A 54,766-nucleotide genomic window follows, 5' to 3' on the forward strand; every position below is an offset into this window, starting at 1 on the left:
GCATCGTACTGAATGAACCTTCGGTGGTTGCCATTCGTCAGGATCGTGCCGGCTCCCCAAAGAGCGTTGCGGCCGTCGGTCATGACGCCAAACAGATGCTGGGCCGCACCCCCGGCAACATCGCGGCTATTCGCCCGATGAAAGACGGCGTGATCGCCGACTTCTTCGTGACCGAAAAAATGCTGCAGCACTTTATCAAACAGGTTCACAGCAACAGCTTCATGCGCCCAAGCCCGCGCGTGCTGGTCTGTGTGCCGGTCGGCGCGACCCAGGTTGAACGCCGCGCGATCCGCGAATCCGCCCAAGGGGCCGGCGCGCGCGAAGTGTTTCTGATTGAAGAGCCGATGGCGGCGGCGATCGGCGCAGGTCTGCCGGTCTCCGAAGCGACAGGCTCCATGGTGGTGGATATCGGTGGCGGTACCACTGAAGTGGCGGTGATCTCGCTGAACGGCGTGGTGTACTCCTCTTCCGTGCGCATCGGCGGCGACCGCTTCGATGAAGCCATCATCAATTATGTGCGCCGCAACTACGGCTCGCTGATCGGCGAAGCCACCGCCGAGCGCATCAAGCACGAAATCGGTTCTGCCTATCCAGGCGACGAAGTGCGCGAAATCGAAGTCCGCGGCCGTAACCTGGCCGAAGGCGTACCGCGCGGCTTTACCCTGAACTCCAATGAAATCCTCGAAGCCCTGCAAGAGCCGCTGACCGGCATCGTCAGCGCGGTGATGGTGGCGCTGGAGCAGTGCCCGCCAGAATTGGCCTCCGACATTTCCGAACGCGGCATGGTATTGACCGGCGGCGGCGCGCTGCTGCGCAACCTCGATCGCCTGCTGATGGAAGAAACCGGCATCCCGGTCGTAGTGGCGGAAGATCCGCTGACCTGCGTGGCGCGCGGCGGCGGCAAGGCGTTGGAAATGATCGACATGCACGGCGGCGATTTGTTCAGCGAAGAATAGTCAGCCCCTGGAAGGAGGAATCGTATCGGATGAATGCGCACAGCGAGAATCGGGTACGGTTCCTCTTTCTGTTGTCGAGGAACTCGCATAATTTATGAAGCCGATTTTTAGCAGGGGGCCTTCCCTGCAACTGCGACTTTTTTTGGCGGTGATTGCGGCCATTGGCCTGATCGTTGCCGACAGCCGGCTCGGCACGTTCGTGAAGATACGCAACTACATGGACACCGCAGTCAGCCCTTTCTATTTTCTGGCCAACGGGCCACGTAAAGTTTTGGACAGCGTGTCAGAGACGCTGGCCACCCGCCAACAGCTGGAGCTGGAAAACCGCGCTCTGCGGCAGGAACTGCTGCTGAAAAACAGCGATATTCTTCTTCTTGGCCAATTCAAGCAGGAAAACGCCCGCTTGCGCGAGCTGCTGGGTTCTCCGCTGCGTCAGGACGAACACAAGATGGTCACCCAGGTGATCTCCACCGGTTCCGATCCGTATAGCGATCAGGTGGTGATCGACAAAGGGTCGGACAACGGCGTCTATGAAGGCCAGCCGGTCATCAGCGACAAGGGCGTGGTCGGTCAGGTGGTGGCGGTGGCGAAAGTCACCAGCCGCGTGCTGCTGATCTGCGACGCCTCGCATGCGCTGCCGATCCAGGTGCTGCGCAACGATATTCGGGTGATCGCCGCAGGCAGCGGCTGCGCCGACGATCTGCAACTGGAGCATCTGCCGAACAACACCGATATCCGCGTTGGCGACGTGCTGGTCACCTCCGGTCTCGGCGGCCGCTTCCCGGAAGGCTATCCGGTGGCGGTGGTCTCCTCGGTCAAGGTCGACAACCAGCGCGCTTACACTGTGATTCAGGCGCGGCCGACCGCCGGTCTGCAGCGCTTGCGTTACCTGTTGCTGCTGTGGGGCGCCGATCGCAACGGCGACATGCCGCTGCCGCCGGACGAAGTGCACCGCGTGGCCAATGAACGCCTGATGCAGATGATGCCGCAGGTGCTGCCGCCTGCCGGTTCCGTCGGGCCGCAACTGCCGGCTCCGGCCACCGGGGTGGCGCCGCAAACCACGGCTCCGGCCTCTGCTCAGCCTCAGGTTCAGCCCGCGGCGGCGGGGGTGGTGCAATGAACAGCTACCGCAGCCACGGGCGCTGGATAATCTGGCTGTCGTTCCTGGTGGCGTTGGTGCTGCAAATCATGCCGTGGCCGGAACAGATCTACATGTTCCGGCCTTCCTGGCTGGTGTTGATCCTGATCTACTGGGTGATGGCCTTGCCGCACCGGGTCAACGTCGGCACCGGCTTCGTGCTGGGGCTGATCATGGATCTGATCCTCGGTTCCACGCTGGGCGTGCGCGCGCTGGCGCTGGGCATCATCGCCTATCTGGTGGCATTCAAATTCCAACTGTTCCGCAATATGGCGCTGTGGCAACAGGCGCTGATCGTCGTGCTGCTGTCGCTGTCGATGGATGTGGTGGTGTTCTGGGCTGAGTTTTTAGTGATCAACGTCTCTTTCCGCCCAGAGGTGTTCTGGAGTAGTGTGGTAAACGGCATTTTGTGGCCGTGGTTATTCCTGTTGATGCGCAAAATCCGCCGTCAGTTCGCCGTACAGTAAGGGTATATCAATGACTTCGCTTTATCTGGCCTCCGGCTCCCCACGTCGACGTGAACTGCTGACCCTGCTGGGCGTGTCGTTCGACATTCTGCTGACGCATACCGAAGAGCAGCGCCGGGAAGGCGAAGCCGCGGAGGCCTATGTGCGCCGCCTGGCGCAGGACAAGGCCAAAGCGGGCGTGGCGCTGGCGCAGGAAGATCGGCCGGTGCTGGGCGCCGACACCATCGTGGTGCTCAACGGCCGGGTGCTGGAGAAGCCGCGCGACGAAGCCCATGCGGCGGACATGCTGGCGGCCCTGTCCGGCAAGCAGCATCAGGTGATGACGGCAGTGGCGATCGCCGATCGCCACGACGTGCGTTGCCAACTGGTGGTGACCGACGTGACGTTCCGCAGCCTGTCACAACAGGATATCCGCGACTATATTGCTACGGGCGAACCGATGGATAAGGCGGGCGCCTATGGAATTCAAGGAAAGGGTGGTTGTTTCGTCAGAACGATAACCGGGAGTTATCACGCAGTGGTTGGTCTGCCGCTGGTCGAAACACATGAGCTGCTCAGTAATTTTGTCGCATTACGTGATGTAAGAACCGGTTGATGGGCGCTGCCATTATCGACCGGCTCTGAGGAGAAGGCATGACAGCTGAGCTACTGGTTAATATCACACCGTCTGAAACGCGGGTCGCCTATATCGATGGCGGCATTTTGCAAGAGATCCATATCGAACGCGAATCCAAACGCGGCATCGTCGGCAATATTTATAAAGGGCGCGTCAGCCGCGTCCTGCCGGGCATGCAGGCGGCGTTCGTCGACATCGGCCTGGACAAGGCCGCCTTCCTGCACGCCTCCGACATCATGCCGCATACCGAATGCGTCGCCGGCGACGAGCGGAAAAACTTCCACGTGCGCGACATCGCCGAGCTGGTGCGCCAGGGGCAAGACCTGATGGTGCAGGTGGTGAAAGATCCGCTTGGCACCAAGGGCGCGCGTCTGACCACCGATATCACGCTGCCTTCGCGTTATCTGGTCTTCATGCCGGGCGCGGCGCACGTCGGCGTGTCGCAGCGCATCGAAAGCGAAGCCGAGCGCGAGCGCCTGAAGGCGATCGTGGCGCCGCACTGCGACGAGCTGGGCGGTTTTATCATCCGCACTGCGGCGGAAGGCATCGGCGAGGAAGAGCTGGCGCAGGACGCCGCATTCCTCAAACGCCTGTGGACCAAGGTGATGGAGCGCAAGAAGCGCAACCAGACCAAATACAAGCTGTACGGCGAGCTGGCGTTGGCGCAGCGCATTTTGCGCGATTTCGCCGGCGCGGCGCTGGATCGCATTCGCGTCGATTCGCGGCTGACGCACGATCTGCTGGTGGAGTTCACCGGCGAGTACATTCCGGACATCACCAACAAGCTCGAGCTCTATACCGGCAGCCAGCCGATTTTCGATCTGTACGATGTGGAAAACGAGATCCAGCGCGCGCTGGAGCGCAAGGTGGAGCTGAAGTCCGGCGGCTATCTGATCATCGATCAGACCGAGGCGATGACCACGGTTGACATCAACACCGGCGCCTTCGTCGGCCACCGCAACCTCGACGAAACCATTTTCAATACCAACATCGAGGCGACGCAGGCCATCGCGCGCCAGCTGCGGCTGCGCAACCTGGGCGGCATCATCATCATCGACTTTATCGATATGAACAACGAAGAGCATCGCCGCCGGGTGCTGCACTCGCTGGAGCAGGCGTTGAGTAAAGATCGGGTAAAAACCACGATCAACGGCTTCTCTCAGCTAGGCTTAGTTGAAATGACGCGTAAACGCACGCGTGAAAGCATTGAACATGTGCTCTGTCACGATTGTCCTACTTGCAATGGGCGCGGCACCGTGAAAACGGTGGAAACCGTGTGCTACGAGATCCTGCGCGAGATTGTGCGCGTGCACCATGCTTACGATTCCGATCGCTTCCTGGTGTACGCCTCCGCGGCGGTCGGCGAAGCGCTGAAGAGCGAAGAGTCGCATGCGCTGGCCGAAGTGGAGATCTTCGTCGGCAAACAGGTGAAGGTGCAGATCGAACCGTTGTACAGCCAGGAGCAGTTCGACGTCGTCATGATGTAGCCCGCCCGACATCGGTAGGGGCCCGGCCGCCGGGCCCGTCAGTGCATAGATATTCCCGTTGCCAGGCAGCGGAGCAAGGAGAACTGCGTGAGGCGACTGCCTGGGATTCTGTTAGCAACAGGCGCCACCCTAATCGTGATTGTGGCGCTGCTGATCAGCGGGCTGCGCCTGATGCTGCCGAAGCTGAACGACTACCGTCCCCAACTGCTGGCGCAGGTGGAGAAGCTGTCCGGCGTGCCCGTGCAGATGGATTTCCTGCAGGGCAGTTGGGAAACCTTCGGCCCACAGCTTGAAGTGCGCAACCTGAGCGTTACGCTGCCCAAAAGCGATGTGCATATCGAACGCGTGACGCTGGCGCTGGACGTGTGGCAATCGCTGCTGCACTGGCGCTGGCAGTTCCGCGATCTGACCTTCTATCAATTCCGCCTCGATTTGAACGCCACGCTGGGCGCCGATCGGCAGGGCGACGGCCTTGAACCCGGTAAAATCAGCGATCTGATGCTGCGCCAGCTCGACCATTTCGATCTGCGCGACAGCCGTATCTCGTTCCTGACGCCCGCCGGCGCGCGCGCCGAATTCGACATTCCCCAGCTGACCTGGCTCAACGGCCGCGATCGCCACCGCGCCGAAGGGCAGATCAGCCTGTCGACGCTGAACGGCCAACACGGCGTGGTGCAGCTGCGCATGGACCTGCGCGATAATCAGGGCCTGCTGGACACCGGCACGGTCTATCTGCAGGCCGATAACATCGACATGAAACCCTGGTTTACCCGCTGGCTGCGCGCCAATACCGGGCTGGAAAGCGCCGACTTCAGTCTGGCGGCCTGGCTGCAGGTGCAGAACGGCGAAATCGCCGGCGGCCATGCGTTGCTCAAGCAGGGGGCGGCCAACTGGAATACCGGCGCCGCGCAGCACCGGCTGGATGTGGACAATCTGGCGCTGTCGTTGCGCCGCCAGGGCACCGGTTGGCAGCTCGACGTGCCGCAGCTGCGGTTGAGCACCGACGGCCAGGCCTGGCCGCAGGGCGCGCTTTCCGCGCTGTGGCTGCCGGAAAACACCGAATTCATGGGGCCGGCGCAGAATGAAGAGCTGCGGGTGCGCGCGACTCACCTTCAACTGGAGCGCCTGTCGGCACTGCTGCCGACCTTCTCGTTCCTCAGTCCGGACGCGCTCGAGCGCTGGAACGATCTGCAGCCGCAGGGGCAGGTGGCAGCGCTGGCGCTGGACATCCCGCTCAAGCAGCCGGAAAAGAGCCGTTTTCAGGCGCTGTGGCGCGATGTCAGCTGGCAGCGTTGGGAACTGCTGCCGGGCGTCAACCACTTCTCCGGCGCGTTGAGCGGCGGGGTGGAGAACGGCCGCCTGACGCTGGGGCTCACTGACAGCACCCTGCCTTACGGCGACATGTTCCGCGCTCCGCTTGAAATCAGCCGCGCGCGCGGCGCGCTGACCTGGCGTTACAACGACCAAGGTTGGGAGCTGGCGAGCCAGGGGCTGGACGTCAAGGCGAAGTCGCTGTGGGTCAACGGTGATTTCCGTTATCAGCAGCCGGCCAAGGGCGAGCCGTGGCTGAACATTCTGGCGGGCATCCGCCTGTATGACGGCGCCGACGCCTGGCGCTATTTCCCGGAGCCGTTGATGGGCAAGCATCTGGTGGACTACCTGAGCGGCGCCATTCAGGGCGGCCAGGTGGATAACGCCACGCTGATTTATTCCGGCGATCCGCAGCACTTCCCGTATCGTAAAAACGAAGGGCAGTTTGAAGTCTTCGTGCCGCTGCGTCACGCCACCTTCCAGTTTCAACCGGGCTGGCCGGCGCTGACCGATTTGGCTATCGATCTCGATTTCGCCAACGAGGGATTGTGGATGCATGCGCCGCAAACCCGATTGGGCAAGGTGGCGGGCAAAAATATCAGCGCGGTGATCCCGGATTACCTGAAAGAGCGGTTGCTGATCGACGCCGACGTCGCGGGTGCGGGCAGCGACGTACATGACTACTTCATGCAGACACCGTTGCACGATTCGCTGGGGGCGGCGCTGGAGCAGCTGCAGATTGGCGGTGATGTCAGTGGGCGCTTACATCTTGATATCCCCCTGGACGGCGAGCAGGTCAGAGCCACCGGCGAAGTGGCGCTGAACAACAATTCGTTGCTGATAAAGCCGCTGGACAGCGAACTGCAAAAGCTCAGCGGCAAGTTCCGCTTCGACAACGGCAACCTGCAGAGCGACCCCCTGTCGGCCAACTGGTTCGGGCAGCCGGTGGCGGTCAACTTTTCCACGCAGGAGGGCGAGCGTGACTACAAGGTCAACGTCGGCCTGAAAGGAGACTGGTTGCCGGGCAAGTTCCCCGGCCTGCCGAAAGAGGCCGCCGATGCGCTCAGCGGCAGCGCACCCTGGCAGAGCCAGGTGGCCATCACGCTGCCGCACCAAGGTTCGGCCAGCTACGATATCGGCCTTGACGCAGACCTGAAGAAAGTGAGCAGTCACTTACCTTCACCGCTGGACAAGGCGCCGGGCGAAGCGCTACCGGTGAACGTCAAGGTCAAAGGCGGTTTGAACGGCTTCATGTTGACCGGCAGCGCGGGCAAACAGAACCGCTTCAACAGTGAATGGAACTTCGACAAAAAACAGGTGAATCTGGCGCGCGCCGCGTGGCAAACCAACGGTGGCGGCACCCCGCCGCTGCCGGCCGGCAAATCGATGACGCTGAACCTGCCGGCGCTGGACGGCGAGCAATGGCTGGCGCTGCTGGCGCCGGCGCTGAAACAGGGCGGCGGCAGCGGTCAGGTGGGCGGTTTCAGCTTCCCCACCACCGTGGCGCTGACCACGCCGCAGCTGCTGTTGGGCGGCCAGGCCTGGCATAAGCTGACGCTGTCGGCCGAAAAACAGCTTGGCGCTACCCTGGTGAGCGCCAAGAGCGACGAAGTGGACGGCAGCCTGCGGGTGGCCGATCGCGGGCCGTGGCGCGCCGATATCAACTACCTGTATTACAACCCACAGTTCGCCGAGACGAAAAACGCGGCGGGCGCGGCGGCGCCGTCGCCCGAGAAACTTTCCTTCCGCGACTGGCCTTCGCTGATGTTGCGCTGCAAGTCGTGCTGGGTGCTGGGGCAGAACCTTGGCAAGGTCGAGGCGGATCTGACTAATCGGGGGGATACCCTGACGCTGGATCACGGCCTGGTCGATACCGGCAAAGGGCGCATGACCGCCACCGGCCTGTGGAAACAAAACGCGCAGGAAGAGCGCAGCTCGCTGAAAGGCAAACTGCTCGGCGGCAAGATCGATGAAACCGCCGCCTTCTTCGGCATCACTATCCCGCTGAAAGGGGCGCCTTACGACGTGGATTTCGATCTGTACTGGCACGGCGCGCCGTGGCAGCCGCAGGTGAATACGTTGAGCGGCGCGCTGCAGGTCAAGATGGGCAAGGGCGAGATCGACAGCATGGGCGGCGGCCGCGCCGGCCAGCTGCTGCGGCTGGTCAGCTTCGACGCCCTGCTGCGCAAGCTGCAGTTCGATTTCAGCGATACCTTCGGCAAAGGTTTCTACTTTGATTCCATCCGCAGCACCGCCTGGCTGAAAGATGGCATAATGCATACTGATAATCTATTGATCGACGGCCTGGCGGCGGACATCGCCATGAGCGGCCAGATCGATCTGGCGCGCCGCCGCATCGATATGGAGGCGGTGGTGGCGCCGGCGATTTCGGCGACCGTCGGCGTGGCCACGGCGTTTGTCGTCAACCCGATCGTCGGCGCGGCGGTATTTGCCGCCTCGCAGGTGCTGGGGCCGCTGTGGAGCAAGATTTCGCTGATTCGCTACCATATCGGCGGCGATCTCGACCAGCCGAAGATCAATGAGGTACTTCGTAAGGCAAAGGAGGATAAGGCGTCATGAGGAATGCTAACGTTGCGTTGTTGCAGTTGTGCAGTGGCGATCAGGTGCGCGATAACCTGGCCCAGATTGAACAGCAGATCAAGCAGCTCAATGCCGGGGTAAAACTGGTCATGACGCCGGAGAACGCGCTGCTGTTCGCCAACTCCGCGGCCTACCGCCAACAGGCGGAAAAACAGGGCGATGGCCCGCTGCAGAACGCGGTGCGCGAGCTGGCGCGCCGCTATGGCGTGTGGTTGCTGGTGGGCTCGATGCCCTTGATCAGCCGTGAAAACCCGGAACTTATCACCACCAGCAGCCTGTTGTTCGACGAGCAGGGCGAGATCCGCGCCCGCTACGACAAGCTGCACATGTTCGATGTGGACATCAACGATGCGCACGGCCGCTACCGCGAGTCGGATACCTACCAGCACGGGCAGCACCTGACGGTGGTGGATACGCCGGTCGGGCGTTTGGGCATGACCATATGCTACGATCTGCGCTTCCCCGCGCTGTTCCAGGCGTTGCGGGCGCAGGGCGCCGAATTGATTTCGGTGCCGGCGGCCTTTACCCGGGTCACCGGCGAGGCGCATTGGGAAATCCTGCTGCGCGCCCGGGCGATCGAGAACCAGTGCGTGATCCTGGCGCCGGCGCAGGTGGGGCGACACGGGCCGACTCGTCGCACCTGGGGCCACACGCTGGCGGTTGACGGCTGGGGCAAGGTGCTGGCCGAGAACGCGGACGCCGTGGCGGCGCTGAAAGTGCGCGTGGACGCCGCAAGCCTGAAAAATATTCGTGCGCAGATGCCGGTGCTGCAGCACAACCGATTCCAGACGTCGCTGACGGCGCCGTCTGACAAGCTATCCTCCAATCAAGAGTGAAACCATTATGAGCCTGACGTTTGTCAGTGAGCAGTTACTCGCTACCAACAAGCTGAGTCATCAAGACCTGTACAGGGTACTGGGTCAACTGGCAGAACGCCGTATCGACTACGCCGATCTCTATTTCCAGTCCAGCTATCACGAAGCCTGGGTGATCGAGGACGGCATCATCAAGGATGGCTCTTACAATATCGACCAGGGCGTCGGCGTGCGCGCCGTAAGCGGTGAGAAGACCGGCTTCGCCTATGCCGATCAGATCACCCTGAATGCGCTGCAGCAGAGCGCCCAGGCGGCGCGCAGCATCGTGCGTGAGCAGGGCGACGGGCGGGCGCATACCCTGGGTGAGATCGGTTACCGGGCGCTGTATCCGTTGCTCGATCCGCTGCAAAGTCTGCCGCGCGAAGAGAAAATCGCCCTGCTGCACCGCGTCGACAAGGTGGCGCGCGCCGCCGATGCGCGAGTGCAGGAAGTGAACGCCAGCATTACCGGCGTTTACGAGCAGGTGTTGGTGGCCGCCACCGACGGCACGCTGGCGGCGGATGTTCGCCCGCTGGTGCGCCTCTCCGTCAGCGTGCTGGTGGAGCAGGACGGCAAGCGTGAGCGCGGCTCCAGCGGCGGCGGCGGCCGTTTCGGTTACGACTATTTCCTGGAAACCGTCGACGGCGACGTGCGCGCCGATGCCTACGCCAAAGAAGCGGTGCGCATGGCGCTGGTTAATCTTGGCGCGGTGGCGGCGCCGGCCGGCAATATGCCGGTAGTGTTGGGCGCCGGCTGGCCGGGCGTGCTGCTGCATGAGGCGGTGGGCCACGGCCTGGAAGGCGACTTCAACCGACGCGGCACCTCGGTGTTCAGCGGCCATATGGGCGAGCTGGTGGCGTCCGAACTGTGCACCGTGGTGGATGACGGCACTCTGCAAGGGCGCCGCGGCTCGTTGGCGATCGACGACGAAGGCGTGCCGGGCCAGTACAATGTGCTGATTGAAAACGGCGTATTGAGAGGTTACATGCAGGACAAGCTCAACGCGCGGCTGATGGGCGTCGCCCCGACCGGCAACGGCCGCCGCGAGTCCTACGCGCATCTGCCGATGCCGCGCATGACCAACACCTACATGCTGGCGGGCCAATCGACGCCGGAAGAGATCATCGCCAGCGTCGAGTACGGTCTGTACGCGCCGAACTTTGGCGGCGGCCAGGTGGACATCACCTCCGGCAAGTTCGTGTTCTCCACCACCGAAGCCTACCTGATCGAAAAGGGCCGTATCACCAAGCCGGTGAAAGGGGCGACGCTGATCGGCTCCGGCATTGAGGCGATGCAGCAGATCTCGATGGTCGGCAACGATCTGGCGCTCGATAAAGGCGTGGGCGTGTGCGGCAAGGAAGGCCAGAGCGTGCCGGTAGGCGTCGGCCAACCGACGCTGAAACTGGATACGTTGACCGTCGGCGGCACGGCGTAATCTTTCCTCAAGGGGCCGCGCGTTGGCCCCTCAACCATTCTCCATTTTGCGGCCTTTCTCGCATTCGTAACGCTAAGCGCGGCAGGACGCCGTAGCCTGTACGACATAATGGAATAAAATTGACGTGGCGAAAAAACAGATCACTACGAGAATGACGCGCCTGGCTTTATCCGCCCGGCATTGGCTGCTGGTGCTGGGGGTTCTCTCTCTGACGGGGTGCGCCCGTTCCGATGCGCTGTGGGGCGTGGTCGATAAGCTCTGCATGGCCAACTATCAGCAAAAGCGCGATCCGGCCCCGTGTGAGCAGATTTATATGCCGCAGGGGAAAGCGCAGGGCTTCAGCGTGCTGCAAAACCCGCGTTATCCCTATCACTTCATCCTGGTGCCGACGGCGCCGCTCTCCGGCATCGAAAGCCCGCAGCTGCTGGCCGGGGAACGGACGGACTATTTTGGCTATGCATGGCTGATGCGTTACCGGCTGGCCGCTGAGTATGGCGGGCCGGTGCCGGATGATATGTTGGGCATGGCGATCAACTCCGCTTATGGCCGCAGCCAGAACCAATTGCATATTCACCTGACCTGTCTGCGCGAAGATGTGCGGCGCCAATTGCAGGCGGAACGCCCCTACGTACAGGAGCAATGGCGGCCTTTGCCGGATAAGTTGTTGCGCCACACCTATTATGCTCGCCGCGTGATGCAGCCAGCCGTGATGGGCATCTACCCGATTAAGGATTTGGCGGGTTATCTCCATCTGTCGCCGCCGCAGCTGGCGGAATATGGCGTGGCGTTAGTGCCCACCACGTTTGGCGGCCAACGGGGTTTTATCTTGCTGGCCTCGAAGCGCGGCTGGGACGTCGGCAATCGCGCGTCGGTAGAATCGCTGCTGGATAAAGAGTGCGCGATATTGCCGCGTTAATTTTGCTACATAAATGACGCAGGTGAGAGCGACGAGGCATCGCTCTCACCTTGTTGTCCCTACTTAAACCGCGCATCCCGCGTAAACAGGAAAGCGGCTTCCCGCAGGCGAGCGTCGGCTTCCGCCTGGGCCCCCTGATAGCGCAAGATCATGATCAGCGTGGCGTAGACGTTGGCGTCGATACGGCGCTGCAGATAGGCATTGGCCCACTGCCGATAGCCGGTCAACAGGGCATCGTCACGTGTCTGGTTATAGACCAGCAGCGCGTGAGATTGCTCGTCGAACGTTTTGCGCTCCCGGTAGATCCAGGCGGCTGGCGGCGGCATTTGCTCGATGCTGTCGATGTTGGCCAGCATCGTGCGTTCCGACTGAGTGAGCGCCATGCGCCCTTGCCAGGCGAAAACCGCCATCGCCAGCACGCCGACCGCCGCCATCGCCACCGGCAGGCTCAGGGCTTTGGCGAACGGCAGCGGGCGGGGCTCGCCGGTTTGGCCGTCCAGCAACGCCAGCAGCAACAGAAACGCCAGCCAGTGCGGCGCAGACAGATAGAAAGGGTATTCCAGCTGGGTATGCACCAGCATTGGCAGCAGCACCAGGAACAGCCCGACGCGCGCGCCGTCCCGCTGCGCGCGATCCCGTTGCCAGGCGCATTTCAGCAGCAGCGCGCCGGCGGCGAGGACGATCATGATACCCGCCAGCGCCGGCAGACCACCCTCAACCCACCACAGCAGGATTTCATTGTGCGGATGCCCGGCGACTTCCAGCACTTCTCGCCAGGGCATTTCCTGCAGGCGGAAGTGCGCGAAGCCGTATTCAAAACCGCCGTAACCCCAGCCCAGCAGCGGCTTGGCCAGGATCATGGCGCCGACGTCGTGCAGCATGGTCAGACGCGCGCTGTTGGATAGCCCCCGACCGATCAGGCCGGTGTGACCCTCCAGACCGAAACCGGTGAACAGCACCGTGAGGCCGATCGCCATACCCAACAGCAGCGCGCCGCCGGCCCAGCGGCTTGCGGCCGGGCGCTGGCGGGCAAAACGCCACAGCAGCAATGCCGCCGCCAAGGCGCCGCCGAGCCAGGCGGCGCGCGACTGGATCAGCACCAGCAGGGCGGAGAAAACGGCCAGCAGCGCGAGCAGCGGGATTTGCCGCCGCCGCATCGGCGCAGAGAGGGGAGCAAGCAGCAGCCAGAGCGCCAAAGCCAGCCCGGTGGCGATAAAGCTGCCCAGCACGTTCGGTTGCTGAAAGACGCCGTAGACCCGGCTTCCGTGAGGGGATACCCACGCCAGCGTGGGGGCGAACAGTTGCAGAGCCGCCAGCAGCGCCTGAACGCCAGCGGCGAACAGCAGACCGTACAGCAATAGGTTGCGCTGCCTGGGGGTTAGGCGCAGCTGCAGGCAGGCGACATAGAACAGCCAACCGCCTAGCAGGCCGGCGCAGCGCCACAGGGCGTCTTCGCGCCACTCGGGGCGGGTATACAGCAGCGGCAGCGCCAGCACGGCGATGCCGAGCAGCAATAGCCGGGCGGTGGGGGTAAGCGAAAGGCGGATGCGACCCAGGCAAACGGTAAACGTCACGATCAGCGTAGTGAGCGCCATGACGCCCCAGGCCTGAATGTTTTGCGGCAGCGCCAGACCGTCGCCGCCCATATTGGGATGATAGATCGGCAGGAGCGCCGCCATCCAGATCAGCAGCAGGGGCAGCACGGCGATGGTCGCTGCGTTAGCGGGAGATTTATCGGCCATGGTTAACCTGCCAAGGCCTGATAGCGTTTATTGAATGCATGTTTTGATTATTCCCTATCCTTTATCCTGATGTTGAAATGTGTGTAATGTTCAATTCGAAAATGTCTCACGGGAAATTTAAACCGTCTTCATGGTGAAGCGATAAATAATGTTTGCCCTGAGAATGCGTGAGGCTGTGCGCCTAAAGAAAGGTTAAGCCGTATTTTTCACCCGCAAAAGGCATTTTTGTTTTTTCAAAAACAGACGCGCTATTTTCTCAAATCTATTGCGATTCAGTCAATTTTTAATCTAATTATTATTTTTATTTATTAAAATCAGTTGGTTGGCCTTTGCGCTGGCGAGTGTGAATATCGTGAGGTATCCCGGCAATGGCCTATATCGGCAGGTAATGTGAAGAATAAAATAGGTATCTGCTTGTTTAATTTGTTTCGTCAGCGGCGGTGTGACGGAGGAGGTTTGTTTCATCGTTTCCCATTGTTGATTTTTAAATTAAAAGTGATTTTCATGGTTTTATTTTTATTAAGATTCTTCTTGTCTCTATCTGTTTATTTGTGTTTTTATAAAATGATTTATTGTTAGGATTGTTCTGCTGAATTGGAAATAAAAGACGTTATGTCTTGAGCCTCCCCGTTGCCGCGGCAGAATACAGACTAACGCGCTTGCCCAAGCGCGTTAGTCTTGTCTCCCGTCCGCTTACTCCACCTCACCGATCCGCTTTAGCGCATCCACCACCAGATCCCAGAATTTATCCTGATCCAGTTTGACCGCCACCTGGGTGTGGCAGTCCGGCGGCGGCGGCGCGCGGAAGTCCGTGACCGTCATGCCCAACGTCAGGGTGCCGGTCAGTTCGATATCCACCGGCGCTTTGCGCACCGTCATGACGCTCGGGTCGATCACGTAGGCCACCGCGCAAGGATCGTGTACCGGCGGGGCGCTGAAGCCTTGCGCCTGTTGGTACATACGGCCAAAGAATGCCAGCAGTTCGCCGACGAAGGCGGCCGGCCGGGTGCCGAGGGCGGCGATGCGTTCGCAGACTGCCGGCGTGGCCAGCGCCTGATGGGTGAGATCCAGCCCGACCATGGTGAGCGGCCATTTTTCGTTGAACACGATGTGCGCCGCCTCGGGATCGATTTTGATATTGAACTCCGCCACCGCGCTCCAGTTGCCCACATGATAGCCGCCGCCCATCAGCACCACTTCCTTGACCCGTTCGGCAATGCGCGGCTCTTTACGCACCGCCATGGCGATATTGGTCAGGCCGCCGGTCGGCACCAGCGTCACGCTGCCCGGCGGGTGGGCCATCACGGTCTCGATGATCAGGTCTACCGCATGGCGTGAGTCCAACTGCAGGTGGGGGGCCGGCAGCACCGGGCCATCGAGGCCTGAGTCGCCGTGAATGTCGGGCGCCACTTCGATATTGCGCACCAGCGGGCGCGGGCAGCCGGCGGCGAAGGGGACGCCGGTGATATTGGCGATGCGGGCCACCGCCAGGGCGTTACGCGTCACTTTGTCCAGCGTCTGGTTACCCACCACGGTGGTGACCGCCAGCAGGTCGATCTGCGGATTGCCCCAGGCCAGCAACAGAGCGATGGCGTCGTCATGCCCCGGGTCACAGTCCAGTATGATTTTTTTCATGGTTATTCCTGATGCAGGGAGAGGTTTCCGCAGCATAACGCAGCGCGGCGGCGTGGAATAATGCCGATGGTGCTTTTGTTAACGGCATCAAAGCCTTGTCACTTTTACGATGTAATGAAACGTAAATCCTGCTCGCCGGGCTTTACCCTGGAGTTTACTCCAGGGTTTACAGTGAGGTTCAGCGTCAATGCACAGAGGAGAGGCGGGATGAGCTTACTGAAACGGTTGTTGGGGCAAGGCGGTATTAACGGCGGTCATCAGCGCGCGGGCCACGGCGGCGGGCATCATGGCAACCGCTATAACCAGCATGGCGAGCCGGGGCCGCTGTGCCCGGAATGCCGGGCTGTGAATAAATCGGGCGCGCGTTATTGCCACCGCTGCGGTCAGCCGTTTGCCGCGGTGAGCGCCACCTGCGGCCAGTGCGCCGCGCCGTTGCCGTCGGGCAGCCGATTTTGTCCGCAGTGCGGCGGCGGTGTGCCGTGAACCGGGGCGGTTGGACACTCGCGCTGCTGCTGGGCGCCATGGCGCTATGGACGCTGCTGGCCTGGGGCGTAGCCGGGGTGCTGGCCTGGCTCCCGGCGTTGGCGGAGGCAGCCGGGAATGCATCGTTGCCGGTGAACGGTGTGCTGAGCCTGGTGCCGCAGGCGGTGCTGGACGCCTGGCTGCCGTGGCTGAAACAGCTGGGCAGCGGGCTGGCGAGCTATTTTCCTGCGCTGCTGACCTGGGCGGGCTACGCCATCTGGCTGCTGTGGGGCTTCGGCATGGTGGCGCTGACGCTGCTGGCCGCGCTGGCGCGACGCTATTTGAGCGCTGCTCAGCGATAGCCCTGATAGACCGCCGCTACGCGTTCGAAATAGTCGGTTAAATAATTGATGCACACCTGCACCTTCAGCGGCAGTTTGTCCTTCTCGGTATAGAGCGCGTAGATCGGCCGCGGATCCGAATGGTAGCTTTTGAACAGGATCTCGATCTCGCCGCGTTTGATCTCTTCGATCACCCACATCAGCGGGGCGTAGGCGATGCCGGCGCCGTTTTTCAGCCAACGGATCATGGTGGAGGAGTCGTTGGTGACGAAGCGCCCCTGCGGGGAAATGCGCGTGGTGATACCTTCCGGCGACATCAGTTCGAATTCGCTGTCGGGCCGCACGCTGTACTCCAGCCAGGAGAAGTTGACCATGTCGCTCGGCTTCTGCGGCGTGCCGTGCTGGCTCAGGTAGCTTTTGGCGGCGCACACCACCATCGGCATCTGCCCCAGGCGGCGAGAGAACAGGCTGGAGTCCTGCAGCGCCCCGGTGCGGATCACCAGATCCAGCCCGTCGGTGATCAGATCCGGCGCCGGAATGCCGGTTACCAGGTTGACCGTCAGGCCCGGGTACTCTTTCATCATCTCGGCGGTCATGTTCGCCAGCACGTTTTGCGCCATGGTGGATGAGCTGCCGATGCGCAGCGTGCCGGCGGGCGTGTTGTTAAACGCATACAGCTGTTCATGCACTTCGCTGACTTCCTGCAGCATGCGTCGGCAGCCCTGATAGTAGATTTTGCCGGCCTCAGTCAGGCCGATGCTGCGCGTGCTGCGGTTCAACAGCTTGACCTGCAGCTCATTTTCCAGTTTCGAGACGGTTTGGCTGATCGATGAAACGCTCATGCCGAGTTGGCGCGCGGCCGCGGTAAACGACCCGAACTCAACCACTTTGGCGAATACCGACATCCGTTTTAATCTTTCCATTATTCACTCTGGCTTAAAAGTGATTTAGATCACAGATTGTTGATGCCTTGATAGTAAGCAGGCTAATATAACGTGGTCGGGTGAATAGACCTTACCAACGTGCGAGAGCGATCGGCGATGTAATCCTGCCGCTCCTCCGGCACCCTCGCAATCCCTGTCGTGGACGTCTGCCCCAAAGTTTAACCTTTTTTCGGGTTCGTGACCTGGACAAGCTGTCTGGTCAAGATTTGTGGCGCGCGCACGCTAAAATGTAAAGAGAATGTGAATGGCGAGATGTGTCTTTCCCCGGCGCAGTGAACAATAAGGAAAAAGTGATGAGTTTGCTTCCGGTTATGGTCATCTTCGGACTGTCGTTTCCGCCGGTGTTTTTCGAGCTGCTGGTGTCGCTGGCGCTGTTTTTTCTCTTGCGCCGCCTGCTGCAGCCGACGGGGATTTACGATTTTGTCTGGCATCCGGCGCTGTTTAACACTGCGCTGTATTGCTGCTTGTTTTATCTGATTTCATGTCTTTTTGTTTGAGGTCGCTGTGAAAAATTTTTCGATAAAAATAACCCGAATCGCGATCACTTTGATTCTTGTGCTGTTGGGCATCGCCGCGATATTCAAGGCCTGGGTGTTCTACACCGAGTCGCCGTGGACGCGTGATGCCAAGTTTACCGCCGATGTGGTGGCGATCGCGCCGGACGTCAGCGGCCTGCTGACCGACGTGCCGGTGGTGGATAACCAACTGGTGAAGAAAGGCCAGGTGCTGTTCGTGGTCGATCGGCCGCGTTATGAGCAGGCGTTGGCGGAAGCCGGCGCCGACGTCGCCTACTATCAAGCGTTGGCGGCGGAAAAACGGCGCGAGGCCGGCCGCCGCGTGAAGCTGGGCGTGCAGGCGATGTCGCAGGAAGAGATTGACCAGTCGAACAACTCGCTGCAGACCGTGCAGCACCAGCTGGCGAAGGCCGTGGCGGCGCGCGAGCTGGCGCAGCTGGATCTGGAACGCACCACGGTGCGGGCTCCGGCCGATGGCTGGATCACCAACCTCAACGTCCATGCCGGCGAATACATCACCCGCGGCTCGGTGGCGGTGGCGCTGGTGAAGAAAGATTCCTTCTACATCCTGGCGTACCTGGAGGAAACCAAGCTGAATGGCCTGAATAAGGGCGACCGCGCGGAGATCACCCCGCTCGGCAGCAACCGCATCATGCACGGCACCGTCGACAGCGTGGCGGCGGCGGTGAACAACAGCAGCAGCACGGTGAACAACAAAGGGTTGGCCTCGATCGACAGCAACCTGGAGTGGGTGCGCCTGGCGCAGCGCGTGCCGGTGAAGATCCTGCTGGACGCCAAGGATCAACAGCATCCGTACCCGGCCGGCACCACCGCCACCGTGGTGATCGTCGGCAAGAACGATCGCAATGCCGACAGCGGCTCGCCTTTTGTGCGCCTGATGCACCGGCTGCGTGAGTTCGGCTAATGAGCAGCCCAACCTTTATCCGGCTGAGATTCGCCTTCAAACTCAGCTTCGCGATTGTGTTTGCGCTGTTCGTCGGCTTCCATCTCAATCTGGAAACCCCGCGCTGGTCGGCGATGACCGCCGCCATCGTCGCCGCCGGCCCGGCCTTTGCCGCCGGCGGCGAACCCTTCTCCGGCGCCATCCGCCACCGCGGCTGGCTGCGTATCATCGGCACCTTTATCGGCTGCTTCGTCGGCCTGATCATTATCATCACCACCGCCCGCGCGCCGGTGGTGATGCTGCTGCTGTGCTGCATCTGGGCCGGTTTCTGCACCTGGCTTTCTTCGCTCATCAAGGTGGAGAACTCCTATGCCTGGGGGCTGGCCGGGTATACCGCGCTGATCATCATCGTGACGGTCGCCACCAGCGAGTCTCATCTGCTGGAAGCGCCGCAGTTCGCCATCGAGCGTTGCAGCGAGATCGTGCTGGGGATCGTCAGCGCCGTGTTGGCGGATCTGCTGTTCTCGCCGCGTTCGATCAAACAGGACATCGATCGGGCGGTGGATCAGCTGCTGGTAGCTCAATACCGCCTGATGCAGATGTGCATCAGCAACGCCGACAAAGAGGATATCGACTGCGCCTGGAGCAATCTGGTGAAGAGCACCACGGCGCTGGACGGCATGCGCAACAATCTGATGATGGAGTCCTCGCGCTGGCAGAAGGTCAACCGCCGGGTAAAAGCGCTGCATACGCTGTCGCTGACGCTGATCACCCAGGCCTGCGAAACCTATCTGATCTTGGTGAATCACCCGGAGGCACTGAAAGACAGCCTGCGGGAGCAGCTGATGGTCCCGGCGGAAACCCCGCAGGAGATCCACAAGCGCATGAAGCTGTTGCGCCAGGTGCTGACCACGCATCGTTCCGAGGAAACGCTGCCGACCATCACCGGTTGGGTCGGCGCGGCGACGCGCTACCTGCTGCTGTCGAAAGGCGTGCACGCCAACTGCAGCATCAGCGCGGTGGAAGAAGGGGTGTTGAGCAACGAAACCGTGGTCAAGCCGACTTCGGCGGAAGGGCATCACGCGATGATCAACGGCCTGCGCACCTTTGTGGCGACGGCCTTCGGCAGCCTGCTGTGGCTGTGGACCGGCTGGACGTCCGGCAGCGGTTTTATGGTGATCATCGCGGTGATCACCTCGCTGGCGATGCGCACCCCGGCGCCGCGCATGGTGGCGATGGATTTCGTGCTGGGCATGCTGGCGGCGATCCCGGTCGGTTCCCTGTTCTTCATGGTGATCCTGCCGGCGACGCAGCAGAGCATTTTGCTGCTGTGTCTCAGCCTCGGTCTGCTGGCGTTTTTCATCGGCATCGAGGTGCAGAAGCGGCGGCTCGGTTCGCTGGGGCTGCTGGCAGGGACCATCAACATTCTGGTGCTGAGCAACCCGATGGAGTTCAACGTCACCCAGTTTCTCGACGGGGCGCTGGGCCAGTTCCTCGGCAGCTGCGTTGGGCTGATGGTGCTGCTGCTGATCCGCGACAATTCGCGTGAACGCACCGGGCGCACGTTGCTCAACCAGTTCGTCAGCAGCGCGGTGTCGGCGCTGACCACCAAGGCGGCGCGTCGTCGGCAAAACCATCTGCCTGCGCTGTATCAGCAGCTTAACCAGCTGCTGATGATGTTCCCGAACGACATCGCCAAGTATCGTCTGGCGTTGAACCTGATCATTGCCCACCAGCGCATGCAGCGGGCGGAGATTCCGGTCAGCGAAGAGCTGTCGGCCTTCCACCGCCAGATCCGCAGCACCGCCGATCGGGTGGTCTCCGCCAAGAACGACGTCAAGCGCGCCTATTACTACGATCGCTTGCTGGGTGAAATGAACGAGTACCAGCAGAAGCTGGTGGACAATCAGGCGCCGCTCAGCGTCACCGGGCCGGTGAAACGCCTGGCCGACATGCTGCATCGCTATCGTCACGCCTTGATCGATTGATGCGTTCCCTCCTGTTGCGCCGCGTTGTGCGGCGCCTTCCCTGACTATACTGAAAGCAGTGCCTGACATGGCGGGCCGTCTCATGTGAGGCGGCCTGTTTTCAGAGAGACTCCGAGTGCCAGAACGACTGGAAAGTGGCATCATTGTCATGAATGGATGAAACGCTCACCGCCGCGAAAACGTGACGTGCCGGTCATCTTAGTTTCATCCAGGTCGACTATATACCTAACTAGCCTAGGGGAGCTGCGGCGCCTTCGGCGGCATAATTTCAGGGAATGTCATGAACAAGCGGATTCTGTTGGCGATTGTCATCGCCGTGGTCATCGCCGTCTTCAGCGCGCTGCGCGGCAACGAGCACCGTGCGATCGGCGGCAATGCGACGGTGGTGCAAGCGCCGGCGGGGCAACAGCAGAGCATCGATCGGCTCACGCAGCAGCAAACGGTGGTGAGCTACCTGCAGCAGCATCAGCGGCTGCCGGGCTATTACGTCACCAAGAAGCAGGCGCGCGAGCAGGGCTGGGACCCGCGTTCAGGCAACCTCTGTACGGTATTGCCGGGCAAGGCGATTGGCGGCGATCGATTCTCTAACCGTGAAGGACAACTGCCGAGCGCCGGCGGCCGGGTCTGGCGCGAAGCGGACATCAATTACCAGTGTGGCCGGCGCGGCGCCGATCGCCTGCTGTATTCGAGCGACGGTCTGATCTTCGTCACGCGCGACCATTACAAAAACTTCATTCGTGTGGAGTGAGTTTGATGGCAAAAGTAGAGTTTGATTTTGAACAGATCCAGGATGTGCCGACCTTCTACCGCGATTTTGCGCACAAGTTTGCGCTGGAAGAGGGATTCGGCGCCAACCTCGACGCGCTGTGGGACGTAGTGACTGGCGATATCGGTCTGCCGGTGGAAATCGAGTTCACTCACCTGAATGCCCGCAGCAAGCGTCGTTTCGGCGCGATCATTCTGCTGTTTGAAGAGGCGGAAGAAGAGCTGGAAGGCAGCCTGCGCTTCAATATCCGCGAAAGCAGCGGCGAACCGGCGCATCACCGGGGATGAAACGGGTTCATCCCGGGATGGCGGCGCTTAGTCGGCCGCTTCGGCCAGCTCGCGCAGGTATTGGAAGATCTGGCGGTAAGCCTTAGGCGGCTTGTTGGCGGCCTTCTCTTTCTGCGCGTTGCGCACCAGTGAACGCAGCTGTTGGCGATCGGCGGCCGGATACAGATCCAGGATCGACGGAATGACGTCATCGCCTTCTTCCACCAGGCGGTCGCGCAGCGCTTCCAGTTTATGGAACAGGGAAACCTGCTGGTTGTGGCGGTTTTTCAGCTTGTCGAGCGCGGTCTGGATCGGCTCGATATCGCGGGCGCGCAGCATTTTGCCGATCAGCTGCAGCTGACGGCGACGGCCCTCTTTCTTGATCTTCTGCGCCAGCTCGATGGCGGCGCGCAAATCTTCGTCCAACGGAATGCGGTCCAGCGCGTTTTTGCCCAGATCGACCATTTCGGCCCCCAGGTCTTTCAGCGCTTCGGCATCACGTTTAATTTCACTTTTACTGACCCAGATAATCTCGTCATCGTCCTCGTTTTCATTCTCCGGGACATCGTCGAGCCAGTCTTCAGGCTGTTTGTTCATGGTAGGCTCCGTTAAAAAGAGGCTAATCCTAACAGGTTGCCGGCTTTATGCGAAATTCAACGCGGTTCCTGTTAGACTCAACGGCAGAGATCTCAGGATTTTTGCGCGCCGCCCCGCGTGCACAACTACGCCGCTCCGGCACTTTTCTCAACGATTTTCTGATTAATTATGGCAGATTGATGAAAGTAGTCACTCAAGTTGCAGAACAGCGCAAGGCGCTGGAACAGGCCGTTTCTCAGGCGCTGGAGCTGGCCCGCGCCGGTTCCGACGCGGCGGAAGTCGCGGTCACCAAATCGACCGGCATCAGCGTCAGCACCCGCTTCGGCGAAGTGGAAAACGTCGAGTTCAACAGCGATGGCGCGCTGGGCATCACCGTGTATCACCGCCAGCGTAAAGGCAGCGCCTCTTCCACCGATCTCAGCCCGGACGCCATCGCCCGCACCGTACAGGCGGCGCTGGACATCGCGCGCTACACCTCTGAGGATCCTTGCGCCGGCCCGGCGGAGAAAGATCTGCTGGCGTTCGAGGCGCCGGATCTCGATCTGTTCCACCCGACCGAGCTGGACGCCGAGCGCGGCATCGAGCTGGCGGCGCGCGCCGAGCAGGCTTCGCTGGCGGCGGACAAACGCATTACCAACACCGAAGGCGGCAGTTTCAACAGCCACTACGGCATCAAGGTGTTCGGCAACAGCCACGGCATGCTGCAAAGCTATTGTTCCAGCCGTCACTCGCTGTCCAGCTGCGTCATCGCAGAACAGGACGGCGACATGGAGCGGGATTACGCTTACACCATAGGTCGGGCGATGGGCGATCTGCACAGCCCGGAGTGGGTGGGGCAGGAGTGCGCCCGCCGCACGTTGGCGCGTCTCGCGCCGCGCAAATTGTCGACCATGAAGGCGCCGGTGCTGTTCGCCTCCGAGGTGGCCACCGGATTGTTCGGCCATCTGGTGGGCGCCATCAGCGGCAGCAGCGTTTATCGCAAATCTACCTTCCTGTTGGACTCGCTCGGCAAGCAGATTCTGCCGGAGTGGCTGACCGTCGAGGAGCATCCGCACCTGCTGAAAGGGCTGGCGTCGACGCCGTTCGACAGCGAGGGCGTGCGCACCCAGAGGCGCGATATCGTCAAGGACGGCGTGCTGCAAACCTGGCTGATGACCAGCTACTCGGCGCGCAAGCTGGGCCTGCACAGCACCGGCCATGCCGGCGGCATCCATAACTGGCGCATTGCCGGGCAGGGCGCGGACTTCGCCGGCATGCTGAAGCAGCTCGGCACCGGCCTGGTGGTCACCGAGTTGATGGGCCAGGGCGTCAGCGGCGTCACCGGCGATTACTCGCGCGGCGCCGCCGGTTTCTGGGTGGAAAACGGTGAGATCCAATATCCGGTCAGCGAGATCACCATCGCCGGCAACCTGAAAGACATGCTGCGCAACATCGTCAGTGTCGGCAGCGATATCGAAACCCGCAGCAATATCCAGTGCGGTTCGGTGCTGCTGCCGGAAATGAAGATCGCCGGCCAGTGATCCGCTGCGCGGCCGGCGCCCGCCGGCTGCGCGTTATCCCGTCTCAACCTTGCTTACAAATCTCCGGTTTCGATTTTTCCCGGCCTTGCCTATGGTAACGGTGGGTTAATTAAAACAATAACTGGAAGGTGAGCAAACATGCAGAATACCCTGAAAGCGCTGGCGGCGTTGACGCTGCTGGCAGCCAGTTCGCTGGCGGTCGCCGCCGATCTTGGCGACGATATGGACACCCTGGCGGAAAACTACAAAACGGTGCTGAATACCGACTCCGCCGCTACCCTCACACAGAGCCTGCAGAACATGCGCGCTGCCGCGCAGGATGCCAAACAGGGCACCCCGCCGAAGCTGGAAGACAAAGCCGCCGACAGCCCGGAGATGAAAGATTTCCGCAGCGGGTTGGATACCCTGATCGGCCAAATCGATCAGGCGCTGGCGCTGGCCAATCAGGGCAAAGTCGCCGAAGCGAAGCAGCTGGCGCAGGGCTTCAAGCAAACCCGCGACGCCAACCACAAGAAATTCCGCTAATCCGTCAACCGTCGCGCCCGTCTTCCGTCAGATAGGAGGAGGGCGCCTGCCCCAGCACGCGGCGGAACATGGTTGAGAACGCCGCGCTGCTGTCATACCCCATTTCCATCGCCACCTGCGTCACGCTGCGTCCTTCGGCCAGCAGCGCCAACGCCAGCACCACGCAGGCGCGCTGACGCCATTGTGAAAACGGCAGGCCGGTCTGCGCGCGAAAGAAGCGGCTGAAGGTGCGAATGCTCATGTACAGACGAGGCGCCCACCGCTGCGCGGAGTCGTGGGCGTCGGGGTACTGCAAAAAGGCGCGGCACAGCTCACCCAGCCGAGGATCGGCGGGCAGCGGGATGTGCAACGGCAAGGGCTGCAGCCTGGCCAGCTCGTGCAGCAGCAGCGCTGCCAGCGCTCCGTCGCGGCCCTGTTGTTCATACTCCAGCGGCATATCCACCGCCGCCATCAACAGCTGGCGCATCAGCGGAGTGACGCTGACCACCTGACATACCTGCGGCCGTTCGGCGGGCAACGCGCCGGGTTCAAGGTACAGGCTGCGGGTGGTGACGCCGACCATCCGCACCGCGTGCGGCATCTGCGGCGGCAGCCACACCGCGTGCTGCGGCGGAACGACCCAATTGCCTTGCTGCGTGAAAACGTGCATGACGCCGGTAGCGCCGTACAGCAACTGCGCGCGCCGGTGGCTGTGCATTGGCAGCAGATGCCCCGGCGGATAATCGGTGCCGATGGCGATCACCGCGCGGGTTACGTGGTCGATGTCATCAATGCGGACGTTGCGCATGTGTTCCCTTTGGCGGGCAGATTGGCCGAAACGCAATGATAGTTGGCCCTTCATATAAAGCAAGCCAGCGACGGTCGCCCTACTATCGGGGCAGAAAAATAACGCTTGTTCGGGGCGCCGTTATTTTATCGGCCATGAAGCCCGTGCAAGTCTTCACACCAGGGTGGGACGAAGATTCTCGTTCTCGCAATACAAGAAGTTAATAAGGAATAAAGCGTCATTTTATTCCAACACCTGAAGCAATAGTTCTTAGCGCAGTTCAATGACTATAAGGTGATATTTCATGTATAAGTTCGGTGTGATTGGCGGCGGGGCCGCCGGCATCTCTTTTGCGTATAACTTTATAAAAAATAAGTCGGTTAATCATTGCAAAAGGCCGCTTTCCCTGACGGTTTTCGACAAGCAGGGATTTAAAGGCGGCATGGCATACAGCAGCGATTTTGACAGCCATATATTAAATATGACGCCGGAAAATATGTCGGCGGATATTTTTGACGATGCGCACTTCGTTGATTGGATCGCCATGCATTTCCCGCAGTTTTGCCAGGATCGTTATCCGCCGCGCTGGCTGTATCGGGAATATCTCGATTTTATTCGCGACATGACAATATATATGGCGGCGGACAGTAACGTGGTGCTGAATTTCGTCACTGCCGAAGTGAATGCCATCGCGCCGCACGAAGCCGGCTATCGGCTGACCACCGCCTGCGGCGGCGCCGAGCAGATGAACGCGCTGGTGCTGTGTTCGGGGCACAACCCGCCGGAGTGCCTTTACCCGGTGGATGGGGTGATCGCTTATCAGGCCCATCAGGATTTGCCGCCGATCAACCCTTATTCGAGCATTGGCGTGATCGGCTGCAGCCTGACGGCGATTGACGCCATCGTTGAACTGATGGAGCGCCTGGGAGCGACCGACATCTGCGCACTGTCGCGCTCGGGCCTGTTCCCCAGCGTGCAGCCGGCGGTGATGCGTCCGCCGCCGGAGGCGTTTGTTGAGGCGCTGCGGCGCTTTGTCGCCGGCCGCGATTTTATTGACGCGCATCAGCTGGTGCATGCGATCAACGCCGCGCTGGCGCGCCACTATCCGGGGCCGGAGCGGCTGACGGTGCTCTCGGCGCTGGAGGAAAGGCGCGATTGCTACCGCGATCTGGCGGACAGCCTCGATCGCGCGCGTTTTGCCCGGGAGCATATCTGCAGCTATCTGGCGGCGATCCACCCGGTAGTGTGCGCCGCCTGGGTCAAGATGGATGCCAACAACCGGCAGGTCTTCATGCGCTTTTACAACTCCTCCTGGATGCGCAATCGGCACGCCATGCCGATCAAGAATGCCAACAAGATCGTGGCGGCGCTGGAGAGCCAACGCCTGCGCGCCTGCGGCGGCCTGGTGGATATCAGCAAGGCAACGGACGGGTTTATCCTTCGTTGCCATGAGACGCGGGTGCGCGCGCAGTATCTGTTCAACTGCACCACGCCTTCCTATCAACTGCCGCCCAACCGCCTGAGCCAGCAGCTGCTGCAAGACGGGCTGGTGCAAGAGAACCTGTTCGGCGGCGTGAAGTGCAACCCGCATACGCTGAAAATCGCCGACCGACGCGGCCGTGAGCAGCATCTTTACTCGCTCGGCGCGCCCGCCAAGGGCGATCTTTTTTACACCTCGGCGATGGAATCCATCACGCGGGATATCAGCAAAATCGTGTTCAACAACCCTATTTTCAACGCAAAGAAGGCTGAAGTATGAAGAACGTAGCGCTCTTTGTCGGCAACGACATTTTCTCCTGGCTGGTGTGTCAGGATCTGATCGCCGCCCTGAAAGGCGAGTGTGCTTTTACGGTGTATTTCCCCCTGGCGAAAAGCGGCGGCCGCACCCAGGAGCCGGCGGTTCGCCGCCTGGGGCTGTATGAGCGCGAGGTGCTGAACGATTTTGTGTTCCCGTTCGTTGGCCGCAACGCCGCCGCCTGTGAGGGGGCCTATCAACCGCCGGCCCTGTTCCTGGCCGCCGCCGGGGTCAAGGCGCATCGCGTTCTCGACATCAATGACGCCACGTTTATCAGCAGCCTGGAGCATATGGACGCGGTGATCTCCCTGCGCTGCTATCAGAAATTCTCCGCCGACTATGTGCGCGCCTTCAGCCGACGCGGCAAGCTGCTGTGGAACCTGCACCCCGGCGACTTGCCGCGTTATCGCGGGGTGATGACGCTATTCCGCGCGATGATGAACGGTGACAAGGGCTGTGCGGTGACGCTGCATGAAATGGATGAACACTGGGACGCCGGCCCGGTGCTCGCCCGTCTGCCCGCCGAGCTGCGTCACGATCTGTCGTTCCTGGAAAACATGATGTTGCTGGGCGTGCAAAGCGGCACCTTCCTGGCGCGCCAGCTCATGCGGGCGGAACGGAGCGAAGCGATAGCGGCGGAAAAGCAGGGTGATTCGCGCTATTGGGGCTTCCCGGACGCACAGACGCTGGCGCGGGCGGAACAGGCGGGCATTGAGCTGGTGGATCACGACGCCGTGCGCGAGCAGTATTTGGGGCTGTTCGTCGGCGAGCGCTTCCACCCGCTGGCGGGGCAGTTCTGCGCCGGGTTCGACGACTTCGTGCGGGCGCACGGCCATGATTGAAACGTTGATTGTACTGGGCGCCGGTTTTCTGACCGGCATCACCACCATTCTGTTCGGCTTCGGCGGCGGCTTTGTGGTGGTGCCTTTCGTCTATCACCTGATCTCCGCCTCGGGCGAGCAGCCCGGCCAGGCGATGCATATTGCTGTAGCGACCTCGACAGCGGTGATGATCCTCAACGCGAGTTACGCCACCCTGACCAACTGGCGCAGCGGCAACCTGCTGCGAGAAACCATCGTGCCGCTGATCTTTTTCATCGGCATCGGCGCGGCGCTGGGCGCGTTCGCTTCCTCGCTGCTGGCGGACGGCGTGATCCGCGGGCTGTTTGTGGTCTATATGGCGGTGACCATCGCCGACTGTCTGTTCCGCCGGGGCTTCCTGATCAAACCGGCGCGCGCCGAACTGTCTCCCGCCACGTTGTGGGGCGGCGGGCCGCTGATCGGCGGCATCGCCACCCTGCTGGGGGTGGGCGGCAGCGTGATGACCGTGCCGCTGCTGCGCCGCCATGGTTACGACATGAAATATTGCGTCAGCGCCGCCAACCCGCTGTCGATCCCGGTGGCGGTGATCGGAGCGCTGATGTATATCGTGTTGGGATGGCGCGAGATGAGCGGGCCGCAGTATCTGGGGTACGTCAATCTGAACATTCTGGGGCTGCTGGTGGTGGCGGGGATTGCGGGGATCGTGTTTGCCAGGCGCTGTTTGCCGAAGGTGAGCGATGCGCTGCATGCCAAAATCTACGTGCTGCTGCTGATCGCCGTGCTGATCGCTATCTGCATCTGAGACAGAAAGGGCGGCCGGATGCCGCCCTGAAAACCGCTTAACGGTGGTATTCGCCCGCCGCTTCCGGCTGGTACAGCAATTCCATCACTTCAATCCGCGCTTCTTCACCGTTCGGCAATTGCCAGGAGATCTGCTTGCCGACGTGCATGCCGAGCAGCGCTGCGCCCAGCGGCGCCATCACCGACAGCTGATCGTGGCTGTCTTTCAGCGAGGCTGGGTAGACCAGCGTGCGCACATGCTCTTCATCGGTGTGCAGATCGCGAAAACGCACGCGGCTGTTCATGGTCACCACGTTGGCCGGCATTTTCTCCGGCGGCAGGATTTCCGCGCGATCCAACTCGTCGTTCAGCGCGGCGGCGACGTCGGTGTTGGCAAAGGCCGGTTGTTCCAATAGCGCATCCAGGCGTTCCGCATCCAGCTCATTAATAGTAATGATGGGTTTGGTCATTCCACTCTCCAGTCAAATCAAAGGGCGCCAGTCTGTGCGCCCATAAATTCGGAAAAACAACACAAAGCAACACCCCCGCGCCAGAGGAGCGGGGGTGTGGGTAATGTCGATTTGTCCCATTGATAGTAGGCGGTTGGGGCGAGAAAAGAAAGAGATCCCGATCACGAAGGCTTTTATCGTCAATCGAGGCAAAAAAAACCGTTAGCCGGGTTATGTAATTGTTATCTCATTTACTTTTTCGCCATAACGCCATTTTGCGAAATGGATCCCCGCGCGTCATTCAATTTCCACTTCGAACTGGAAAAAAACGGTCTACACAGAAAATCTTGCCGGGGGTAGGGTAAAGACATCACAGAAAGCGGGTTATTCAGGTGATGCGCTTTACGGCTTACTGATTAATGTGGGATCTAGGGGTACTGAAAAGTGAATGATGGATCTGCTTCGATAAAAGAAATTGAACAATCCGATATCAGCGAAGCCGGTGAGATCACCGCTCGGGTGCTGGCGGATATTACCGCGATGCTGAATGCTGAGAATATTTATACCAATGCGGTGCAGCAACAGATGCTGGAATCGCATATTCGCGCCATGGTGCTGCGTTCAATAACCGGTGAGCCGTTGCCGGAGGTGGATAAATCGCTTTTCGACGAAATTTCCGCCGAGTCCATGCAAATGGCGGAACGCGTGGTGAATCAGTTTGGCACATTGCCTATCGAAGAAGCCTATTTGCTGTCCGTGCACTTCGAAGTGGCGAAAGATAATAACGCATAGCGGTTAACGCATCGATTTCAATCAGGAGAATATACCATGGGTCAAATTACCGTAGTGATCGGCGATCGTTTGGGCAAAGGGCAAAAAGTCGGCCAGGGCGTTGAAAACGCAGGCGGAAAAGCGGTGGTCATCCCCGGCGTGGCGGCGGATATGAAGCTGGGCGACGTCATGAAAGCGGAAAACGCGCAGCTGGGCATCTCTTTTTGCGGCAGCGGCGGCGCAGGCGCGATTACCGCGCAAACCAAATACGGCTACAAGGCCAAATACGGCATGCGTTCGGTGGAAGAGGGCGTGACGGCAATTAACGAAGGCTGCAACGTGCTGGGTTTCGGCTTTATGGATAAAGAAGAGCTGGGCCAGAAACTGGTGGAAGCCTACGTCAAAAAACATGGCAACCCATAATGAAAGAGCAATATACCACATCGGTAAAGGTGGAGGGTAAAGGCGACAGCAAAGCGAAAGCTTTTGCTTCCGCCTTGGCTAATGTGCAGGGCGCGGTATTAAAGTCCACCAACAATATTCTGCTGCGCATCGAGCCGCAGGACGTCAGCGTAGTGAAGGCGGAAGAGAAAATAACTAAAGAGAAATTTCTTTTCTTCTTTTTGCCGCGTGAAAGAAAGAGCTATGCCGTTTCTCTGGAAATAACCGTGAACGTAACCATTATCAATACCGAGAAGGTTGTCTTCGTCACGAAATAAAAACGTTAGCATAAATGAAAGGGTATACTGATGTTTTTAATCATCTTATTTAAATCGATTATTATCGGTGGGCTGGTGGGGGTCGGCGTAGGGGCCGGCGCCGCACGCATGTTCCACGCGCCGACAACACAGGGCATGGGAGCGTTTCGCACCCTGGGCGAGCTGAACTCCTGCGAGGGCGATCCGGCTTCCCACTTCTCATTCGGTCTGGGCTTCTTCTTCAACGCCTGGGCGTCTTCCGTGGCGGCGGGCTCCTTCACGCAGGACGTCGATCACCGCATCATCCCGCACTGGGGCGCGGCGGCCCTGATGGTCAAGAACCGCAATCTGGCGCAAACGCTGCACGATCCGAAAAAAATGGCCATCGCCTGCGGCATCATCGGCATGCTGGTGGTGGCCTTCCTCAATACCACCGCTTCCGCCGTGCCTGCCGCGCTGCAGGTTACCGCCATCAAGGTGCTGGTGCCGGCGGCCAACCTGCTGGTGAACACCGTGATGCCGGTGATCTTCTGGCTGGCGGCGATCGACGCCGGGCGCCGTTCCGGCTTCTGGGGCACCATTTTCGGCGGCCTGGCGCAGCTGATCATGGGCAACGCCGTACCGGGCCTGGTGCTGGGCATTCTGATCGGCAAAGGCGTGGAAGAGAGCGGCTGGAACAAAATCACCAAGATCATGATGGCGGTGATCGTGCTGCTGTTCGTGCTGAGCGGCTTCTTCCGCGGCTTCGACATGAAAGTTCTCGAGTCCTTCAGCCTCGGCGTGCCGGGCTGGCTGGACGCCATTCACAACACCCTGAGCGGTAAATAAGGAGCGGGATGATGGAAGAGCAAACCCAAAAAGGCTTCTGGTACGCCGACTGGTCATTCCCGATTTTTGTTGGCCTGCTGTCCTCCGGCGTGTTCGCCGGGACGCATATGTACTACCTGTACGGCATCGGCGCCTTTAACGAAGTGGCGTTCGTCTCCATGCTGCGGGCGGGGATGGATACCGGCGTATACGGCGCGGTGGCGGCGTTCGGCGCCAGCTTCCTGTTCGCGCGCATCATCGAAGGCTCGCTGGTGGGCATCCTCGACATCGGCGGCGCGATCCAGACCGGCGTCGGGCTGGGCGTGCCGGCGCTGCTTTTGGGGGCCGGCATCGTGTTCCCGGTCGCCAACTTCGCCGCTTCGCTGGCTACCGGTCTGATCATCGGCCTAGCGATCGGTTACGTGATCATTCTGGCGCGCAAATTCACCATCAATCAGGGCAACTCCACCTACGGGGCTGACGTGATGATGGGCGCGGGCAACTCCTCGGGCCGCTTCCTCGGGCCGTTGATCATCCTGTCGGCGATGACCGCCTCGATCCCGATCGGCATCGGTTCGCTGCTCGGCGCGCTGCTGTTCTATATCTGGGGTAAACCGATCACCGGCGGAGCGATCCTCGGCGCGATGATCCTGGGGGCGATCTTCCCGGTAGCCATTTCTTAAGAGGCCTGCGCCAGGCGCCGCCCGATACGGCGGCACCCGGGCTAACAGGAGCAATGCGGTATGTATGACTTAGTAATCAGAGGCGCCAGACTGGCGGACGACACGCTGATCGATCTGGCGGTGAAAGACGGCAAAATAGCCTCGGTGGGGCGGTTGGCGGCGGACGTCAGCGCCGTTCGCCAGCTGGATTTGGCGGGCAACTGCCGCCTGAGCGCCGGTTGGATCGACGCGCACGTGCATTGCTATCCCGAATCGCCGATTTACCATGACGAGCCGGATCGGGTCGGCGTCGCCAGCGGCGTCACCAGCGTGGTCGATGCCGGTAGCACCGGCGCCGACGATATCGACGCCTTTTATCAGCTGACGCGCAGCGCCAAAACCAACGTTTTCGCCTTCCTCAATATCTCGCGCATCGGCCTGCTGCGGCAGAACGAGCTGGCGGAGATGACGGACATCGACAAGCGCGAGGCCGGCCAGGCCATCGCCAACCACCCCGGCTTTGTCATCGGCATCAAGGCGCGCATGAGCAGCAGCGTGGTGGGCAAGAACGGCACTCGCCCGCTGGTGTTGGCCAAAGAGATCCAGCAGGAAAACCGCCAGCTGCCGTTGATGGTGCATATCGGCAATAACCCGCCGGATCTGGATGAGATCGCCGATCTGCTGACCCGCGGCGACATCATCACCCACTGCTACAACGGCAAACCGAACCGCATTCTGACGCCGGCGGGCACGCTGCGCGAGTCTATCCAGCGCGCGCTGCGGCGCGGCGTATTGCTCGACGTAGGGCACGGCACCGCCAGCTTCAGCTTCGAGGTGGCGCGCCAGGCGATCAAACTGGGTATTTTGCCGTACACCATCAGCTCCGATATTTACTGCCGCAACCGCATGAACGGACCGGTGCACAGCCTGGCGACGGTGATGTCCAAGTTCTTCAGCGTCGGCCTGACGCTGCCGCAGGTGATCGCCTGCGTGACGGAGAACGCCGCGTCGGCGCTGCAGCTGAGCGGCAAAGGGCGGCTGGAGCCGGGCTATGACGCCGATTTCACGCTGTTTGAGCTGCGCCGCGAACCGCAGGTGTTCGCCGACGCCGAAGGGCAAACCGCCGAGGGTGAACGGCTGCTGGTGCCGCTGGCCGCGGTGGTGGCCGGGGAAATCCTATTAACCGAACAAGGGGAGGCAAGCCATGTCTTCGATTTATGAAAAATACGGTTTGAAGCAGGTGATCAACACCTCCGGCCGCATGACCATTCTCGGCGTTTCCACGCCGCGCCAGGACGTGATCGACGCCGTTGATTACGGCCTGAACCACTATTTCGAAATCAAGGATCTGGTCAACAAGACCGGCGCCTACATTGCCGATCTGCTCAACGTGGAGGATGCGGTGATCGTCTCCTGCGCCTCGGCGGGCATCGCCCAGTCGGTGGCGGCGGTGATCGTTAAAGATAACGCCAATCTGCTGGTGAACCTGCATTCGGCGCCGGTGACCGTGCCGCGCGAGATCGTGCTGCCGCGCGGTCACAACGTCAACTTCGGCGCCCCGGTGGACACCATGGTGGCGCTGGGCGGCGGCAAGGTGGTGGAGGCGGGGTACGCCAACGAATGTTCGCCGGGGCAGATTGAAGCCTGCATCACGCCGCAGACCGCGGCGATCCTGTACGTCAAATCGCACCACTGCGTGCAGAAAAGCATCCTGTCCGTCGAACAGGCGGCGGTGGTGGCGCGCAAGCATAACCTACCGCTGATCGTCGACGCCGCGGCGGAAGAAGATCTGATGTGTTACTACCAGATGGGGGCCGATCTGGTGATTTACAGCGGCGCCAAAGCCATCGAGGGGCCGACCAGCGGTCTCGTGATCGGCAAGAAACAGTACGTCGAGTGGGTGAAGTTGCAATCCGGCGGCATCGGCCGGGCGATGAAGGTCGGCAAAGAGGGCATCCTCGGCCTGACGCAGGCGATTGAAAGCTATCTGACGCTTGAGAAAACCACCGGGCAACAGATGGTGGAACGGATGACGCCGTTCCTCGACAGCCTCAACACCCTGACCGGCGTCAGCGCCAGGACCGTCTGGGACAGCGCCGGCCGCGATATCGCTCGCGCCGAGATCACCTTTGATGAGGCGGTGCTGGGGCGGTCGACCTATGACATCGTCCAGGCGCTGAAAACCGGCGACATCGCCATCTACTTCCGCGGCTATAAAGCCAACGAGGGCAAGATTGAGGTCGACGTGCGCAGCGTCGACGAGCAACAGCTGATGACCGTCTTTAGCTGTATCAAAAACCTGTTTACGGAGAAACAAGCATGAAGCTGCAGCCTAACTACTATCGCGACCGCGTTTGCCTGAACGTGCTGGCCGGCTCCAAAGCCAACGCGCAAGACATCTACGCCGCGGCGGAAGGCCATGTGCTGGTGGGCGTGCTCTCCAAAAACTACCCAGACGTCGACAGCGCGGTGACCGACATGCTGCGCTATGCGCGCCTGATTGAAAACGCGCTCTCGGTCGGCCTGGGCGCCGGCGATCCGAAGCAGTCGGCGATGGTTAGCCTGATCGCTCAGCAGGTGCAGCCGCAGCACGTTAACCAGGTGTTTACCGGCGTCGGCGCCAGCCGCGCGCTGCTGGGTCAGAACGACAGCGTGGTCAACGGCCTGGTGTCGCCGACCGGCCGCGTCGGTTGGGTGAAGATCTCTACCGGCCCATTGAGCGCCGCGGCGCCGGACGGCATCGTGCCGGTGGAAACCGCCATCGCCCTGCTGAAAGACATGGGCGGCAGCTCCATCAAGTATTTCCCGATGGGAGGCCTGAAGTGCAAGGACGAATACCAGTACGTAGCCAAGGCCTGCGCCGAGCATGACTTCATGCTGGAGCCGACCGGCGGCATCGATCTGGAGAACTTTGAGCCGATCGTCGAGATCGCGCTGGCGGCCGGCGTGAAACGCGTGATCCCGCATATCTACAGTTCGATCATCGACGCCGCCAGCGGCGACACGCGCCCGCAGGACGTGAAAACCTTACTGGCGATGACCAAAACGCTGGTGGGCTGAACGCACAATGGGATGAGGTAAACGCTGGGAGGCGAAGGTTTTCCCGTGGCGCGGCATGCCGCGCCGTTACCTATACTGAGGATTACTATGCGAAACTGGCAGGTTCCAACCCGACGCACCGCGTTGTTCCTGGCGCTGCTGGCCGTGACCGGCCCGGCGCTGCATGCTGAGGATGCAATGAACTCCACGTCATCTCATTTTGCCTATATCGGCACCTACAATCCCAACGGCGAAGGCGTTTACCGGGTGCAGGTCGATCCGGCCAGCGGCGCGCTGAGCCACGCCACGCTGGTCAGCAATGTGCCGAATCCGGCGCAGCTGACGTTGAGCGCTGACGGCAAGACGCTGTATGTCGCCAGCGAAGTGGCCGATTTCAACGGCGGCAAGCACGGCGGCATCACCGCCTACCGGGTCAATCCGGCCGATGGCGCACTGACGCAGCTCAACCAGGTGGATTCGCAGGGGGCAGGGCCGGTGTATCTCTCCTCGACGCCGGACGGCCGCCATCTGCTGGTGGCGAACTACGTCAGCGGCAGCGTGGCGGCTTTCCCGATTGAAGCGGACGGCAGCCTGGGCGCCGCCAGCTCGGTGCAGCAACAGCAGGGGCCGGCGGGCGCGGCCAAACCGGCGGCGGCGGTGAACGGCAGCTTCGCCATCAGCGATCACAACGGCCCGCATGCCCATATGATCGCCAGCGATCCGAGCGGCAAGTTCGTGTTCTCCACGGATCTGGGGTTGGATCGCATCTACCAATGGCGCTTTGACGCCGCGAGCGGCCGCCTGACGCCGAACGATCCGCCGTGGATCGCCGCCTCTTCCGCCGGCGCCGGCCCGCGTCATTTTGTGTTCCACCCGGACGGCGACACCGTGCTGCTGGTGAACGAAGAGGCCTCGACGTTGACCAGCTACCGTTTTGATCGCCAAAAAGGTACTCTGAAACAACTGCATGCGGTTTCCGCGCTGCCCGCCGACTATCAGGGCACCAGCTTCGCCTCGGGGCTGGCGCTCAGCAAAAACGGCGGCACGCTGTACGTCGCCAACCGACTGCATAACAGCATTGCCCAGTTCAGCGTGGGCGCCGGCGGCGAGTTGAAACCGGTGGCGGAAACCTGGACCCGCGGCGATTATCCGCGTTCGCTGGCGCTGAGCCCGGATGGCCGCTATCTGTATGCGCTGAACCAGCGCAGCGATAACGTCACCCGCTTCAGCGTCAACCCGACGGACGGCAAACTCAGCTTTGTGGGTGGCTATCTGCCGATCGGCAGCCCCTCGCAAATGGCGTTTCTGCCGCCGGCGAAGTAACCCGTGGCCCGCCCGGTTCGCCGGGTGGGCCGCCTGATTGACGGACACAGAATGGTGCGATTTCCTTACCCGCGTTTGGCTTACTTGTTCGATGCTTTGCAAACCGAGACTTTGCCGCAGGATGAGCTGGCGAAGCGTTTCGCCGTGTCCACCCGTACGGTGCGAGCGGATATCACCGCGCTGAACGAGATCCTGGATAAATATGGCGCGCGTTTCGTGCATAACCGCGGAGCCGGCTATCGCCTGCAGGTCGATAACGCCGCGCTGTTCAGCGCCCTGCAGCATCAGGAACGCCGCAAACAGGCCACCCCGCGCAGCGCGCAGGAGCGGGTGCATTATCTGCTGGTGCGTTTTTTGACCTCAGCCTTCTCTCTCAAACTGGAAGATCTGGCCGACGAATGGTTCGTCAGCCGCGGCACGCTGCAAAACGACATGGCTGAGGTGAGAGAGCGTCTGGCGCATTATCAATTGACGATTGAAACCAAACCGCGTTACGGCATGAAGCTGTTCGGCGCGGAGATGGCGATCCGCGCCTGCCTGACCGATCTGCTGTTCCAGCTGCAGCTGGCCGACGCCGAGAACCCGTTGCTCAACAACGAGATCCTGTTGCAGCCGCAGGTGGCGGCGTTCGCCGGATTGCTGCACCCGCTGTTGTCGCAATACGCCATTCGCCTGACCGACGAGGGCGAGCAGTATCTGATCTTCTACTGCGCGGTGGCCCTGCGGCGCATCAACGACGGTTATCCGCTGCCGGACTTCGAGGTGGAGGACGGCGACGAGGCGGTGCGCCAGGTGTCGACCCGTCTGGCGGCGGAGCTGCGCGCGGCCTCCGGCAAAGAGATCTCGATGGCCGAAGAGGCCTATCTGCGGGTCAACATCGCCGCGCGCCGCGTGCAGGACGTGCAACCGACCGAGATCAACGCCGACGATGAAGAAGCGTTGGTGGACTACATCCTGTCCTACATCAACGCACACTATAACTACAATCTGCAGGGCGACGAGCAGCTGCGGGCCGATCTGCTCACCCATATCAAGACCATGATTACGCGGGTGAAATACCAGATCAACATCCCCAATCCGCTGCTGGCCAACATCAAGCAGCACTATCCGATGGCTTACGATGTGACGCTGGCGGCGGTCTCCAGCTGGGGCAAATACACCCCCTATACCCTGAGTGAAAACGAGATCGGCTATCTGGTGTTGCACATCGGCGTGGGGCTGGAGCGGCATTACAACATCGGTTATGAACGCCACCCGCAGGTGATGCTGGTGTGCGATACCGGCAACTCGACGGTGCGCATGATCCAGGCGCAGATTGCGCGCAAGTATCCGCAACTGGTGATGACGCGCATCGTCTCGCTGCGCGATTATGAGATGCTTGCGCACATCGACGAAGACTTCGTGATTTCCAACGCCCGCATCGGCGAAAAGAACAAGCCGGTGGTGGTGATGTCGCCGTTCCCGACCGATTATCAGCTGGAGCAACTGGGCAAATTGGTGCTGGTGGATCGCACCAAACCGTACATGCTGGAGAAGTTCTTCGACGCCGAGCATTTCATGGTGCTCGACGAGCCGCTGACGCAGGCGGAGCTGTTCAGCCGGGTATGCGGCCAGCTGGAGCGGGAAGGATACGTCGGCGCGGACTTCTATCCGTCGGTGGTCGAACGCGAGGCGATCGTCTCCACGCTGCTGGGCGAAGGCATCGCCTTGCCGCACTCGCTGGGGCTGCTGGCGAAAAAGACCGTGGTGGTGACGCTGCTGGCGCCGCAGGGCGTCGTCTGGGGGGAAGGTGAGATCGCGCACGTGATTTTCCTGCTGGCGATCAGCAAGAGCGACTATGAAGAGGCAATGGCGATCTACGAGCTGTTCGTCACCTTTGTGCGTGAACGCTCAATGAGCCGCCTGCTGGGCAGCGACAGCTTCGACAGCTTCAAAGCGGTGGCGCTGGACTGCCTGAGCCGGAGTTGAGGGCTAATCCGCTTCCGGCAGGAACAGGGCCGGGGGCAGATTGAAACGCTTGGCCAGCGCCATAATGTGCGGAATGGTCAGCGATCTTTTACCGTTCAGGATTTGGTTAACCAACGACTTTTTACCGATCTCATGTTCAAAATCACTTTGGCTGAGTTGGTGCTGTTCCATAAGGACGCGAAGCGCGGCTACCCCCTGTGGTAACTGGGCGATACGCTGGTTGAATGCGGTAAATTCGGCGCTGTTGTCTTCATATTCGGCGATCTTTTTTGCCAGCATGTCAATCAGCGGATGGTGTTCGTCGTTTTCCAGCAGGTATTCCACCAATTCAAGCGCTTCCCGGTAGTCTTGCTGAGCGCGGCTGCCCTGCAACAAGGGCACGGCGCGCAGTAGCGCATCGGCCGCCTTAATGGCATCTGTAATCATGATGAACTCCTTCGATAGTGCTGCATCAGCTTGTCGTATTCGGCGTGGCTAACGATATGCTTTATGAAGACTTTCTGTGTCTCGAAGCTGGCAAAGAACAAGATCCGCAGGTGGTTGCCGCCGACGTCAATGACCCACCATTTCTCTTTGTATTTCATACGATCGAGCGAAGGAAAAAGCGCTTTTAACTCGTCCGGCGTGCGGAACTCGCCCCGTCGCAATGCTTTATAAATGGCCTCGAGAGCAGTGGCTTCATTGGGATATTGCTTCGTTGCGTTATTGAACGGTTCCCTGGAAATGATATGCATCGTTCCTTCGATTCCTACCCGGTGAACATTATAGCGACTGCCGGTGAAGTTCACAAATTGTAAACTTTTCGTTGTCCCGTAAGCAAAGCGTGGGGAAACACCCGCCTGTTGTCTGTTTTTGCGTTACACACTATTGCGATTATCGTGGTGGGGGTAAATCCATGACGTGAATTTACAGGCGGTTACGGCTGATTCTGGAAGCGGATTCGCAAAGTGAGAAACGGGAGGGCTACGTTATGGGAGGGGCGGAGGCAACACATGCGCCGAGGCGACGAATGGGGAGAGTCTCAACGACTAATCTTCATCAAACCCGGAGTTGAACAGCTCGACCACCGCCGCCAGCGCGTTGACTTCGTCGGGGCCGGTCGCTTCGACTTCGATATGCCGGCCCTGGGCGGAGTCCAGCATCAGCAGCGCGATGACGCTGCTGGCTTCGGCCTCGGTGCCGCTTTCGTTGCGCAGCATCACTTCCGCATCGAAGCTTTGCACCAGTTCGAACAGCTTCATCGCCGGGCGCGCGTGCATGCCCAGTTTGTTTTTGATTTCAACCGTCTGTTTGACCGTCATTGTTTACGCTTTTCCAGCGTGCGGTGGCGCGACTGCACGTTCTTGCCGCGCGAGCGGAAGTAATCGGCCAGCTGTTCCGCCACGTACACCGAGCGGTGCTTGCCGCCGGTACAGCCGATGGCGACCGTCAGGTAGCTGCGGTTGTTGGTTTCCAGCATCGGCAGCCATTGCTCCAGGTAGCTGCGGGTCTGGTAGATGAAGTTGTGCACTTCGGTATGGCGATCGAGGAACGACGCTACCGGCTTGTCCAGACCGGTCATCGGCCGCAGCTTCGGATCCCAGTGCGGGTTCGGCAGGAAGCGCACGTCGAACACGTAGTCGGCGTCGATCGGGATGCCGTGTTTGAAACCGAAGGATTCGAACACCATGGTCAGTTCGCGCTCGCGCTTGCCCAGCAGGCGGGTGCGCAGCATTTCGGCCAGTTCGTGCACCGACATTTCCGAGGTGTCGATAATCAGGTCGGCCCGCGAGCGCAGCGGTTCGAGCAGATCGCTTTCTTCGTCGATCGCGCTTTCCAGCGACAGGTTTTTGCTGGAGAGCGGATGCAGGCGGCGGGTGTCGCTGTAACGGCGGATCAGCGTGTTGCGATCGGCGTCGAGGAACAGCAGCTGCGGTGAGAAGCTGTCCGGCAGCTGAGTCATCGCGTATTCGAACACTTCCGGCGATTCCGGCATGTTGCGCACGTCGATGCTGACCGCTGCGGAGATATTGCGTTCCGCCAGCGTATTGGCGAGCTGCGGCAGCAGGACCACCGGCAGGTTGTCAACGCAGTAAAAACCCATGTCTTCCAGCGCCCGCAAGGCGACGGATTTTCCGGAACCGGAACGGCCGCTGACAATCATCAGCACCATGTGGCAACTCCCCTGGCATCGCGGCGGCGTTCATCGCCACCGGTGGAAACTTTGTTATTCCGGCCGCAGCCGGATCCATCATCGTGAAACAGTAACGTTATCCGGGCTGGAAGTCACGCCGGCCGGGCATCACTCGGTGATGATTTGGTAAAGTTCTTCGTCGCTTTGCGCGGCGCGCAGGCGGCGACATACGGTTTTGTCGGCCAGGCGTTTGGCGACCAGCGACAGGGTATGCAAATGGGTTTTGCACTGATCGGCAGGCACCAATAGCGCGAACAGCAGGTCGACCGGCTGGTTATCGATAGCGTCGAAAGCGATGGGTTGGTCGAGACGGATAAACACGCCAACGGCCCGCAGTGTGTCCTCTTCCAGTTTGCCGTGGGGAATGGCGATACCGTTGCCGATACCGGTGCTGCCCATGCGTTCCCGGGTGAGAACCGCGTCAAACACCACCTGCGAAGGCAGATTGAGCTGTTTGGCGGCCAGTTCGCTGATAATTTCCAAAGCCCGCTTCTTGCTGGTGCAGTGTACCGAGCTTTTGGTGCACTCGATGTTTAACACCGAGCTTAATTGCATATATTCGTTGTTCATCTCATCTTCACTTAAAACCGCGCCGCCGGGCGCGCCCGGCAAGGCGGTTTTTCGTCGGTTTTAACCCTGATTACCGTTCGGCGCGTCACCCATGCGGGTCACGCGCCGAAGGGGGAGGCGGCGACGGATGCCGCCTCATGGAATGGGTTAGGGTGTCAGTGTTGCTTCAATTTGTCTTTATGTTTGTTCAATTGACGTGCCAATTTGTCGATCAGCGTATCAATTGCGGCATACATATTCTCGTCTTCCGAGGTGGCGTGCAACTCGCCTCCATTCACGTGCACCGTTGCTTCCGCAATTTGCTGCACTTTTTCCACACTTAATACAACATACACCTGATTGATGCGATCAAAATACTGTTCGAGTTTGGCGAACTTGTTGTTCACGAACTCGCGCAACGGATCGGTGATTTCGATGTGGTGTCCGGTAATGTTGAGCTGCATAGTGTCTTCCTTCTCAATAGAGGTCAAACCAACTGTTTACGCTGGTTCGACGGCGGGATGGACAAAGACTCTCGGTACTTGGCGACGGTGCGCCGCGCCACGATGATCCCCTGATCGGCGAGCAGGGTGGCCAGCTTGCTGTCGCTGAGTGGTTTGGCGGGGTTTTCCGCCGCAATCAATTTCTTCACCAATGCGCGGATCGCCGTCGAGGAGGCTTCGCCGCCGCTGTCGGTATTCACGTGGCTGGAGAAGAAATATTTCAATTCGAAAATGCCGCGCGGGCTGTGCAGAAACTTCTGCGTGGTGACGCGCGAGATCGTCGATTCATGCATTTCCACGGCCTGGGCGATATCCGCCAGCACCATGGGTTTCATAAACTCTTCGCCTTGCTCGAAGAACGCCTGCTGCTGATCGACGATGCAGCGGGTGACCTTCAGCAGCGTCTCGTTACGGCTCTCCAGGCTTTTAATCAGCCACTTGGCTTCCTGCAGGTTGCTGCGGATGAACTGGCCGTCGGCTTCGCTGCGGGCGCTGTTGCCCAGCGCTGCGTATTGCTGATTGATCTTCAAACGCGGAACGCTGTCGCCGTTGAGCTCGACCGTCCATTTGTTCTGCGTCTTGCGCACCAGCACGTCCGGGATCACGTATTCCGATTCGCCGGTATTGATCGACTGCCCCGGGCGCGGATCGAGCGACTGAATCAGCAGCATCGCTTCTTTCAGTGTATCTTCTTTTAGCCGGGTTGATCGCATCAGGCTGCGAAAGTCATGGTTGGCCAGCAGATCCAGATGGTCGCTGATGATCAGCCGCGCTTCGGCCAGGTAAGGGGTGTCTTTGGCGTATTGGGAGAGCTGCACCAGCAGGCAATCGCGCAGATCGCGCGCGGCGACGCCGATCGGATCGAAACGCTGCACGCGCTTCAACACCGCCTCGACTTCATCGAGGGTCACGTTTTCGTCGCCCAGGCTTTCCAGAATGTCTTCCAGCGGCACGGTGAGATAGCCGGTGTCGTCCACCGCGTCGACGATGGAGGTGGCGATGGCGGCGTCGGTATCGGAAAACGGCGTCAGATCCACCTGCCACATCAGGTAATCCTGCAGCGTTTGGGTGGTCTCGCCCTGATAGACCGGCAGCTCGTCGTCGCTGTAGTCGGTGCCGGTGCCGGACGGCGTGCCGGCGGTGTAGATCTCATCCCAGGTGGCGTCCAGCGGCAGCTCTTCCGGCATGTCTTTCTGTTCCAGCGCCTCGCGGGTATCGAGCCCCTCGGTCTCCTGGGTTTCTTTGGCGTCGATTTCGTCGTGCAGATCGGTCTGTTCAAGCAGCGGATTGCTCTCCAGCGCCAGCTGGATCTCTTGTTGAAGCTCAAGCGTGGACAACTGCAGCAGGCGGATCGCCTGCTGGAGCTGAGGAGTCATGGCCAGCTGTTGACTGAGCCTGAGTTGCAAACCTTGCTTCATAGTTTTCTGTCTACTTCCGTTAACGGTGTCGCCCCGCAGGGCGCGCCGGCGCTTAGAGGCGGAACTCTTCGCCCAGATAAACGCGTTTAACCTGCTCGTCGGCCAGAATAGCATCCGGCGTGCCGTGGGCAATCAGTTTGCCCTGGCTGACGATGTAGGCGCGTTCACACACGTCCAGCGTCTCGCGCACGTTGTGGTCGGTGATCAGCACGCCCAGGCCGCTGTCACGCAGGTGCTCGATGATTTTTTTGATGTCGATAACGGAAATCGGATCCACCCCGGCGAAGGGTTCGTCCAGCAGAATGAATTTCGGGTTGGCCGCCAGCGCGCGGGCGATTTCGACGCGGCGGCGTTCACCGCCGGACAGCGCCTGGCCGAGGCTGTCGCGCAGATGGGAGATATGGAACTCTTCCATCAGCTCTTTGGCGCGGTCTTCGCGCTGTTCGCTGGTGAGGTCGGGGCGAATCTCCAGCACCGCCATCAGGTTGTCGTACACGCTCAGGCGGCGGAAGATCGACGCTTCCTGCGGCAGGTAACCAATGCCGCGGCGCGCGCGGGCGTGCAGCGGCAGCAGGCTGATGTCTTCTTCGTCGATCACGATGCGCCCGGCGTCGCGCGGCACGATGCCGACCACCATGTAGAAGGTGGTGGTTTTACCGGCGCCGTTCGGGCCGAGCAGGCCGACGATCTCGCCGGATTTCACTTTCAGGCTGACGTCTTCGACAACTTTACGGCCCTTGTAGGCTTTCGCCAGGTTTTCTGCGATGAGTGTTGCCATAAGTGATTAGTTACTCTTTTTTTGCTCGTTTTTGTCTTGCAACTGCGACGGTACCAGAACCGTTGTCACGCGTTTGCCTTTATCGCTAAACGCCTGCATTTGCTGCTGTTGCACCAGATAGGTGATGCGATCGCCTTTCACGTTGCTGTCGAGCTGCTCCAGATAGGCGTTGCCCGTCAGGGTCACCAGCTGGGTCGCCACGTCGTAACGCACTTTCTGCGCGTGGCCTTTGACCGGCTTGCCGCTGTCCTGCATCTGGTAGAAGGTTACCGGGTTGCCGAACGCTTCAATATAGGTCTTATTCTGATCTCCGCCCGGGCGGGTGACGACCACCTTGTCGGCGCGAATATCGATGGTGCCCTGTTTGATCACCACGTTGTCGGTGAAGGTGCTGACGTTGCTTTGCATGTCCAACGACTGCTTGAGCGAGTCGATGCTGACCGGCTGGCTGGAGTCGGATTTCAGCGCCAGAGCGGGGGCGCTGGCGGCCAAAACTAAGCTGCCGAGCAACAGGTTACGGAGTTGTTTTTTGGTTCTGAATTTCATAGTTGGTCTTAACCTTATCAATCAGCTCAGCGGTTTTGGTCCGCAGGTTCCCACGCATTTTCATGCCGTTAGAGGTAAAATTGGTCCCGTAAAGCGTGACTTCGTCATCGGAGGTGACGTCTTGGGTGACCAGGTTTACCTGAGCGTTGTCCGTCTTAATTTTTTCCAGCTGCGAGGTGGTGGTCAGGCTGTTCACCTCGACGTGACCATACAGATACAGCATTCGGTCTTTAGTCAGTTTGGCGCGATCGGCGCGAACTGACCAGGTGGCCACCGCATTCTCATCGAACAGCGTCATCACCGGCTGGGTGAACCAGCTCAGCTCGCCGGCGGTGTAATACTTCGCGTCTTCCGCCACCAGTTTGTAATTCAGCTTGCCGGCCGGGTTGTACACCACGGTGACCGTGTGCTGGCTCTGGTAGGTCGGATCCTGATCGTTGACCGGGCCAGGGGCCGTGTCGTCGCTGAAGTCCGTCATGTTCCAGCCGATCAGCGCCAGAACGATCACCGTCAACAGGATGGTGATCCACAGTTTGGTTTTACTCATATCGACAGCCCTTTGGCGTCCTCCAGCTTATTTTGAGCCAAAAGAATGATGTCGCACAGTTCGCGCACCGCGCCGCGGCCGCCGGCAATGCGGGTGACGTAGTGGGCGCGCGGCGTCAGCAGCGGGTGGGCGTCCGCCACCGCGACCGCCAGGCCGACCTGCGCCATCACCGGCCAGTCGATCAGGTCATCGCCGATATAGGCGACCTGATCCGCCGTTAACGACAGTTTATCCAACAGTTCGCGGAAGGCCAAAAGCTTATCGGATTGCCCCTGATACAGATGGGTGATGCCGAGCGTCTGCGCGCGATCTTCCAGCAGCTTGGCGGAGCGACCGGTGATGATCGCCACCTCGATGTCCGAGGTTTTCAAGCAGCGGATGCCGTAACCGTCGCGCACGTTGAACGCCTTCAGTTCTTCACCGTTGTTGCCCATGAAGATCAGGCCGTCCGACAGCACGCCGTCAACGTCGCAAATCAACAGGCGGATGTTCCCGGCACGCGCCATAACCTCTTGTTCTACCGGCCCGTAGCAGGTTTCTACCATACCCATTCCGTTCTATTCCTTAATTAAACGACGCCGGCGCGCAGCATGTCATGCATATGTACCACACCCAGCAACTGGTCGCCATCGGCAACCAGCAGCGCGGTGATGTGGCGTTGTTGCATCAGGTTCAATGCATCGACCGCCAGGAGGTTGGGGCGCACCCGCACGCCGCCCGGCGTCATGACATCGGCGATCTTCGCCTCGTGCAGGTTGATGCCCATGTCGAACACCCGGCGCAGGTCGCCATCGGTAAAGATGCCGGCGATTTTCATCAAATCGTCGCAGATCACCGTCAGGCCCAGATTTTTGCGGGTAATTTCCAGCAACGCGTCGCGCAACGAGGCGTCGGCGCTGACGTGGGGTATTTCATCGCCGCTGTGCATGATATCGCTAACCCGCAGCAGCAGTTTGCGGCCGAGTGCGCCGCCCGGATGCGACAGCGCGAAATCTTCCGGCGTGAAACCGCGCGCTTTCAGCAGCGCAACGGCCAGCGCATCGCCCATCACCAGCGTGGCGGTGGTGCTGGTGGTCGGCGCCAGCCCCAGCGGGCACGCTTCCTGCGGCACCTTGATGCACAGGTGGATATCCGCCGCTTTACCCATCGCGCTTTCCGGATTGTTGGTCATACAGATGAGGGTGATCTGTTGGCGTTTCAACACCGGGATCAGCGCCAGGATCTCGCTGGACTCGCCGGAGTTGGAGATGGCGAGCACGATGTCCTGCGGGGTGACCATGCCCAAATCGCCATGGCTGGCCTCCGCCGGATGAACGAAGAATGAGGGCGTGCCGGTGCTGGCGAAGGTCGCGGCGATCTTGCAGCCGATATGGCCGGATTTGCCCATGCCCATCACCACCACTTTGCCGCCGCAGGCGGCGATCGTTTCGCAGGCGCGGGTGAAGTCTGCGTTGATGTAGCGATCGAGCTGGGCCAGCCCTTCACGCTCTATCTGAAGCACTTCTTTACCGGCCTGTTGAAAATCGAAGCCCGGTTGCAACTCAATGTTCGACATACTCATTCCCGTCGGTTTAGCCGAAAGTACTGAAAGGGTTAAAGAACAGCACCGCAAGATACGCAATAAAGCCGCATAATAACAGCGCGCCCGCCAGGTGGCCGATGCGATGTTTGCGGCCGATGCACAGCACGCTCAGCAGCACGCTGGCCGCCAGCATCACCCAGTAATCGCGCTGGAAGGCGGCGGTGTCTACGCTGCCCGGCGACAGCAGGGCGGGTACGCCCAGCACGATCACCGTGTTGAAAATATTGGAGCCGATGATATTGCCAATCGCCATATCATCCTCGCCCTTCAGCGCCCCGGCGATGGAGGTGGCCAGTTCGGGCAGGCTGGTGCCGATGGCGATAATGGTCAAACCGACCACCAGTTCGCTCAGGCCGAAATAGTGCGCGATCACCGTCGCGTTATCGACCACCATTCTGGAAGAGAGCGGCAGAATGATAAACGCCAGCACCAGCCACAGCACCGCCACGGTATTGCTGCTGTCCTGCGGCAGCTCGGCGATCTGCTCCATAGTCAGGCTGTCGCTGCCCTCGCGCTGCGCCAGCCGGGCGATTTTCAGCATCAGCAGGATGAAGCCGGCGGCGGCGGCCAGCAGCAGCACGCCGTCCAGCCTGCTCAGGGTGCCGTCCATCAACACGAAACCGCATAATACTGTGACCGCTAACATCAGCGGCAGTTCGCGCCGCAGTATCTCAGAGCGCGCGGCCAGCGGGTGAATCAACGCCGCCACGCCCAGGATCAATAAAATGTTGGTGATGTTGGAACCGACTACGTTGCCAACGGCCATATCTATCTGCCCGTTCAGCGCGGCGGTGGTGGACACGATCAGCTCCGGCAGCGAAGTGCCGATGCCGACGATGGTCATGCCGATGATCAACGGCGGTACGCCGAGCGAGCGGGAAATCACGGCAGCACCATAAACTAAGCGGTCTGCACCGTACACCAGTAGAAATAAACCAACGATTAATAATGCTATCGCGAGAAACATGCAGGGTCCTTTGTCGGGTATTATCCCGGTTCGTTGGTTAAAGCCGTCAATGCGGCGGTATTGCTTGCCCTCCGTTGCGCGCGTTTGAGCCGCAGCAACGGTTTTCCCCGGCTAATAGTTGAACAGTTTCGTTTTTTTTCGTTATGGCGCCAATTTTGACCGGGTGGCGCGGAAAAGTAAAACCAATGGCACCATTGGTTGCGAAATGGCAGTAAGTTTTTGTAAAGATGAGACGGATTGCGCCCATTGCTTTAACATCACGGGTAGATTCAGCAAAAGATGAGTCGTAAAGGGTCCATTAACATGCTCCAAAAGGCAGATAATTTGGTCGAAGTGCGCGACATGAGCTTCTCGCGCGGCGACCGACGGATATTTGAAGACATCAACCTGACGGTGCCTCGCGGTAAGGTCACGGCGATCATGGGGCCATCGGGCATCGGCAAAACCACGCTGCTGCGCCTGATAGGCGGCCAGCTGGCGCCGGACAGCGGGGAGATTTGGTTCGACGGCGACAACATTCCCGCGTTGTCCCGCCGTCAGTTATACGACGCGCGCAAAAAAATGAGCATGCTGTTCCAGTCTGGCGCGCTGTTTACCGATTTGACCGTATTCGAAAACGTGGCCTACCCGCTGCGCGAGCACAGCAACCTGCCGGAGCCTTTGTTGCGCAGCACGGTGCTGATGAAGCTGGAAGCGGTGGGGCTGCGCGGCGCGGCTCAGCTGATGCCCAACGAGCTTTCCGGCGGCATGGCGCGCCGGGCGGCGTTGGCGCGCGCGATCGCGCTGGACCCGGAAATGATCATGTTCGACGAACCTTTCGTTGGCCAGGATCCGATCACCATGGGAGTGCTGGTCAAGCTGATCGATGAGCTGAACCATGCGCTGGGCATTACCTGCATCGTGGTGTCGCACGACGTACCGGAGGTGCTGAGCATCGCCGACTACGCCTACATCGTGGCCGACCACCGGGTGATCGCCGAAGGCACCACGCAGCAATTGCAGAACAATCCTGATGCGCGCGTGCGCCAGTTCCTGGATGGTATAGCGGATGGGCCGGTGCCGTTCCGCTATCCGGCCGGGGATTATCAGACCGAACTGCTAGGCTTAGGGAGTAAATAAGCTCATGTTATTAAGAGCGTTAGCGTCGTTGGGGCGCAGTGGCATCAACACCAGCGCCAGCTTCGGCCGCGCGGGGTTGATGCTGTTCAACGCGTTGATTGGCCGGCCGGAACCCGGCAAGCAGTGGCCGCTGCTGTTGAAACAGCTCTACAGCGTCGGCGTGCAGTCGCTGCTGATCATCATGGTCTCCGGGCTGTTTATCGGCATGGTGCTGGGCCTGCAGGGCTATATCGTGCTCACCACCTACAGCGCCGAGGCCAGCCTCGGCATGATGGTGGCGCTGTCGCTGCTGCGCGAACTGGGGCCGGTGGTCACGGCGCTGCTGTTCGCCGGCCGCGCCGGTTCCGCGCTCACGGCGGAAATCGGCCTGATGAAGGCGACGGAGCAGATCTCCAGCCTGGAAATGATGGCGGTCGATCCGCTGCGGCGCATCGTGGCGCCGCGCTTCTGGGCCGGGCTGATCAGCATGCCGCTATTGACCATCATTTTCGTGGCGATCGGCATTTGGGGCGGCTCGGTGGTCGGCGTGGACTGGAAAGGCATCGACAGCGGCTTCTTCTGGTCGGCGATGCAGGGCGCCGTGGAGTGGAAAAAAGATCTGCTCAACTGCCTGATCAAAAGCGTGGTATTCGCCATTACCGTAACCTGGATTGCCATTTTCAATGGGTACGACGCCGTGCCTACCTCTGAAGGGATTAGCCGGGCGACGACGCGTACCGTGGTGCATTCGTCACTGGCGGTGTTGGGATTGGATTTCGTGCTGACCGCACTGATGTTTGGGAATTGATTCGATGCAAACGAAGAAGAGTGAAATCTGGGTTGGGGCATTTATGCTGATCGCGCTGTGCGCCATCGTGTTTATCTGCCTGCAGGTGGCGAACCTTAAATCGATCGGCAGCGAGCCGACCTACCGCATTTACGCGACGTTCGACAACATCGGCGGCCTGAAACCGCGTTCGCCGGTGAAGATTGGCGGCGTGGTGATCGGCCGCGTGGCGGACATCGAACTCGATTCGAAAACCTACACGCCGCGCGTGGCGCTGGATATCCAGAAAAAGTACGACCAAATCCCGGATACCAGCTCGCTGGCGATCCGCACCTCCGGCCTGCTGGGCGAGCAATATCTGGCGCTTAACGTGGGCTTCGAAGATCCTGATATGGGCACCACCATCCTGAAAGATGGCGGCACCATTCAGGACACCAAATCAGCCATGGTTCTGGAAGACCTGATCGGCCAGTTCCTGTATAAAAGCGGCGGTCAGGACAGCGCCAAATCGGGAGACGCGGCCGCTGAGCCGGCTGCCGGCGCCGCACCGCAACCCGCTGTTCCAAATCATTAAGAGAGGATACCTGCATGTTTAAACGTTTACTGATGGTGGCTCTGCTGGTGGTTGCACCGCTGGCGAGCGCAGCCGACCAAACCAATCCTTACAGCATGATGCAAGAAGCGGCGCAGAAGACTTTCAGCCGTTTGAAGAACGAACAGCCGAAGATCAAGCAGGACCCGAACTACCTGCGTGCCATCGTGCATCAGGAACTGATGCCGTTCGTGCAGGTGAAATACGCTGGCGCGCTGGTGCTGGGGCGTTACTACAAAGAGGCAACGCCTGCGCAGCGCGAAGCTTACTTCACCGCCTTCCAGGCTTACCTGGAGCAGGCTTACGGCCAGGCGCTGGCGATGTATCACGGCCAGACTTACCAGATCGCGCCTGAACAGCCGCTGGGCAATGCCGACATCGTGGCTATTCGCGTCACCATCATCGACAACGGTGGCCGTCCGCCGGTGCGTCTGGATTTCCAATGGCGCAAGAACAGCAAAACCGGCTACTGGCAGGCGTATGACATGATCGCCGAAGGCGTCAGCATGATCACCACCAAGCAAAATGAGTGGGCGTCTACGCTGCGTACTCAGGGCATCGACGGCCTGACCAAACAGCTGCAGGCCGCCGCCGCGCAGCCTATCACGCTGGACAAGAAAAACTGATGTCGGCAGCGCTCAGCTTCGAATCAGAGCAGCAGACGCTGATCCTGCGCGGTGAACTGGATCGGGAAACGCTGCAGCCGCTGTGGCGGCAGCGCGACGCGCTGATGGCGGATAAAACCGCGATCGACGTGGCGCAACTGCAGCGCGTGGACTCCGCCGGGCTGGCGCTGTTGCTGCATCTGCAGGAAGAGCAGCGCGAGCGCGGCGTAGCGCTGAAAATTTTCGGCGCCACCGAGCGCCTGAAAACGCTGATCGCGCTCTACAACCTGCAGGCGATAATGCCTGTCGATACCGCCGGTTAGCGGCGTTTTACGCCGCTCTTGCGTGGCAAAACGATACAAAGCCCCTGTTATGCAGGGGCTTTTTCTTTAGTTTAAGAAAACATCGTATTCCACTAAGATACTAGGCTGTTTATGATCCTTTAGCGGCAGAACTGGATACTATGGAAACCAACGAGATTAAAGACGTGCTGATGCAGGCATTGGCACTGGATGAAGTACATGTGACGGGCGACGGTAGCCATTTTCAGGCGATTGTGGTCGGTGAACTGTTCGCCGGCATGAGCCGCGTCAAAAAACAGCAGACGGTTTACGCACCGCTGATGGAATACATTGCGGACAACCGCATTCATGCCTTGTCTATTAAGGCGTACACCCCTGAAGAGTGGCAGCGAGACCGCAAACTCAACGGATTTTAAGGCTGTTTGCCCTGCCGGGCGGGCAGCTTCAGATTAGATAACAGAGAGTAGTCAGATGGATAAATTTCGTGTGCAGGGTCGGACCCGCCTGAGCGGTGAAGTGTCTATTTCCGGGGCCAAAAACGCCGCCCTGCCGATCCTGTTCGCCGCCCTGTTGGCGGAAGAGCCGGTCGAGCTGCAGAATGTCCCCAAGCTGAAGGACATCGACACCACCATTAAACTACTCAACCAGTTGGGTACCAAGATTGAGCGCAACGGTTCGGTCTTCGTGGACGCCAGCGGCGTGAACGAGTTTTGCGCCCCTTACGATCTGGTGAAAACCATGCGCGCTTCCATTTGGGCGCTGGGGCCGCTGGTGGCGCGTTTCGGCCGTGGCCAGGTTTCCCTGCCGGGCGGCTGCGCGATTGGCGCGCGTCCGGTCGATCTGCACATCACCGGCCTGGAGCAGTTGGGCGCCGAGATCAAGCTGGAAGAAGGCTACGTCAAGGCGTCCGTCGAGGGCCGTCTGAAGGGCGCGCACATCGTCATGGACAAGGTGAGCGTGGGCGCGACCGTCACCATCATGAGCGCCGCGACCCTGGCGACCGGCACCACCGTTATCGAAAACGCCGCGCGTGAGCCGGAAATTGTCGATACCGCCAACTTCCTCAACACGCTGGGCGCGAAGATCAGCGGCGCCGGCAGTGACAAGATCACCATCGAGGGCGTCGAGCGTCTGGGCGGCGGCGTGTACCGCGTGCTGCCTGACCGCATCGAGACCGGCACCTTCCTGATCGCCGCCGCGGTTTCCGGCGGCAAAGTGATGTGCCGCAACACCCGTCCGGACACGCTGGATGCGGTGCTGGCCAAGCTGCGCGAAGCCGGTGCCGATATCGAAGTGGGCGAAGACTGGATCAGCCTGGACATGCACGGCAAACGCCCGAAAGCGGTCACCGTGCGCACCGCGCCGCACCCGGGCTTCCCGACCGACATGCAGGCCCAGTTCAGCCTGCTGAACCTGGTGGCGGAAGGCACTGGCGTTATCACCGAAACCATCTTCGAAAATCGCTTCATGCACGTGCCGGAATTGATCCGCATGGGCGCGCACGCGGAGATCGAGAGCAACACCGTGATCTGCCATGGCGTTGAACAGCTGTCCGGTGCTCAAGTGATGGCGACCGATCTGCGCGCTTCCGCCAGCCTGGTGATCGCCGGCTGCATCGCCGACGGCGTGACCGTCGTCGATCGCATCTATCACATCGATCGCGGCTATGAGCGTATTGAAGACAAGCTGCGCGCGCTGGGTGCGAACATCGAACGCGTGAAAGGCGAGTAAGTCATTAGCGCCGGCGCGGCTGCGTCGGCAGGATGAATAGCAAAGGGCCGGCTATCAATGCCGGCCCTTTTTTAATTGCTGTCTTCCGGGAATTCACCCACCGTCATTTTCAACGTAATGCGTTTGCCGTCGCGCAGCACGATAACCGGTATCTCGGTGCCCGGTCTGATCTCCGCCACCTGATCCATGGTCTCCAGCACGGACACCGCCGGTTTGTTATCCACGTTGATGATGATGTCGTTGATCTGGAAGCCGGCGTTGTTCGCCGGGCCGTTCGGCGTAATCTCGGTCACGATGATGCCCTGCAGGCGATCGATGCCGGAATTGGACGAGCGCAGCGGAATGATCTCCTTGCCCTGAATACCGAAATAGCCGCGGATAACGCGGCCGTCGCGGATCAGCTTGTCCATGATCTTGGTGGCCAGTTCGATCGGGATCGCAAAGCCCAGCCCTTCCGGCGTTTCGCCGTCGGTGATTTTGTCATAGGTCAGGGTGTTGATACCGATCAGCTCACCCAGCGAGTTGACCAGCGCGCCGCCGGAGTTGCCGCGGTTGATTGAGGCGTCGGTCTGCAGGAACGTCTGCCGGCCGGTGGTGCTCATACTGATGCGCCCGGTGGCGCTGAGGATGCCCTGAGTGACGGTCTGCCCCAGGTTATACGGGTTGCCGATCGCCAGCACCACATCGCCGACGTGGGCAACGCGGTTTTTGTTGGTCGGGATCACCGGCAGGTTGCCGGGATCGATCTTCAGCACCGCCAAATCGGTCAGGCCGTCGGAGCCCACCAGCAGCGCTTCGTAACGGCGGCCATCCTGCAACACCACGGTGATCTGCTGTGCGTCTTTGATCACGTGGCGGTTGGTGATGATATAGCCGCGTTCGTTCATGATCACGCCGGAACCGAGCGACAGCACGTTGGCGGCGCCGTTCAGGTTGCGGTTGTAGATGTTCACCACGGCAGGGGCGGCGCGGCGCACCGCCTTGTTGTAGCTCACCGGCGTTTCGTCGCTGGTATTCTCGGTTTTCTCTGCAAACAGACCGTTGGAAGAACGCAGCATGGGCAGAGCGGCCAATAGCAGGCCGGCAACGATGAGACCGATAACGACAGAACGCAAGAGCTTAGCAAACATGGAGTTTTCGTGGTGTGGTGAACGATGTTCGGAGGATAGCATGAGTTAACCGGGCGCAGTATGTCACCGAGCCCGGTTTTTGCACAAATTAACGCAGCAGCAGATAAATGGTTTCGTTACCGCGCACGATATTGAGCGCCATCACCGGTGGTTTGGCTTCCAGCACCTTGCGCAGTGCGGTGATACTGTCTACGCGCTGGCGGTTGACGCCGATGATCACGTCGCCTTTTTGCAGGCCGATTTGCGCCGCCGTCGAGCCTTTATCCACGTTCTCCACCTTCACGCCCTTGTCGCCGCTCGGCAGCGCGCCGTTGCTGAGGGATACCCCCTGCAGCGCCGGCGACAGCGTTTCGGCGTTGGTCGAGGCGCTCTCGCTGTTGTCCAGCGTGACCGAGACTTCCTGCGGTTTACCGTCGCGCAGCAGGCCTACCTTGAGGGTTTTGCCCGGTGCGGTGGTGCCGACCTTGGCGCGCAGTTCGGCAAAACTGTTCACCGGTTTGCCGTCGACGGAAACCAGAATATCCCCGGCTTTGATGCCGGCCTTGGCGGCGGCAGATTTCGGCAACACTTCGCTGACGAAGGCGCCGCGTTGCGCGTCGGTGTTGAAGGCTTTAGCCATGTCCGGGGTCATTTCACTGCCCTTGATGCCAAGCAGGCCGCGTTTCACTTCGCCGAATTCGATCAGCTGCTGGCTCAGGTTCTGCGCCATATTGCTCGGAATGGCGAAGCCGATGCCGACGTTGCCGCCGCTCGGCGCCAGAATGGCGGTATTGATGCCGATCAGTTCGCCGTTCAGGTTAACCAGCGCGCCGCCGGAGTTGCCGCGGTTGATGGAGGCGTCGGTCTGAATGAAGTTTTCCAGCCCTTCCAGATTCAGGCCGGTGCGGCCCAGCGCCGAGATGATGCCGGAGGTGGCGGTTTGGCCCAGGCCGAACGGGTTGCCGACCGCCACGGCGAAGTCGCCGACGCGCAGCTTGTCGGAATCGGCCATCTTGATGGCGGTCAGGTTTTTGGTATCGCTGAGCTGCAGCAGGGCGATGTCGGATTGTTCATCGCGCCCGACCAGCTTGGCGTCCAGCTCGCGGCCGTCGTTCAACTGCACGCGGATTTTGTCGGCGTTGTTGATGACGTGGTTGTTGGTCAGCACGTAGCCCTTGGCGGCGTCGATGATCACGCCGGATCCCAACCCTTCAAACGGGCGGGAGCTCTGCTGTTGGCCGGGGAAATTGGGGCCGAAGAAGCGTCTGAGCTCTTCCGGCAGCTGTTGACGCTGCACCTGGGTGCCTGCGACATGCACGCTCACTACGGCGGGCAAGACTTTTTCCAGCATCGGCGCCAGGCTCGGCAGCGGCTGCCCCTGCACGGCGACGGGCAGGGCCGCGTTGGCCGCCGGTGCGGCGCTGAGCGCCAGGCCGAGGCTCATTGCCAATGCACTAAGAATTAACGACTTTTTCTTCATTGATGATAACTCTCTCAATACCTGCCGATGAAAATTTGATGATAAGGCAATCGCCTTGTCATAGTGAAGGGTAAGACCGTGAATTTGCGTGCAAAGTTCAGTAAAGGTAATGCGAAGGAAGGTCAATATGGCGT

At 60.4% G+C, this 54,766-nt stretch carries 59 protein-coding genes (1 of these 59 running past the window's edge); 38 read left to right on the forward strand and 21 right to left on the reverse strand.

Annotation, left to right across the window (positions count from 1 at the left end; all coding sequences use genetic code 11):
- From mreB to ACJ8KE_RS16750, 9 genes are all read left to right on the forward strand, one after another.
- A protein-coding gene (gene mreB / locus ACJ8KE_RS16710; RefSeq protein ID WP_003855260.1) for a rod shape-determining protein MreB crosses the window boundary here: on the forward strand, positions 1–956 show its 3' portion. It extends 88 nt beyond the left edge of the window; 956 of the gene's 1,044 nt are visible here — the last part of the coding sequence; its start codon lies beyond the left edge, outside the window; it ends in the stop codon at positions 954–956.
- Positions 957–1,050: 94 nt separating this feature from the next.
- Positions 1,051–2,076: a rod shape-determining protein MreC gene (gene mreC / locus ACJ8KE_RS16715; protein WP_028127540.1), complete on the forward strand. Its 1,026-nt coding sequence runs from the start codon at positions 1,051–1,053 to the stop codon at positions 2,074–2,076.
- Positions 2,073–2,561, forward strand: coding sequence for a rod shape-determining protein MreD (mreD, locus tag ACJ8KE_RS16720; protein WP_004936918.1), 489 nt, complete (start codon positions 2,073–2,075; stop codon positions 2,559–2,561). Before mreC ends, mreD begins: the two co-directional genes overlap by 4 nt.
- 10 nt (positions 2,562–2,571) lie before the next feature.
- Complete coding sequence (locus tag ACJ8KE_RS16725) at positions 2,572–3,156, forward strand: Maf family protein (RefSeq protein ID WP_004936921.1); 585 nt, start codon at positions 2,572–2,574, stop codon at positions 3,154–3,156.
- Between the two features lie 38 nt (positions 3,157–3,194).
- Positions 3,195–4,664, forward strand: coding sequence for a ribonuclease G (gene rng, locus ACJ8KE_RS16730; RefSeq protein WP_016930237.1), 1,470 nt, complete (start codon positions 3,195–3,197; stop codon positions 4,662–4,664).
- 87 nt (positions 4,665–4,751) lie between these two features.
- Positions 4,752–8,555 (forward strand): AsmA2 domain-containing protein YhdP, encoded by a 3,804-nt coding sequence (gene yhdP, locus ACJ8KE_RS16735; protein ID WP_306376974.1) that lies wholly within the window; start codon positions 4,752–4,754, stop codon positions 8,553–8,555.
- The gene (nit1, locus tag ACJ8KE_RS16740; protein WP_060445053.1) at positions 8,552–9,412 is read left to right on the forward strand and encodes a deaminated glutathione amidase; all 861 of its coding nucleotides are present in this window, start codon (positions 8,552–8,554) and stop codon (positions 9,410–9,412) included. Before yhdP ends, nit1 begins: the two co-directional genes overlap by 4 nt.
- 7 nt (positions 9,413–9,419) lie before the next feature.
- Positions 9,420–10,865 (forward strand): metalloprotease TldD, encoded by a 1,446-nt coding sequence (gene tldD, locus ACJ8KE_RS16745; protein WP_016930234.1) that lies wholly within the window; start codon positions 9,420–9,422, stop codon positions 10,863–10,865.
- Between the two features lie 151 nt (positions 10,866–11,016).
- Positions 11,017–11,781, forward strand: a complete 765-nt coding sequence (locus ACJ8KE_RS16750) for a CDP-diacylglycerol diphosphatase (protein ID WP_097101330.1) — start codon at positions 11,017–11,019, stop codon at positions 11,779–11,781.
- A 59-nt stretch (positions 11,782–11,840) separates the two neighbouring features.
- On the opposite strand, the gene ACJ8KE_RS16755 is transcribed toward ACJ8KE_RS16750, so the two are convergent.
- Both ACJ8KE_RS16755 and uriH read right to left on the reverse strand, forming a co-directional pair.
- Complete coding sequence (locus ACJ8KE_RS16755) at positions 11,841–13,523, reverse strand: PglL family O-oligosaccharyltransferase (protein WP_116403817.1); 1,683 nt, start codon at positions 13,521–13,523, stop codon at positions 11,841–11,843.
- Between the two features lie 693 nt (positions 13,524–14,216).
- Positions 14,217–15,158: a uridine-preferring nucleoside hydrolase UriH gene (gene uriH, locus ACJ8KE_RS16760; protein ID WP_016930231.1), complete on the reverse strand. Its 942-nt coding sequence runs from the start codon at positions 15,156–15,158 to the stop codon at positions 14,217–14,219.
- Positions 15,159–15,365: 207 nt separating this feature from the next.
- Here uriH and ACJ8KE_RS16765 point away from each other — a divergent pair, with 207 nt between their 5' ends.
- On the forward strand, positions 15,366–15,641 hold the full coding sequence (locus tag ACJ8KE_RS16765) for a zinc ribbon domain-containing protein (protein ID WP_016930230.1): 276 nt from the start codon (positions 15,366–15,368) through the stop codon (positions 15,639–15,641).
- Positions 15,638–15,982: a hypothetical protein gene (locus ACJ8KE_RS16770; protein ID WP_016930229.1), complete on the forward strand. Its 345-nt coding sequence runs from the start codon at positions 15,638–15,640 to the stop codon at positions 15,980–15,982. The genes ACJ8KE_RS16765 and ACJ8KE_RS16770 overlap by 4 nt, the downstream gene beginning before the upstream one ends.
- On the opposite strand, the gene aaeR is transcribed toward ACJ8KE_RS16770, so the two are convergent.
- A complete protein-coding gene (gene aaeR / locus ACJ8KE_RS16775; RefSeq protein ID WP_025304394.1) occupies positions 15,973–16,884 on the reverse strand; it encodes an HTH-type transcriptional activator AaeR in 912 nt (303 codons plus the stop codon). The two genes, ACJ8KE_RS16770 and aaeR, sit on opposite strands and share 10 nt — an antisense overlap.
- 314 nt (positions 16,885–17,198) lie before the next feature.
- Between aaeR and aaeX the strand changes: the two genes are divergently transcribed.
- From aaeX to ACJ8KE_RS16800, 5 genes are all read left to right on the forward strand, one after another.
- The gene (gene aaeX / locus ACJ8KE_RS16780) at positions 17,199–17,402 is read left to right on the forward strand and encodes a p-hydroxybenzoic acid efflux pump operon protein AaeX (RefSeq protein WP_004936952.1); all 204 of its coding nucleotides are present in this window, start codon (positions 17,199–17,201) and stop codon (positions 17,400–17,402) included.
- Between the two features lie 7 nt (positions 17,403–17,409).
- The gene (aaeA, locus tag ACJ8KE_RS16785) at positions 17,410–18,345 is read left to right on the forward strand and encodes a p-hydroxybenzoic acid efflux pump subunit AaeA (RefSeq protein WP_028127537.1); all 936 of its coding nucleotides are present in this window, start codon (positions 17,410–17,412) and stop codon (positions 18,343–18,345) included.
- The gene (gene aaeB / locus ACJ8KE_RS16790; RefSeq protein WP_442517318.1) at positions 18,345–20,312 is read left to right on the forward strand and encodes a p-hydroxybenzoic acid efflux pump subunit AaeB; all 1,968 of its coding nucleotides are present in this window, start codon (positions 18,345–18,347) and stop codon (positions 20,310–20,312) included. The genes aaeA and aaeB overlap by 1 nt, the downstream gene beginning before the upstream one ends.
- A gap of 280 nt (positions 20,313–20,592) precedes the next feature.
- Positions 20,593–21,060, forward strand: a complete 468-nt coding sequence (locus tag ACJ8KE_RS16795; protein WP_016930225.1) for a ribonuclease — start codon at positions 20,593–20,595, stop codon at positions 21,058–21,060.
- 5 nt (positions 21,061–21,065) lie between these two features.
- Positions 21,066–21,365, forward strand: a complete 300-nt coding sequence (locus ACJ8KE_RS16800; RefSeq protein ID WP_141999037.1) for a barstar family protein — start codon at positions 21,066–21,068, stop codon at positions 21,363–21,365.
- Positions 21,366–21,392: 27 nt separating this feature from the next.
- On the opposite strand, the gene yjgA is transcribed toward ACJ8KE_RS16800, so the two are convergent.
- Positions 21,393–21,941: a ribosome biogenesis factor YjgA gene (gene yjgA / locus ACJ8KE_RS16805; RefSeq protein WP_004936968.1), complete on the reverse strand. Its 549-nt coding sequence runs from the start codon at positions 21,939–21,941 to the stop codon at positions 21,393–21,395.
- A 179-nt stretch (positions 21,942–22,120) separates the two neighbouring features.
- On the opposite strand from yjgA, the gene pmbA reads away from it, so the two are divergent.
- Both pmbA and cybC read left to right on the forward strand, forming a co-directional pair.
- Complete coding sequence (gene pmbA, locus ACJ8KE_RS16810; RefSeq protein WP_033639296.1) at positions 22,121–23,461, forward strand: metalloprotease PmbA; 1,341 nt, start codon at positions 22,121–22,123, stop codon at positions 23,459–23,461.
- Positions 23,462–23,599: 138 nt separating this feature from the next.
- Complete coding sequence (cybC, locus tag ACJ8KE_RS16815) at positions 23,600–23,986, forward strand: cytochrome b562 (RefSeq protein WP_016930224.1); 387 nt, start codon at positions 23,600–23,602, stop codon at positions 23,984–23,986.
- 4 nt (positions 23,987–23,990) lie between these two features.
- On the opposite strand, the gene ACJ8KE_RS16820 is transcribed toward cybC, so the two are convergent.
- On the reverse strand, positions 23,991–24,773 hold the full coding sequence (locus ACJ8KE_RS16820; protein WP_306376972.1) for an AraC family transcriptional regulator: 783 nt from the start codon (positions 24,771–24,773) through the stop codon (positions 23,991–23,993).
- A gap of 283 nt (positions 24,774–25,056) precedes the next feature.
- On the opposite strand from ACJ8KE_RS16820, the gene ACJ8KE_RS16825 reads away from it, so the two are divergent.
- The 3 genes from ACJ8KE_RS16825 to ACJ8KE_RS16835 are packed head-to-tail and all read left to right on the forward strand — an operon-like array spanning position 25,057 to position 28,170.
- Positions 25,057–26,511 carry an FAD/NAD(P)-binding protein gene (locus ACJ8KE_RS16825; protein WP_123867919.1) on the forward strand — a complete coding sequence of 485 codons (1,455 nt, stop codon included), beginning with the start codon at positions 25,057–25,059 and terminating at the stop codon, positions 26,509–26,511.
- The gene (locus ACJ8KE_RS16830; RefSeq protein WP_033639299.1) at positions 26,508–27,389 is read left to right on the forward strand and encodes a formyltransferase family protein; all 882 of its coding nucleotides are present in this window, start codon (positions 26,508–26,510) and stop codon (positions 27,387–27,389) included. The genes ACJ8KE_RS16825 and ACJ8KE_RS16830 overlap by 4 nt, the downstream gene beginning before the upstream one ends.
- Positions 27,382–28,170: a sulfite exporter TauE/SafE family protein gene (locus ACJ8KE_RS16835; RefSeq protein WP_016930220.1), complete on the forward strand. Its 789-nt coding sequence runs from the start codon at positions 27,382–27,384 to the stop codon at positions 28,168–28,170. Before ACJ8KE_RS16830 ends, ACJ8KE_RS16835 begins: the two co-directional genes overlap by 8 nt.
- Before the next feature lie 37 nt (positions 28,171–28,207).
- On the opposite strand, the gene rnk is transcribed toward ACJ8KE_RS16835, so the two are convergent.
- Positions 28,208–28,618 carry a nucleoside diphosphate kinase regulator gene (gene rnk / locus ACJ8KE_RS16840; RefSeq protein WP_110147447.1) on the reverse strand — a complete coding sequence of 137 codons (411 nt, stop codon included), beginning with the start codon at positions 28,616–28,618 and terminating at the stop codon, positions 28,208–28,210.
- A gap of 444 nt (positions 28,619–29,062) precedes the next feature.
- Here rnk and ACJ8KE_RS16845 point away from each other — a divergent pair, with 444 nt between their 5' ends.
- The 10 genes from ACJ8KE_RS16845 to ACJ8KE_RS16890 all read left to right on the forward strand — a co-directional run bounded on the left by ACJ8KE_RS16845 (position 29,063) and on the right by ACJ8KE_RS16890 (position 37,865).
- The gene (locus ACJ8KE_RS16845) at positions 29,063–29,389 is read left to right on the forward strand and encodes a glycine dehydrogenase (protein WP_110147608.1); all 327 of its coding nucleotides are present in this window, start codon (positions 29,063–29,065) and stop codon (positions 29,387–29,389) included.
- Positions 29,390–29,425: 36 nt separating this feature from the next.
- Entirely contained in the window at positions 29,426–29,791 is a 366-nt protein-coding gene (locus tag ACJ8KE_RS16850; RefSeq protein WP_004937000.1) for a glycine-rich SFCGS family protein, read from the forward strand.
- Positions 29,791–30,087, forward strand: coding sequence for a DUF4312 family protein (locus ACJ8KE_RS16855; protein WP_004937003.1), 297 nt, complete (start codon positions 29,791–29,793; stop codon positions 30,085–30,087). The genes ACJ8KE_RS16850 and ACJ8KE_RS16855 overlap by 1 nt, the downstream gene beginning before the upstream one ends.
- A gap of 30 nt (positions 30,088–30,117) precedes the next feature.
- Entirely contained in the window at positions 30,118–30,894 is a 777-nt protein-coding gene (locus ACJ8KE_RS16860; protein ID WP_004937006.1) for a DUF4311 domain-containing protein, read from the forward strand.
- 11 nt (positions 30,895–30,905) lie between these two features.
- Positions 30,906–31,556, forward strand: a complete 651-nt coding sequence (locus ACJ8KE_RS16865) for a DUF4310 family protein (protein WP_442517330.1) — start codon at positions 30,906–30,908, stop codon at positions 31,554–31,556.
- 60 nt (positions 31,557–31,616) lie between these two features.
- On the forward strand, positions 31,617–32,756 hold the full coding sequence (locus tag ACJ8KE_RS16870) for an amidohydrolase/deacetylase family metallohydrolase (protein ID WP_282677176.1): 1,140 nt from the start codon (positions 31,617–31,619) through the stop codon (positions 32,754–32,756).
- Entirely contained in the window at positions 32,740–33,858 is a 1,119-nt protein-coding gene (locus ACJ8KE_RS16875) for a DgaE family pyridoxal phosphate-dependent ammonia lyase (RefSeq protein WP_442517319.1), read from the forward strand. The genes ACJ8KE_RS16870 and ACJ8KE_RS16875 overlap by 17 nt, the downstream gene beginning before the upstream one ends.
- Positions 33,855–34,595, forward strand: coding sequence for a 2-dehydro-3-deoxy-phosphogluconate aldolase (gene dagF / locus ACJ8KE_RS16880; protein WP_016930215.1), 741 nt, complete (start codon positions 33,855–33,857; stop codon positions 34,593–34,595). The genes ACJ8KE_RS16875 and dagF overlap by 4 nt, the downstream gene beginning before the upstream one ends.
- An 87-nt stretch (positions 34,596–34,682) precedes the next feature.
- Positions 34,683–35,897, forward strand: a complete 1,215-nt coding sequence (locus tag ACJ8KE_RS16885) for a lactonase family protein (RefSeq protein WP_397609284.1) — start codon at positions 34,683–34,685, stop codon at positions 35,895–35,897.
- A 51-nt stretch (positions 35,898–35,948) separates the two neighbouring features.
- Positions 35,949–37,865, forward strand: a complete 1,917-nt coding sequence (locus ACJ8KE_RS16890; RefSeq protein ID WP_049299903.1) for a BglG family transcription antiterminator — start codon at positions 35,949–35,951, stop codon at positions 37,863–37,865.
- 3 nt (positions 37,866–37,868) lie between these two features.
- Here the strand turns inward: ACJ8KE_RS16890 and ACJ8KE_RS16895 are convergent, their stop codons facing one another.
- From ACJ8KE_RS16895 to ACJ8KE_RS16955, 13 genes are all read right to left on the reverse strand, one after another.
- Entirely contained in the window at positions 37,869–38,291 is a 423-nt protein-coding gene (locus ACJ8KE_RS16895) for a helix-turn-helix domain-containing protein (RefSeq protein ID WP_015379178.1), read from the reverse strand.
- Positions 38,288–38,599, reverse strand: a complete 312-nt coding sequence (locus ACJ8KE_RS16900) for a type II toxin-antitoxin system HigB family toxin (RefSeq protein ID WP_004937033.1) — start codon at positions 38,597–38,599, stop codon at positions 38,288–38,290. Before ACJ8KE_RS16900 ends, ACJ8KE_RS16895 begins: the two co-directional genes overlap by 4 nt.
- Positions 38,600–38,893: 294 nt before the next feature.
- Entirely contained in the window at positions 38,894–39,166 is a 273-nt protein-coding gene (npr, locus tag ACJ8KE_RS16905) for a PTS phosphocarrier protein NPr (protein ID WP_004937034.1), read from the reverse strand.
- The gene (gene rapZ / locus ACJ8KE_RS16910) at positions 39,163–40,017 is read right to left on the reverse strand and encodes an RNase adapter RapZ (protein ID WP_015379177.1); all 855 of its coding nucleotides are present in this window, start codon (positions 40,015–40,017) and stop codon (positions 39,163–39,165) included. The genes npr and rapZ overlap by 4 nt, the downstream gene beginning before the upstream one ends.
- Positions 40,018–40,146: 129 nt before the next feature.
- A complete protein-coding gene (gene ptsN, locus ACJ8KE_RS16915) occupies positions 40,147–40,608 on the reverse strand; it encodes a PTS IIA-like nitrogen regulatory protein PtsN (RefSeq protein WP_016930212.1) in 462 nt (153 codons plus the stop codon).
- Between the two features lie 155 nt (positions 40,609–40,763).
- Positions 40,764–41,051, reverse strand: coding sequence for a ribosome hibernation promoting factor (gene hpf, locus ACJ8KE_RS16920; RefSeq protein ID WP_004937038.1), 288 nt, complete (start codon positions 41,049–41,051; stop codon positions 40,764–40,766).
- A 23-nt stretch (positions 41,052–41,074) separates the two neighbouring features.
- Positions 41,075–42,508, reverse strand: coding sequence for an RNA polymerase factor sigma-54 (gene rpoN, locus ACJ8KE_RS16925; protein ID WP_016930211.1), 1,434 nt, complete (start codon positions 42,506–42,508; stop codon positions 41,075–41,077).
- A 52-nt stretch (positions 42,509–42,560) separates the two neighbouring features.
- Positions 42,561–43,286, reverse strand: coding sequence for an LPS export ABC transporter ATP-binding protein (gene lptB, locus ACJ8KE_RS16930; protein WP_004937040.1), 726 nt, complete (start codon positions 43,284–43,286; stop codon positions 42,561–42,563).
- Between the two features lie 6 nt (positions 43,287–43,292).
- Positions 43,293–43,832, reverse strand: a complete 540-nt coding sequence (gene lptA / locus ACJ8KE_RS16935; RefSeq protein ID WP_028127535.1) for a lipopolysaccharide ABC transporter substrate-binding protein LptA — start codon at positions 43,830–43,832, stop codon at positions 43,293–43,295.
- On the reverse strand, positions 43,801–44,379 hold the full coding sequence (gene lptC, locus ACJ8KE_RS16940; RefSeq protein WP_016930209.1) for an LPS export ABC transporter periplasmic protein LptC: 579 nt from the start codon (positions 44,377–44,379) through the stop codon (positions 43,801–43,803). Before lptC ends, lptA begins: the two co-directional genes overlap by 32 nt.
- Positions 44,376–44,930: a 3-deoxy-manno-octulosonate-8-phosphatase KdsC gene (kdsC, locus tag ACJ8KE_RS16945; protein ID WP_021505108.1), complete on the reverse strand. Its 555-nt coding sequence runs from the start codon at positions 44,928–44,930 to the stop codon at positions 44,376–44,378. The genes lptC and kdsC overlap by 4 nt, the downstream gene beginning before the upstream one ends.
- A 17-nt stretch (positions 44,931–44,947) precedes the next feature.
- Complete coding sequence (kdsD, locus tag ACJ8KE_RS16950; RefSeq protein ID WP_016930207.1) at positions 44,948–45,934, reverse strand: arabinose-5-phosphate isomerase KdsD; 987 nt, start codon at positions 45,932–45,934, stop codon at positions 44,948–44,950.
- A gap of 16 nt (positions 45,935–45,950) precedes the next feature.
- Positions 45,951–46,928: a calcium/sodium antiporter gene (locus tag ACJ8KE_RS16955; protein WP_028127534.1), complete on the reverse strand. Its 978-nt coding sequence runs from the start codon at positions 46,926–46,928 to the stop codon at positions 45,951–45,953.
- Positions 46,929–47,231: 303 nt separating this feature from the next.
- Between ACJ8KE_RS16955 and mlaF the strand changes: the two genes are divergently transcribed.
- The 7 genes from mlaF (at position 47,232) to murA (ending at position 52,043) form a co-directional block, all read left to right on the forward strand.
- On the forward strand, positions 47,232–48,047 hold the full coding sequence (gene mlaF, locus ACJ8KE_RS16960) for a phospholipid ABC transporter ATP-binding protein MlaF (RefSeq protein ID WP_028127533.1): 816 nt from the start codon (positions 47,232–47,234) through the stop codon (positions 48,045–48,047).
- Between the two features lie 4 nt (positions 48,048–48,051).
- The gene (gene mlaE, locus ACJ8KE_RS16965) at positions 48,052–48,834 is read left to right on the forward strand and encodes a lipid asymmetry maintenance ABC transporter permease subunit MlaE (RefSeq protein WP_004937059.1); all 783 of its coding nucleotides are present in this window, start codon (positions 48,052–48,054) and stop codon (positions 48,832–48,834) included.
- A gap of 4 nt (positions 48,835–48,838) precedes the next feature.
- On the forward strand, positions 48,839–49,387 hold the full coding sequence (mlaD, locus tag ACJ8KE_RS16970) for an outer membrane lipid asymmetry maintenance protein MlaD (protein WP_004937061.1): 549 nt from the start codon (positions 48,839–48,841) through the stop codon (positions 49,385–49,387).
- A 14-nt stretch (positions 49,388–49,401) separates the two neighbouring features.
- Entirely contained in the window at positions 49,402–50,031 is a 630-nt protein-coding gene (gene mlaC, locus ACJ8KE_RS16975) for a phospholipid-binding protein MlaC (protein WP_004937063.1), read from the forward strand.
- Positions 50,031–50,333 carry a lipid asymmetry maintenance protein MlaB gene (mlaB, locus tag ACJ8KE_RS16980; protein ID WP_016930202.1) on the forward strand — a complete coding sequence of 101 codons (303 nt, stop codon included), beginning with the start codon at positions 50,031–50,033 and terminating at the stop codon, positions 50,331–50,333. The genes mlaC and mlaB overlap by 1 nt, the downstream gene beginning before the upstream one ends.
- A gap of 140 nt (positions 50,334–50,473) precedes the next feature.
- Positions 50,474–50,728 (forward strand): BolA family iron metabolism protein IbaG, encoded by a 255-nt coding sequence (gene ibaG, locus ACJ8KE_RS16985; RefSeq protein ID WP_004937066.1) that lies wholly within the window; start codon positions 50,474–50,476, stop codon positions 50,726–50,728.
- Positions 50,729–50,783: 55 nt separating this feature from the next.
- Positions 50,784–52,043 (forward strand): UDP-N-acetylglucosamine 1-carboxyvinyltransferase, encoded by a 1,260-nt coding sequence (gene murA / locus ACJ8KE_RS16990; protein WP_004937068.1) that lies wholly within the window; start codon positions 50,784–50,786, stop codon positions 52,041–52,043.
- Positions 52,044–52,114: 71 nt separating this feature from the next.
- Here murA and degS read toward each other — a convergent pair whose 3' ends face one another.
- A complete protein-coding gene (gene degS / locus ACJ8KE_RS16995) occupies positions 52,115–53,173 on the reverse strand; it encodes an outer membrane-stress sensor serine endopeptidase DegS (RefSeq protein ID WP_049299901.1) in 1,059 nt (352 codons plus the stop codon).
- Positions 53,174–53,261: 88 nt separating this feature from the next.
- Positions 53,262–54,632: a serine endoprotease DegQ gene (gene degQ, locus ACJ8KE_RS17000; protein WP_079451615.1), complete on the reverse strand. Its 1,371-nt coding sequence runs from the start codon at positions 54,630–54,632 to the stop codon at positions 53,262–53,264.
- Positions 54,633–54,766: the final 134 nt, after the last annotated feature.

Source organism: Serratia sp. CY56464, assembly GCF_052168435.1.
Classification (GTDB): Bacteria; Pseudomonadota; Gammaproteobacteria; order Enterobacterales; family Enterobacteriaceae; genus Serratia; species Serratia marcescens.

Coding starts and splice junctions, on each gene's coding strand:
- mreC (WP_028127540.1), top strand. CDS start 1,051: ATGAAGCCGATTTTTAGCAGGGGGCCTTCCCTGCAACTGCGACTTTTT.
- mreD (WP_004936918.1), top strand. CDS start 2,073: ATGAACAGCTACCGCAGCCACGGGCGCTGGATAATCTGGCTGTCGTTC.
- ACJ8KE_RS16725 (WP_004936921.1), top strand. CDS start 2,572: ATGACTTCGCTTTATCTGGCCTCCGGCTCCCCACGTCGACGTGAACTG.
- rng (WP_016930237.1), top strand. CDS start 3,195: ATGACAGCTGAGCTACTGGTTAATATCACACCGTCTGAAACGCGGGTC.
- nit1 (WP_060445053.1), top strand. CDS start 8,552: ATGAGGAATGCTAACGTTGCGTTGTTGCAGTTGTGCAGTGGCGATCAG.
- tldD (WP_016930234.1), top strand. CDS start 9,420: ATGAGCCTGACGTTTGTCAGTGAGCAGTTACTCGCTACCAACAAGCTG.
- ACJ8KE_RS16750 (WP_097101330.1), top strand. CDS start 11,017: ATGACGCGCCTGGCTTTATCCGCCCGGCATTGGCTGCTGGTGCTGGGG.
- ACJ8KE_RS16755 (WP_116403817.1), bottom strand. CDS start 13,523: ATGGCCGATAAATCTCCCGCTAACGCAGCGACCATCGCCGTGCTGCCC.
- uriH (WP_016930231.1), bottom strand. CDS start 15,158: ATGAAAAAAATCATACTGGACTGTGACCCGGGGCATGACGACGCCATC.
- ACJ8KE_RS16765 (WP_016930230.1), top strand. CDS start 15,366: ATGAGCTTACTGAAACGGTTGTTGGGGCAAGGCGGTATTAACGGCGGT.
- aaeR (WP_025304394.1), bottom strand. CDS start 16,884: ATGGAAAGATTAAAACGGATGTCGGTATTCGCCAAAGTGGTTGAGTTC.
- aaeX (WP_004936952.1), top strand. CDS start 17,199: ATGAGTTTGCTTCCGGTTATGGTCATCTTCGGACTGTCGTTTCCGCCG.
- aaeB (WP_442517318.1), top strand. CDS start 18,345: ATGAGCAGCCCAACCTTTATCCGGCTGAGATTCGCCTTCAAACTCAGC.
- ACJ8KE_RS16795 (WP_016930225.1), top strand. CDS start 20,593: ATGAACAAGCGGATTCTGTTGGCGATTGTCATCGCCGTGGTCATCGCC.
- ACJ8KE_RS16800 (WP_141999037.1), top strand. CDS start 21,066: ATGGCAAAAGTAGAGTTTGATTTTGAACAGATCCAGGATGTGCCGACC.
- yjgA (WP_004936968.1), bottom strand. CDS start 21,941: ATGAACAAACAGCCTGAAGACTGGCTCGACGATGTCCCGGAGAATGAA.
- pmbA (WP_033639296.1), top strand. CDS start 22,121: ATGAAAGTAGTCACTCAAGTTGCAGAACAGCGCAAGGCGCTGGAACAG.
- cybC (WP_016930224.1), top strand. CDS start 23,600: ATGCAGAATACCCTGAAAGCGCTGGCGGCGTTGACGCTGCTGGCAGCC.
- ACJ8KE_RS16820 (WP_306376972.1), bottom strand. CDS start 24,773: ATGCGCAACGTCCGCATTGATGACATCGACCACGTAACCCGCGCGGTG.
- ACJ8KE_RS16825 (WP_123867919.1), top strand. CDS start 25,057: ATGTATAAGTTCGGTGTGATTGGCGGCGGGGCCGCCGGCATCTCTTTT.
- ACJ8KE_RS16830 (WP_033639299.1), top strand. CDS start 26,508: ATGAAGAACGTAGCGCTCTTTGTCGGCAACGACATTTTCTCCTGGCTG.
- ACJ8KE_RS16835 (WP_016930220.1), top strand. CDS start 27,382: ATGATTGAAACGTTGATTGTACTGGGCGCCGGTTTTCTGACCGGCATC.
- rnk (WP_110147447.1), bottom strand. CDS start 28,618: ATGACCAAACCCATCATTACTATTAATGAGCTGGATGCGGAACGCCTG.
- ACJ8KE_RS16850 (WP_004937000.1), top strand. CDS start 29,426: ATGGGTCAAATTACCGTAGTGATCGGCGATCGTTTGGGCAAAGGGCAA.
- ACJ8KE_RS16855 (WP_004937003.1), top strand. CDS start 29,791: ATGAAAGAGCAATATACCACATCGGTAAAGGTGGAGGGTAAAGGCGAC.
- ACJ8KE_RS16860 (WP_004937006.1), top strand. CDS start 30,118: ATGTTTTTAATCATCTTATTTAAATCGATTATTATCGGTGGGCTGGTG.
- ACJ8KE_RS16865 (WP_442517330.1), top strand. CDS start 30,906: ATGGAAGAGCAAACCCAAAAAGGCTTCTGGTACGCCGACTGGTCATTC.
- ACJ8KE_RS16870 (WP_282677176.1), top strand. CDS start 31,617: ATGTATGACTTAGTAATCAGAGGCGCCAGACTGGCGGACGACACGCTG.
- ACJ8KE_RS16875 (WP_442517319.1), top strand. CDS start 32,740: ATGTCTTCGATTTATGAAAAATACGGTTTGAAGCAGGTGATCAACACC.
- dagF (WP_016930215.1), top strand. CDS start 33,855: ATGAAGCTGCAGCCTAACTACTATCGCGACCGCGTTTGCCTGAACGTG.
- ACJ8KE_RS16885 (WP_397609284.1), top strand. CDS start 34,683: ATGCGAAACTGGCAGGTTCCAACCCGACGCACCGCGTTGTTCCTGGCG.
- ACJ8KE_RS16890 (WP_049299903.1), top strand. CDS start 35,949: ATGGTGCGATTTCCTTACCCGCGTTTGGCTTACTTGTTCGATGCTTTG.
- ACJ8KE_RS16895 (WP_015379178.1), bottom strand. CDS start 38,291: ATGATTACAGATGCCATTAAGGCGGCCGATGCGCTACTGCGCGCCGTG.
- ACJ8KE_RS16900 (WP_004937033.1), bottom strand. CDS start 38,599: ATGCATATCATTTCCAGGGAACCGTTCAATAACGCAACGAAGCAATAT.
- npr (WP_004937034.1), bottom strand. CDS start 39,166: ATGACGGTCAAACAGACGGTTGAAATCAAAAACAAACTGGGCATGCAC.
- rapZ (WP_015379177.1), bottom strand. CDS start 40,017: ATGGTGCTGATGATTGTCAGCGGCCGTTCCGGTTCCGGAAAATCCGTC.
- ptsN (WP_016930212.1), bottom strand. CDS start 40,608: ATGAACAACGAATATATGCAATTAAGCTCGGTGTTAAACATCGAGTGC.
- hpf (WP_004937038.1), bottom strand. CDS start 41,051: ATGCAGCTCAACATTACCGGACACCACATCGAAATCACCGATCCGTTG.
- rpoN (WP_016930211.1), bottom strand. CDS start 42,508: ATGAAGCAAGGTTTGCAACTCAGGCTCAGTCAACAGCTGGCCATGACT.
- lptB (WP_004937040.1), bottom strand. CDS start 43,286: ATGGCAACACTCATCGCAGAAAACCTGGCGAAAGCCTACAAGGGCCGT.
- lptA (WP_028127535.1), bottom strand. CDS start 43,832: ATGAAATTCAGAACCAAAAAACAACTCCGTAACCTGTTGCTCGGCAGC.
- lptC (WP_016930209.1), bottom strand. CDS start 44,379: ATGAGTAAAACCAAACTGTGGATCACCATCCTGTTGACGGTGATCGTT.
- kdsC (WP_021505108.1), bottom strand. CDS start 44,930: ATGGGTATGGTAGAAACCTGCTACGGGCCGGTAGAACAAGAGGTTATG.
- kdsD (WP_016930207.1), bottom strand. CDS start 45,934: ATGTCGAACATTGAGTTGCAACCGGGCTTCGATTTTCAACAGGCCGGT.
- ACJ8KE_RS16955 (WP_028127534.1), bottom strand. CDS start 46,928: ATGTTTCTCGCGATAGCATTATTAATCGTTGGTTTATTTCTACTGGTG.
- mlaF (WP_028127533.1), top strand. CDS start 47,232: ATGCTCCAAAAGGCAGATAATTTGGTCGAAGTGCGCGACATGAGCTTC.
- mlaE (WP_004937059.1), top strand. CDS start 48,052: ATGTTATTAAGAGCGTTAGCGTCGTTGGGGCGCAGTGGCATCAACACC.
- mlaD (WP_004937061.1), top strand. CDS start 48,839: ATGCAAACGAAGAAGAGTGAAATCTGGGTTGGGGCATTTATGCTGATC.
- mlaC (WP_004937063.1), top strand. CDS start 49,402: ATGTTTAAACGTTTACTGATGGTGGCTCTGCTGGTGGTTGCACCGCTG.
- mlaB (WP_016930202.1), top strand. CDS start 50,031: ATGTCGGCAGCGCTCAGCTTCGAATCAGAGCAGCAGACGCTGATCCTG.
- ibaG (WP_004937066.1), top strand. CDS start 50,474: ATGGAAACCAACGAGATTAAAGACGTGCTGATGCAGGCATTGGCACTG.
- murA (WP_004937068.1), top strand. CDS start 50,784: ATGGATAAATTTCGTGTGCAGGGTCGGACCCGCCTGAGCGGTGAAGTG.
- degS (WP_049299901.1), bottom strand. CDS start 53,173: ATGTTTGCTAAGCTCTTGCGTTCTGTCGTTATCGGTCTCATCGTTGCC.
- degQ (WP_079451615.1), bottom strand. CDS start 54,632: ATGAAGAAAAAGTCGTTAATTCTTAGTGCATTGGCAATGAGCCTCGGC.